Source organism: Paenibacillus rigui (genome assembly GCF_002234615.1).
GTDB lineage: Bacteria > Bacillota > Bacilli > Paenibacillales > NBRC-103111 > Paenibacillus_S > Paenibacillus_S rigui.
Window position 1 is genome coordinate 57,672 of record NZ_NMQW01000034.1, and the last position, 57,513, is coordinate 115,184.

Annotated in this window: 57 protein-coding genes, 1 other RNA gene, 1 pseudogene and 1 riboswitch (2 of these 60 running past the window's edge); of the genes and pseudogenes, 30 read left to right on the forward strand and 29 right to left on the reverse strand. The window is 49.4% G+C overall.

Features of this window, described 5'->3' with window-relative positions:
• Positions 1–175, reverse strand: partial view of an ammonium transporter gene (locus CF651_RS22035; RefSeq protein WP_094017036.1) — the 5' portion only. The gene continues 1,226 nt to the left of window position 1, outside the view; 175 of the gene's 1,401 nt are visible here — the first part of the coding sequence; its start codon is at positions 173–175; its stop codon lies off the left edge, out of view.
• Positions 176–651: 476 nt separating this feature from the next.
• On the opposite strand from CF651_RS22035, the gene CF651_RS22040 reads away from it, so the two are divergent.
• Positions 652–1,083 carry a helix-turn-helix domain-containing protein gene (locus CF651_RS22040; protein ID WP_094017037.1) on the forward strand — a complete coding sequence of 144 codons (432 nt, stop codon included), beginning with the start codon at positions 652–654 and terminating at the stop codon, positions 1,081–1,083.
• A gap of 22 nt (positions 1,084–1,105) precedes the next feature.
• Positions 1,106–1,792, forward strand: coding sequence for a zinc metallopeptidase (locus CF651_RS22045; protein ID WP_094017038.1), 687 nt, complete (start codon positions 1,106–1,108; stop codon positions 1,790–1,792).
• Positions 1,793–1,870: 78 nt separating this feature from the next.
• Here the strand turns inward: CF651_RS22045 and gltC are convergent, their stop codons facing one another.
• Positions 1,871–2,767, reverse strand: coding sequence for a glutamate biosynthesis transcriptional regulator GltC (gltC, locus tag CF651_RS22050; protein WP_094017039.1), 897 nt, complete (start codon positions 2,765–2,767; stop codon positions 1,871–1,873).
• 100 nt (positions 2,768–2,867) lie between these two features.
• Between gltC and tpx the strand changes: the two genes are divergently transcribed.
• Positions 2,868–3,386, forward strand: coding sequence for a thiol peroxidase (tpx, locus tag CF651_RS22055; protein WP_094017040.1), 519 nt, complete (start codon positions 2,868–2,870; stop codon positions 3,384–3,386).
• Positions 3,387–3,491: 105 nt separating this feature from the next.
• On the opposite strand, the gene CF651_RS22060 is transcribed toward tpx, so the two are convergent.
• Positions 3,492–3,881, reverse strand: a complete 390-nt coding sequence (locus CF651_RS22060; protein ID WP_094017041.1) for a DUF1499 domain-containing protein — start codon at positions 3,879–3,881, stop codon at positions 3,492–3,494.
• A gap of 267 nt (positions 3,882–4,148) precedes the next feature.
• Here CF651_RS22060 and CF651_RS22065 point away from each other — a divergent pair, with 267 nt between their 5' ends.
• On the forward strand, positions 4,149–4,634 hold the full coding sequence (locus CF651_RS22065; RefSeq protein WP_094017042.1) for a GNAT family N-acetyltransferase: 486 nt from the start codon (positions 4,149–4,151) through the stop codon (positions 4,632–4,634).
• 129 nt (positions 4,635–4,763) lie between these two features.
• Positions 4,764–6,290, forward strand: coding sequence for a xylulokinase (gene xylB, locus CF651_RS22070; RefSeq protein ID WP_094017043.1), 1,527 nt, complete (start codon positions 4,764–4,766; stop codon positions 6,288–6,290).
• Positions 6,291–6,547: 257 nt separating this feature from the next.
• Here xylB and fsa read toward each other — a convergent pair whose 3' ends face one another.
• The 4 genes from fsa to cshA form a co-directional block, all read right to left on the reverse strand.
• A complete protein-coding gene (gene fsa, locus CF651_RS22075; protein WP_094017044.1) occupies positions 6,548–7,204 on the reverse strand; it encodes a fructose-6-phosphate aldolase in 657 nt (218 codons plus the stop codon).
• A gap of 75 nt (positions 7,205–7,279) precedes the next feature.
• Positions 7,280–7,460: non-coding RNA, 6S RNA (gene ssrS, locus CF651_RS22080), on the reverse strand.
• Between the two features lie 76 nt (positions 7,461–7,536).
• Positions 7,537–8,418 (reverse strand): DUF624 domain-containing protein, encoded by an 882-nt coding sequence (locus CF651_RS22085; RefSeq protein ID WP_094017045.1) that lies wholly within the window; start codon positions 8,416–8,418, stop codon positions 7,537–7,539.
• Positions 8,419–8,737: 319 nt separating this feature from the next.
• Positions 8,738–10,321, reverse strand: a complete 1,584-nt coding sequence (gene cshA, locus CF651_RS22090) for a degradosome RNA helicase CshA (protein ID WP_094017046.1) — start codon at positions 10,319–10,321, stop codon at positions 8,738–8,740.
• A 277-nt stretch (positions 10,322–10,598) separates the two neighbouring features.
• Here cshA and CF651_RS22095 point away from each other — a divergent pair, with 277 nt between their 5' ends.
• From CF651_RS22095 to CF651_RS22120, 6 genes are all read left to right on the forward strand, one after another.
• Complete coding sequence (locus tag CF651_RS22095; RefSeq protein ID WP_094017047.1) at positions 10,599–11,132, forward strand: DUF4178 domain-containing protein; 534 nt, start codon at positions 10,599–10,601, stop codon at positions 11,130–11,132.
• A gap of 59 nt (positions 11,133–11,191) precedes the next feature.
• On the forward strand, positions 11,192–11,938 hold the full coding sequence (locus CF651_RS22100) for a DUF4247 domain-containing protein (RefSeq protein ID WP_094017048.1): 747 nt from the start codon (positions 11,192–11,194) through the stop codon (positions 11,936–11,938).
• Positions 11,939–12,127: 189 nt separating this feature from the next.
• On the forward strand, positions 12,128–12,952 hold the full coding sequence (locus tag CF651_RS22105) for a YitT family protein (protein ID WP_179232933.1): 825 nt from the start codon (positions 12,128–12,130) through the stop codon (positions 12,950–12,952).
• Between the two features lie 145 nt (positions 12,953–13,097).
• Positions 13,098–13,292 carry a hypothetical protein gene (locus CF651_RS22110; protein ID WP_094017049.1) on the forward strand — a complete coding sequence of 65 codons (195 nt, stop codon included), beginning with the start codon at positions 13,098–13,100 and terminating at the stop codon, positions 13,290–13,292.
• A 119-nt stretch (positions 13,293–13,411) separates the two neighbouring features.
• On the forward strand, positions 13,412–13,663 hold the full coding sequence (tatA, locus tag CF651_RS22115; RefSeq protein ID WP_094017050.1) for a twin-arginine translocase TatA/TatE family subunit: 252 nt from the start codon (positions 13,412–13,414) through the stop codon (positions 13,661–13,663).
• 245 nt (positions 13,664–13,908) lie between these two features.
• Entirely contained in the window at positions 13,909–15,102 is a 1,194-nt protein-coding gene (locus CF651_RS22120) for a putative glycoside hydrolase (RefSeq protein WP_094017051.1), read from the forward strand.
• 74 nt (positions 15,103–15,176) lie between these two features.
• Here CF651_RS22120 and CF651_RS22125 read toward each other — a convergent pair whose 3' ends face one another.
• The 3 genes from CF651_RS22125 to CF651_RS22135 form a co-directional block, all read right to left on the reverse strand.
• Positions 15,177–15,875 (reverse strand): uracil-DNA glycosylase, encoded by a 699-nt coding sequence (locus tag CF651_RS22125; protein ID WP_179232934.1) that lies wholly within the window; start codon positions 15,873–15,875, stop codon positions 15,177–15,179.
• 27 nt (positions 15,876–15,902) lie between these two features.
• A complete protein-coding gene (locus CF651_RS22130) occupies positions 15,903–16,454 on the reverse strand; it encodes an NADPH-dependent FMN reductase (protein ID WP_094017053.1) in 552 nt (183 codons plus the stop codon).
• An 82-nt stretch (positions 16,455–16,536) separates the two neighbouring features.
• A complete protein-coding gene (locus tag CF651_RS22135; RefSeq protein ID WP_094017054.1) occupies positions 16,537–16,743 on the reverse strand; it encodes a DUF3906 family protein in 207 nt (68 codons plus the stop codon).
• A gap of 135 nt (positions 16,744–16,878) precedes the next feature.
• Between CF651_RS22135 and CF651_RS22140 the strand changes: the two genes are divergently transcribed.
• Positions 16,879–17,316, forward strand: coding sequence for a peroxiredoxin (locus tag CF651_RS22140; protein WP_094017055.1), 438 nt, complete (start codon positions 16,879–16,881; stop codon positions 17,314–17,316).
• A gap of 98 nt (positions 17,317–17,414) precedes the next feature.
• Here CF651_RS22140 and pfkA read toward each other — a convergent pair whose 3' ends face one another.
• The 4 genes from pfkA to CF651_RS22160 form a co-directional block, all read right to left on the reverse strand.
• Entirely contained in the window at positions 17,415–18,380 is a 966-nt protein-coding gene (gene pfkA, locus CF651_RS22145; RefSeq protein ID WP_094017056.1) for a 6-phosphofructokinase, read from the reverse strand.
• A 32-nt stretch (positions 18,381–18,412) separates the two neighbouring features.
• Positions 18,413–19,438, reverse strand: a complete 1,026-nt coding sequence (locus tag CF651_RS22150) for a tetraprenyl-beta-curcumene synthase family protein (RefSeq protein ID WP_094017110.1) — start codon at positions 19,436–19,438, stop codon at positions 18,413–18,415.
• A 43-nt stretch (positions 19,439–19,481) separates the two neighbouring features.
• Complete coding sequence (locus tag CF651_RS22155; RefSeq protein WP_245856089.1) at positions 19,482–20,084, reverse strand: hypothetical protein; 603 nt, start codon at positions 20,082–20,084, stop codon at positions 19,482–19,484.
• A 78-nt stretch (positions 20,085–20,162) separates the two neighbouring features.
• Positions 20,163–20,480: a hypothetical protein gene (locus CF651_RS22160; RefSeq protein ID WP_094017058.1), complete on the reverse strand. Its 318-nt coding sequence runs from the start codon at positions 20,478–20,480 to the stop codon at positions 20,163–20,165.
• A 258-nt stretch (positions 20,481–20,738) separates the two neighbouring features.
• Here CF651_RS22160 and CF651_RS22165 point away from each other — a divergent pair.
• Both CF651_RS22165 and CF651_RS22170 read left to right on the forward strand, forming a co-directional pair.
• Positions 20,739–22,071 (forward strand): annotated as a pseudogene (locus CF651_RS22165) (polysaccharide biosynthesis protein).
• 15 nt (positions 22,072–22,086) lie between these two features.
• A complete protein-coding gene (locus CF651_RS22170; protein WP_094017059.1) occupies positions 22,087–23,253 on the forward strand; it encodes an MFS transporter in 1,167 nt (388 codons plus the stop codon).
• A 184-nt stretch (positions 23,254–23,437) separates the two neighbouring features.
• On the opposite strand, the gene CF651_RS22175 is transcribed toward CF651_RS22170, so the two are convergent.
• From CF651_RS22175 to CF651_RS22185, 3 genes are all read right to left on the reverse strand, one after another.
• The gene (locus tag CF651_RS22175; protein ID WP_094017060.1) at positions 23,438–24,178 is read right to left on the reverse strand and encodes a YebC/PmpR family DNA-binding transcriptional regulator; all 741 of its coding nucleotides are present in this window, start codon (positions 24,176–24,178) and stop codon (positions 23,438–23,440) included.
• A gap of 319 nt (positions 24,179–24,497) precedes the next feature.
• Complete coding sequence (locus CF651_RS22180) at positions 24,498–24,695, reverse strand: cold shock domain-containing protein (RefSeq protein WP_094017061.1); 198 nt, start codon at positions 24,693–24,695, stop codon at positions 24,498–24,500.
• A gap of 110 nt (positions 24,696–24,805) precedes the next feature.
• Positions 24,806–25,504: a class I SAM-dependent methyltransferase gene (locus tag CF651_RS22185; protein ID WP_094017062.1), complete on the reverse strand. Its 699-nt coding sequence runs from the start codon at positions 25,502–25,504 to the stop codon at positions 24,806–24,808.
• Between the two features lie 214 nt (positions 25,505–25,718).
• Between CF651_RS22185 and CF651_RS22190 the strand changes: the two genes are divergently transcribed.
• The 7 genes from CF651_RS22190 to CF651_RS22220 all read left to right on the forward strand — a co-directional run bounded on the left by CF651_RS22190 (position 25,719) and on the right by CF651_RS22220 (position 34,232).
• Positions 25,719–25,952 carry a hypothetical protein gene (locus tag CF651_RS22190; protein WP_094017063.1) on the forward strand — a complete coding sequence of 78 codons (234 nt, stop codon included), beginning with the start codon at positions 25,719–25,721 and terminating at the stop codon, positions 25,950–25,952.
• Positions 25,953–26,216: 264 nt separating this feature from the next.
• Positions 26,217–27,014, forward strand: a complete 798-nt coding sequence (locus CF651_RS22195; protein WP_094017064.1) for a TerC family protein — start codon at positions 26,217–26,219, stop codon at positions 27,012–27,014.
• Between the two features lie 181 nt (positions 27,015–27,195).
• Positions 27,196–27,381, forward strand: coding sequence for a hypothetical protein (locus CF651_RS22200; protein ID WP_094017065.1), 186 nt, complete (start codon positions 27,196–27,198; stop codon positions 27,379–27,381).
• A 208-nt stretch (positions 27,382–27,589) separates the two neighbouring features.
• On the forward strand, positions 27,590–29,380 hold the full coding sequence (gene pepF, locus CF651_RS22205; protein WP_179232935.1) for an oligoendopeptidase F: 1,791 nt from the start codon (positions 27,590–27,592) through the stop codon (positions 29,378–29,380).
• Positions 29,381–29,479: 99 nt separating this feature from the next.
• Positions 29,480–29,824, forward strand: coding sequence for a LapA family protein (locus CF651_RS22210; protein ID WP_094017067.1), 345 nt, complete (start codon positions 29,480–29,482; stop codon positions 29,822–29,824).
• Between the two features lie 125 nt (positions 29,825–29,949).
• Complete coding sequence (locus CF651_RS22215) at positions 29,950–31,602, forward strand: diguanylate cyclase (RefSeq protein ID WP_094017068.1); 1,653 nt, start codon at positions 29,950–29,952, stop codon at positions 31,600–31,602.
• 152 nt (positions 31,603–31,754) lie between these two features.
• Positions 31,755–34,232: a beta-propeller domain-containing protein gene (locus tag CF651_RS22220; RefSeq protein ID WP_094017069.1), complete on the forward strand. Its 2,478-nt coding sequence runs from the start codon at positions 31,755–31,757 to the stop codon at positions 34,230–34,232.
• A 137-nt stretch (positions 34,233–34,369) separates the two neighbouring features.
• Here CF651_RS22220 and CF651_RS22225 read toward each other — a convergent pair whose 3' ends face one another.
• On the reverse strand, positions 34,370–35,218 hold the full coding sequence (locus tag CF651_RS22225; RefSeq protein WP_094017070.1) for a DUF92 domain-containing protein: 849 nt from the start codon (positions 35,216–35,218) through the stop codon (positions 34,370–34,372).
• 126 nt (positions 35,219–35,344) lie between these two features.
• Between CF651_RS22225 and CF651_RS22230 the strand changes: the two genes are divergently transcribed.
• Complete coding sequence (locus tag CF651_RS22230) at positions 35,345–36,523, forward strand: HD domain-containing phosphohydrolase (RefSeq protein WP_245856090.1); 1,179 nt, start codon at positions 35,345–35,347, stop codon at positions 36,521–36,523.
• A 61-nt stretch (positions 36,524–36,584) separates the two neighbouring features.
• Here the strand turns inward: CF651_RS22230 and CF651_RS22235 are convergent, their stop codons facing one another.
• Together CF651_RS22235 and CF651_RS22240 are read right to left on the reverse strand one after the other, a co-directional pair.
• Positions 36,585–37,214: a fumarylacetoacetate hydrolase family protein gene (locus CF651_RS22235; protein WP_094017071.1), complete on the reverse strand. Its 630-nt coding sequence runs from the start codon at positions 37,212–37,214 to the stop codon at positions 36,585–36,587.
• An 81-nt stretch (positions 37,215–37,295) separates the two neighbouring features.
• A complete protein-coding gene (locus CF651_RS22240) occupies positions 37,296–38,171 on the reverse strand; it encodes an AraC family transcriptional regulator (RefSeq protein WP_094017072.1) in 876 nt (291 codons plus the stop codon).
• 168 nt (positions 38,172–38,339) lie between these two features.
• On the opposite strand from CF651_RS22240, the gene CF651_RS22245 reads away from it, so the two are divergent.
• Entirely contained in the window at positions 38,340–40,055 is a 1,716-nt protein-coding gene (locus CF651_RS22245; RefSeq protein ID WP_094017073.1) for a glycoside hydrolase family 2 protein, read from the forward strand.
• Positions 40,056–40,193: 138 nt separating this feature from the next.
• On the opposite strand, the gene CF651_RS22250 is transcribed toward CF651_RS22245, so the two are convergent.
• Positions 40,194–41,618, reverse strand: a complete 1,425-nt coding sequence (locus CF651_RS22250; protein ID WP_245856091.1) for a CapA family protein — start codon at positions 41,616–41,618, stop codon at positions 40,194–40,196.
• 443 nt (positions 41,619–42,061) lie between these two features.
• On the opposite strand from CF651_RS22250, the gene CF651_RS22255 reads away from it, so the two are divergent.
• From CF651_RS22255 to CF651_RS22275, 5 genes are all read left to right on the forward strand, one after another.
• Complete coding sequence (locus CF651_RS22255) at positions 42,062–42,841, forward strand: ABC transporter permease (RefSeq protein ID WP_094017074.1); 780 nt, start codon at positions 42,062–42,064, stop codon at positions 42,839–42,841.
• The gene (locus CF651_RS22260) at positions 42,838–43,629 is read left to right on the forward strand and encodes an ABC transporter permease (RefSeq protein WP_245856092.1); all 792 of its coding nucleotides are present in this window, start codon (positions 42,838–42,840) and stop codon (positions 43,627–43,629) included. The genes CF651_RS22255 and CF651_RS22260 overlap by 4 nt, the downstream gene beginning before the upstream one ends.
• Positions 43,630–43,764: 135 nt before the next feature.
• On the forward strand, positions 43,765–44,733 hold the full coding sequence (locus CF651_RS22265; RefSeq protein WP_094017076.1) for an ABC transporter ATP-binding protein: 969 nt from the start codon (positions 43,765–43,767) through the stop codon (positions 44,731–44,733).
• A gap of 102 nt (positions 44,734–44,835) precedes the next feature.
• A complete protein-coding gene (locus CF651_RS22270) occupies positions 44,836–45,591 on the forward strand; it encodes a metallophosphoesterase family protein (protein WP_094017077.1) in 756 nt (251 codons plus the stop codon).
• Between the two features lie 43 nt (positions 45,592–45,634).
• Entirely contained in the window at positions 45,635–46,843 is a 1,209-nt protein-coding gene (locus CF651_RS22275; protein WP_094017078.1) for an MFS transporter, read from the forward strand.
• 159 nt (positions 46,844–47,002) lie between these two features.
• Here CF651_RS22275 and CF651_RS22280 read toward each other — a convergent pair whose 3' ends face one another.
• A complete protein-coding gene (locus tag CF651_RS22280) occupies positions 47,003–47,638 on the reverse strand; it encodes an O-methyltransferase (RefSeq protein WP_094017079.1) in 636 nt (211 codons plus the stop codon).
• Positions 47,639–47,767: 129 nt separating this feature from the next.
• Here CF651_RS22280 and CF651_RS22285 point away from each other — a divergent pair, with 129 nt between their 5' ends.
• On the forward strand, positions 47,768–48,922 hold the full coding sequence (locus CF651_RS22285) for a THUMP domain-containing class I SAM-dependent RNA methyltransferase (protein ID WP_094017080.1): 1,155 nt from the start codon (positions 47,768–47,770) through the stop codon (positions 48,920–48,922).
• Positions 48,923–49,028: 106 nt separating this feature from the next.
• Here the strand turns inward: CF651_RS22285 and CF651_RS22290 are convergent, their stop codons facing one another.
• The 3 genes from CF651_RS22290 to CF651_RS22300 form a co-directional block, all read right to left on the reverse strand.
• Positions 49,029–52,118: a stalk domain-containing protein gene (locus CF651_RS22290; protein ID WP_094017081.1), complete on the reverse strand. Its 3,090-nt coding sequence runs from the start codon at positions 52,116–52,118 to the stop codon at positions 49,029–49,031.
• A 176-nt stretch (positions 52,119–52,294) separates the two neighbouring features.
• Complete coding sequence (locus CF651_RS22295; protein WP_094017082.1) at positions 52,295–52,594, reverse strand: hypothetical protein; 300 nt, start codon at positions 52,592–52,594, stop codon at positions 52,295–52,297.
• A 90-nt stretch (positions 52,595–52,684) separates the two neighbouring features.
• Positions 52,685–52,775, reverse strand: a riboswitch (cyclic di-GMP riboswitch).
• 165 nt (positions 52,776–52,940) lie between these two features.
• Positions 52,941–53,537: a TetR/AcrR family transcriptional regulator gene (locus CF651_RS22300; RefSeq protein WP_094017083.1), complete on the reverse strand. Its 597-nt coding sequence runs from the start codon at positions 53,535–53,537 to the stop codon at positions 52,941–52,943.
• 213 nt (positions 53,538–53,750) lie between these two features.
• Here CF651_RS22300 and CF651_RS22305 point away from each other — a divergent pair, with 213 nt between their 5' ends.
• The gene (locus tag CF651_RS22305; RefSeq protein WP_094017113.1) at positions 53,751–54,509 is read left to right on the forward strand and encodes an SDR family oxidoreductase; all 759 of its coding nucleotides are present in this window, start codon (positions 53,751–53,753) and stop codon (positions 54,507–54,509) included.
• Between the two features lie 113 nt (positions 54,510–54,622).
• Here CF651_RS22305 and CF651_RS22310 read toward each other — a convergent pair whose 3' ends face one another.
• The 4 genes from CF651_RS22310 to thrC form a co-directional block, all read right to left on the reverse strand.
• The gene (locus tag CF651_RS22310; protein WP_245856094.1) at positions 54,623–56,104 is read right to left on the reverse strand and encodes an esterase-like activity of phytase family protein; all 1,482 of its coding nucleotides are present in this window, start codon (positions 56,102–56,104) and stop codon (positions 54,623–54,625) included.
• A 185-nt stretch (positions 56,105–56,289) separates the two neighbouring features.
• Entirely contained in the window at positions 56,290–56,514 is a 225-nt protein-coding gene (locus tag CF651_RS22315) for a YuzB family protein (RefSeq protein WP_094017085.1), read from the reverse strand.
• 124 nt (positions 56,515–56,638) lie between these two features.
• Positions 56,639–56,941, reverse strand: a complete 303-nt coding sequence (locus tag CF651_RS22320) for a heme biosynthesis protein HemY (RefSeq protein WP_094017086.1) — start codon at positions 56,939–56,941, stop codon at positions 56,639–56,641.
• Positions 56,942–56,987: 46 nt separating this feature from the next.
• Positions 56,988–57,513, reverse strand: partial view of a threonine synthase gene (gene thrC / locus CF651_RS22325; RefSeq protein ID WP_425436298.1) — the final stretch only. Its footprint extends 728 nt past the window's final position; only the last 526 of its 1,254 coding nucleotides appear in the window; its start codon lies off the right edge, out of view; the stop codon is at positions 56,988–56,990.

Genomic DNA, 57,513 nt, shown 5'->3' on the forward strand with positions numbered 1-57,513 from the left:
CTTCAAGTAAAGCAAAGCCTGCTTGCATGAAGATAACAAGGATTGCTGCAAGCATGACCCATACAGAGTCAATTGCGCTGGCTAATTGTGCGGGTGTTTTGTCGTCTGCCGCAAAAGCCATTGTTGGAACGAGCATGGACATGAGGCCTGTTGATAGGAGCATTTTCTTAAACATTGCTGACCACTTCCTTCTTAATGTTAGTTTAATTAACATCTTTTGAAAATCTTAATGTCATTATATACAGCTTTTTGGTATTTGACAATAGGGTTTTCGTGAAAAAACGCAAAAAAACGAAAAATAACCTAACATACAATGTTCATAATTCGGATTTTCCTTATAGATACAGAGTTTTTCATGATAATGCTGTAATCATTTCTATCAAATCTATCAATTAATGCATTCCTTTCTACAATATAACGTGATCTGACACGTCAGGTTTTGAACAACAATTTTTTTCTTCCTTATATAGGAAGAGATTCACAAGCCCTTGTTTGTACGGCATAAAAGCATAACGTTTGACTGTATGGTTTCATTTCAGTTATCATGATTACTAAAGAACGATTCACGATCATACCTTAATAGGGCGGTAGAATCGAATAGTGAACTACATGAAATCAACTTAATTAATACAGGGGTGATACTATGGGGATATGAAGCTTTATAAAATTGGCGAGCTGGCACGGATGTCGGATGTAAGCCCCAGAACCATTGATTACTATACAAAAATGGGTTTGATCGAACCGGAAACCCGCTCCGGTACGAATTATCGGCTGTACAGCGATGAAACCTTAAGCCGGTTGAAACGTATTGAAAGTATGAAGAGGGAGAAATATACCTTAGAGGAAATCAAGGCGAGCCTCGCATTGTGGAAAAAAGTTGGTCAAGACGAGATCGTGACAGATAAGCTCACATCTTTCCAGCTTCATTTGCAGCAGCTGCAAAAGGAAGCACAAGAGATTCTGCCCTTTCTTGACAAGCTCAAGCCGACTCAAATGAAAAATTTGAATAAAGTGCTGACTCCGCATACTGCAGCCTGTATCGAAGCCTTGCTGTTACTACTGGGTAAAAGCCCCTTATCCTAAATATAAACGGAGGTCTGCTGCTATGTTTTTTCACCCGATGGATTTCTTGATCATCATTGCTTTTGTGCTTTCTCTGTGGGCCCAATTCCGCGTTAAGGGGACATTCAACAAGTGGTCCGAGGTACGAACCTACTCCGGCATGACCGGTTATGAAGCAGCCCGGCGTATGCTGGATGCCAACGGATTGTATGATGTACCCGTAGAACCGATTCAAGGGCGTCTCACAGACCATTACGACCCGATGTCACGTGTAGTTAGATTATCGGAGCCCGTCTATTATGAAAATTCGATTTCAGCCATTTCGGTAGCCTGCCACGAGGTAGGTCACGCGATCCAGCATAAAGTACACTATCCGATGCTGACGCTGCGTCATCGTATGTTCCCAGTAGTAAACTTTGCTTCCGGCGTTGCACCTTTACTAATTTTGGCCGGCTTGTTCTTCCAGCAGTTTAATTTTCTGCTTGGCTTTGGCATCATCTTCTTCTCGGCGGCGGTAGCCTTTCAACTGGTTACTCTCCCTGTCGAGTTCAATGCGAGCAATCGCGCAAGAGATTTGATGGTCGCCGAGGGCTTTATTACGAATGATGAAGAACGCGGAGTAGCCAAAGTGTTGAATGCAGCCGCACTTACGTATGTTGCTGCAGCGTTAATTTCCCTGCTCGAGCTGCTGAAGTACATCATGATCTTTAATAACCGCAACGACGACTAAATTCGTTGCAAACCAAAACGCCGGATCCCTAATGGGTCCGGCGTTTTCTTATAAGTCAAGTCTGACTTTAATAAAATCTTATTTTTTATAAGGATCGAAAAAATTCATCAAAAAGCTATGGAAAACTTCGGCCACTAACGGAAGCTTTTCCCCTTTTCGCTGAATCAGACCTATGCTTCGGGTTACCAGAGGATCGATCACACGTACTTTGGCCGGTTGAAGCTGGCTGATCTCTGTCAACGCCATTTCGGGCAGCAGGCTAACCCCTACACCCGCGGCTACCAGCCCGCGGATCGTATCCGTCTCTTCGCCCTCGAACCCGATTCGAGGCACGAAGCCCGCCTTCGCACAGGCTTCCAGCACAATATTACGAAGCGAATACTCTTCGCTAAACATAACGAACGAATCATCCTTTAGCTGCTCCAGCCGGATCGTCTGATATTCCGCCAGTACATGCCCCTCAGGCACGATGGCATATAGCTCCTCCTGAAGAAGCAGCTCTCCTGTGACATGCTCATGTCGCTCCGGAAAAGGCGATATAAAGGCCAAATCCAGCTCTCCGTTAACAACATCACGAATCAAGCTGTTATAGGTTCCTTGCCGCAATCGAAATTTCACATTCGGGTGTGTCTGCCTGAAACCGGCAACGACAGTTGGAAGCAAATAAATGCCTAAGCTGTGAGGAAATCCAATCCGAATTTCTCCCGCTTCCGGATCCAAAAACTCACGTACCTCCATGACCGCCCTTTCAAGCTCGGTCAGGATCGCTTCCGCCCGGCCAAGAAACAGCTTGCCTACAGAGGTTAGCTGCAAATTGCGGCCCTTTTGTACAAACAAAGGGACACCCAGCTCCTCTTCCAGCTGATGAATTTGCCGGCTTACGGCGGATTGAGCGACGTGCAGTTCCTCCGCTGCCTGGGTTACATGCTCCTTGCGCGCCACTTTCACAAAATATTGAAGCTGTCTTAATTCCACTGCTGCTCCCCTTCCGATTGGACAAGTTCCTTTTAAAAAGTTTATAATAAATCTTGGTGAAATACCAATCATACTTAAAATAATAAGGAGGCCCATCTACATGGCACAAGAGCGTACAGGTGTTGCAACTTTAAAAGGCAACCCGATTACTTTGATCGGACCGGAATTGAAAGTTGGCGATAAAGCTCCAGACTTTAAAGTGAATAAAAACTTGACAGAGCAAGTTTCTCTGGCTGATTATGCAGGTAAAATTAAATTGATCAGCGTGGTCCCTTCCCTGGACACGGGCGTATGCGACGCTCAAACACGTCGTTTCAATGAAGAAGCTGCTAAGCTGGGCGACAATGTGGTCGTTCTCACGATCAGCGTGGATCTTCCTTTCGCACAATCCCGCTGGTGCGGTGCTGCAGGCATCGACAAAGTAATCACTTTGTCCGACTACAAAGACCGTAACTTCGGTACATCCTACGGTGTGTTGATCAATGAAATCCAATTGTTGATGAGATCGATCTTCGTTATCGACGCTAACGATACCATCCAATACGTTGAGTACCTGGGCGAAATGACTGAGCACCCGAACTACGAGAACGCAGTAGCTGCAGTTCAAAAGCTCGTTTAATCCTTCTTAAGCGCTCTGACCGCCTCAGCTTAAAGGAAAGGTCAGTCCTTGTTACATAGAAAAACATCGGGAGAGGCCCAAGGCTAATCCCGATGTTTTTTATGTTTATTGGTCTATTTTATGAGCGGCCAGTCGTTTATCCAACTGTTTGTATATTTCCAAAATCGTTCGATAATTCGACCCGAGATCACCTAACGATCCTCTCGAAGCCGAATAAATATCGACTGCACTTTTCAGCGGGTTAATCGCAAACAAGGTTAGGGTAATATCTTGAGTCCGGCCCGTTACCGTTCTCCGTTCGACTACAATCTCACCCACACTCCTGACCTCATGCAGAAGCTTGTAGCCATTCATTTTCTTAAACATGTTCGTGACTTCATCCCAAACCTGATCCATAGACAGTTTATAGTATCGGGTCTTTAAAGCCGGATCTTTCGCTTTCTCCCCAGTTGTTTCATGGCTGCGAATAAGGCCGATTAAGGTTCGCTTTAACAAAGCCTTCCCTCCTCATAGAAGTACAATACAATATCCGGTAAACACTATCTTTAATCATATCATTGTTTGCCTTGCAGAGAAAGAGTTATTTCACATTTTTGACATGATTGTTAACGTTTTATGAAGAAATATTACAAATGAATGACAGATATTCCCTCCTCATTCCATTGGGACATTATTCCTATATAGGACGGCCATGAATAGAGCTAAAATTATACAGCGCAATAAGGCGCAAGCAAATAACTTCAATTTCAAGGAGAATTACCTATGCTTATCCGAACCGCCCAATCTATTGCTGAGGTGCAGGAGGCTTACAAGATCGAGGAAGCCTCCTATCCCCTGGAGGCCGCTGCGTCATTGAATGCATTTTATGAACGTTTTCGCTTATTTCATCCTTACTTTATAGTAGCCGAGCAAGATCACCAAATCGTAGGCGTAGCCAATGGCATTCGGCTGAATCACGAGGACTTGTCCGACGAAGGCATGAAGCAAATGTCCGGTTATGATCAGGATGGACGCAACTTTTGCTTGCTGACCGTAGCTGTAGATGCTGATTTTCGGGGTCATGGCATCGGATATGAGCTGTTGAACGCGGTCATCCAACAAGCCAAGCAAGACAACCTGGAACATGTACTGCTCATGTGCGAGGAGCATTTAATCCACTTTTACCAAAGAGCAGGGTTCGTTTATGTTAAACCGTCCGCTTCAGGACATGCAGGTATTGCCTGGCACGAAATGAAGCTCATTTTATGACCCTAATTCCAAAAAATGATTTAAAACACCAGCAGGATTTTGCCTTCCACCTCCGAATATATAGTATCAACCATTTGTTTATTCATTAAACAAAGTAACTATTAAACAAACTTTAGAAGAGGTGGAACCATGGCATACTTTTTAGGCATTGATTTGGGTACTTCCGCAGTAAAATGTATTTTGGTTGATGATCAAGGCACGGTGAAATCCAGCCACAGCGTTGAATATCCGCTGCTTCAGCCTCAACCAGGCTGGGCGGAGCAGCATCCTGAGGACTGGTGGCAGGGAACAGCTGCATGCATCCAGGCATTGCTGAGCAAGTCTGGTGTTACAGGCCAAGAAGTAGCAGGCATTGGATTGTCCGGGCAAATGCACGGGTCGGTATTCCTCGATCGTGAGCTTCAGGTTGTCCGCCCTGCTCTGCTCTGGTGTGATCAGCGCACCGCTGCAGAGTGCGACTGGATCGAGGAAGCGGTAGGCGGCCGTGAGGCTCTGGGCCGCCTTACCGGCAACAAGGCGCTGACAGGCTTCACTGCGCCCAAGGTCGTCTGGCTCCGCAATCACGAGCCGGAAAACTACAGCCGTACGGCGCATTTGATGCTGCCGAAGGACTATGTGCGCCTCCAGCTGACAGGCGCCTTCGGTATGGACATGGCAGACGCAAGCGGCACGCTGCTCTTGGATGTGGCGAACCGCAGATGGTCGCCGGTAGTGACCGAGCGGCTGAACATTCCTATGGAATGGCTTCCGCCGCTCTATGAGAGCAACGACGTGGCCGGCCATCTCCTGCCGGCCGCGGCGGAACGGACTGGACTGGCGGTCGGTACGCCAGTCGTTGCCGGCGGCGGCGACCAAGCCTGCGGCGCGGTCGGCGTCGGGGTCGTGCGACAGGGCATCGCATCTGTCGCGCTGGGCACTTCCGGTGTCGTATTCGTTCACGACGACACCTATCAAGTTGATCCGGAGTGCCGGCTGCACTCCTTCTGTCACGGCGTGCCTGGCAAATGGCACCGTATGGGTGTCATGCTGGCGGCCGGAGGCTCGTTCCAATGGTGGAAAAACCATCTGGCCTTTGAGGAGCTTCAGCAAGCTGAAGCCGAAGGCAGGGATGTGTACGAGATTCTCACAGCCAAAGCAGAGACAGCACCAATCGGCAGCGAAGGTTTATTATTCATGCCGTATTTGACAGGTGAGCGTACGCCTCACCCGGACCCAAAAGCACGCGGCGGGTTCATTGGCTTGAACCTGCGTCATTCCAAAGCCCACCTGACACGTGCCGTGATGGAAGGCATTACTTTCGGTTTAAGGGATTCGATGGAGCTCATCGAGGCGTCCGGCATTGAAATCAAGGAGCTTCGAGTAAATGGCGGAGGTGCCCGCAGCTTGTTCTGGCGTCAAATGATTGCGGATATATTCGGCTATCCTGTCGTCACGGTCAATTCCACAGACGGCCCTGCCTATGGCGCTGCTGTAATGGCTGCATCCGGCGTTCTAGGCCAAGACATCAGCGACCTATGCGAGCGTTGGATTCAGGTCGTAGATCGCGTAGAACCGAATCCAGACAGCCAGGCACTCTACCAGCAGTATTATGATGTATATAAAACCTTATACCCTACACTGAAATCCACACTGCATCAACTGAGCGACTTGGTTTAATTCGAAGCCTGCCTTAGATGCCCTAAGAACACGATACTCTTCGGAGTACCGTGTTTTTTTTCTTTACAGGATTGTTCGGTTCCTACGTTGCCTCTTTTCTCCTCTACAGTTTATGCATCATAGGTTGAGACTGTCATGTCTCCAAAGTGTCCTCCGCCTTCATTGTGCTCCATGCCTGCTATCCTCTTTACGTCACAGAAAAAAGCCTGGGAGGAATTCGTTCCTCCACAGGCTCTCTATTTCATTCATACCAGACATTAAAATTGACTCAGCTTTGCGCCTTCCCAATCTGCAAGGAACCTTTCAATCCCCACATCCGTTAACGGATGCTTGATCATTTGCTGAATCACTTTATAAGGGACAGTTGCAATATCGGAACCCAGAAGCGCCGCTTCAATGACATGCGCGGAATGACGCACGCTAGCAGCAATAATTTCCGAGGAAATATTATGTACTTTGAAGATATCACTGATTTCTTTAATTAAGTTCATACCCACCTGGTTAATATCATCCAAGCGTCCAATGAAGGGAGACACGTAAGTAGCCCCGGCACGTGCAGCAAGCAAAGCTTGAGTCGAGCTGAAAATAAGCGTCACATTCGTTTTTATCCCGAGCCCGGTAAAAATTTTCGTAGCTTTAAGCCCTTCTTCCGTCATAGGCACCTTCACTACGATACCTTCACCTAGTTCAGCAAGCTTGCGGCCTTGTTCTACCATTTCCTTGGACTCAAGGCTGATCACTTCGGCACTGATCGGAATGTTCCCTACGATGGAAACAATCTCTCTTACCGTTTCAAAAAAATCTCTGCCTTCTTTGGCAATAAGGGAAGGGTTTGTCGTGACCCCTGCAATAACTCCCAGATCATGCGCTTTGCGAATCTCTTCAACGTTAGCTGTGTCAATAAACAGTTTCAAGCTTGTCACCCTTCCTTATCCTTTTCATAATAAGCCCAAAACCAAAAAACGAATGATTTTCAGTTTTTGGACGCAAAAAAACCCGCATATGCCGTCCGATTTAGCGTTTCAAACCCGCTCTCGCAGGTGGGTGTCCGCAGAACCGCATTTGAAGTCCCTTTTCGAGGGCATGTCAGCAACGATTCAATATAGGTCTCCCAAGAAACAGTCATTGGTTCAAAACAACTTAAAACCGAAACGTACATCGCAGGATTTTGTTGTATTCCTATTATAAGAGTTTCTTTCGCGAAAGTAAACCTCGATCCCAAGTTACTTGCTGCCAAACCAGGATTTTACCCCTTGTGCTGCTTATTATCTCCATCAGCCGGGGTTTGATCCACATCTTGAACCGTTGCTTTGGAATCAGTGCTTGTACGTTCCTCCAGCGCTTTGGCTTGATCAGTCAGCCGTTCCGGCTCACTTCCATCCTCCAACGCTTCCAGCTGCTCCTTATTAGCTTCGGCTTCCTTCTCGGCCAGCTCCTGCTGCTTCATCTGCAATCGCCCAAATATATGGTTAAAGTGCCAGAACGAAATAATCGCGATCAAGCTGCCCATGAAAAACGGGATAAGGAATGTAAACTTGGTCAAGCTGATGTAAATGACCAGACCATTACAAGCAATCATGGAGATGGAACGAATGGGATGTCCAATAGATATTAATAACGCATTTTTAATAATTTGAAACAGCTTCATGTGAAGATGGGACATAATGGAAAAGAAATGGAAAAACGAGACGGAAATCAATACTGTAAGCGTCAACACCAGGAATCGGAGTACACCGAAGGAACCTGTTTGATTTCCATAAAACTTGAAATTCGTGTATAAAATAACACCCAGCAATACATAGATTAATCCGCCGAGCACGCTTTGCTTGAAGTTCTCCTTGTAGCCTCTAAAAAAAGTTTTGAACAGAGGGGCATCTTCCTCACCCGTCATCCACTTGCGAGCTACGGTAAACATAGCTGCTGTAGACGGGAATATGGTGAATGGTGATACGACAGCTACAATAATTAATGTCGATAATAGTTGATCAACTGTCTCAGTTTGTAAAGTCATTAAGCCTAGCAAGAAAAAGGGTATCGCACATATTACCCATAATACATTGATTACGGATAGCCGCATGATCCATTCCGAAATGCGATAAAAGCCTCCCATAATGCCTCTAAATTCCAAAAAAGACACCCTCCTCAGTAAACTGCGTTGTTCGTATTCGATGTGTATGGATTATATTATAGCCTATTTTCATAGATCTAGGTAGCCGTCTATGCGTAATTAGCCCGTAGACATATAGTATATTACCACCCGGTAATGACAAAGCAAAGGAGGTAAGCTCCATGTCCCATGCAGTTCTCTGGACGACAACTGGTACCATACTAGTACTGTATATCCTGTTGGTCATTGTTCTTCAAGGAGGATTTGGCTACTAATATAAATGGTAAAAGAAAAGGTGAAGCTCAATCATGAGGCTTCACCTTTTCTTTTGATATCCCTTTTAGTTCTTAACCATTTCCTCGTTGGAACGGGAAGAAGTCGAACGGTTGAAGCCACGGTCACGCGGGTAGTCGCGACCTTCAGAACGTCCGCCGCGGGAAGCATAGTCTCTGCTGCCGCCTCCGTCTCTGCGTGGAGGACGGGAAGAGCTGTTGCGATCACGATCGTAAGGTCTTCCACCGTCACGACGCGCTCCGCTAGCCGTTCCGTATGGACCGGATGGCTTGCGTCCGGAGCTGCGAACGTCATTTCTTCTTTTCTTAGCGCGAAGCGGCTCTTCCGGCGTCAATTCAACATTGACTTCCTTTTTATCGCCAGTCAGCAGTTTAAGTGCCGAAGCAAGCAAATGTACGGAATCGTGCTGCTCAAGCAATTGGATAGCCAAGCCTTTGAATTCGTTGTGCTCATCTTTACCAAGCACTTCGAGAATCCGCTCAGCTGTCATTTTTTGTTTACCTTCGATAGCTTCAGCCAAGCTCGGGATTGGTTTTCTTGTAATTTTGTGACGCGTAATTTTCTCAATGAAGTACAGGTGGTCGATCTCTCTAGGCGTTACAAACGTGTAAGCCGCCCCTTCTTTTCCTGCACGGCCAGTACGGCCAATACGGTGAACATAGCTTTCAGGGTCTTGTGGAAGGTCAAAGTTTACGACGTGTGTTACACCCGAAACGTCCAATCCGCGAGCCGCTACATCCGTTGCTACAAGGACGTCGATGCTGCCATCACGGAATTTGCGCATTACGTTATCACGTTGGTTCTGGGACAAGTCGCCATGCAAGCCTTCAGCAGTGTAGCCGCGCTTTTGCAAGCCTTCAGCCAATTCATCAACCCGGCGCTTCGTACGGCCGAAAATAATAGCAAGCTCAGGAGCTTCCATATCAAGCAAACGGCACAATGCGTCAAATTTTTGTCTTTCTTGCAGCTCGATGTATGATTGGTCGATGAGCGGTGCGCTTACTTGCTTAGGGATTACCGACACATGCTCTGGATTACGCAAAAATTGTTGAGCCAGCCTTTGAATGTTGGTAGGCATTGTTGCGGAAAACAGCATCGTGTGGCGCTCATCAGGAACCAGCTTAAGAATGGACTGGATATCCTCCATGAAGCCCATATCCAGCATTTCATCCGCTTCGTCCAAAATAACGGTTTGTACATCTTCCAGCTTGATCGTCTTGCGGTTGATGTGGTCGAGCAAACGTCCAGGCGTTCCGATGATGATTTGCGGTCTTTTCTTCAAAGCGCGAATTTGCTTTACGATGTCTTGACCACCGTAGATCGGCAAAGAACGAATTCCTTTGAATCTGCCCAGCTTTTCAATTTCTTCCGCTACTTGAATAGCCAGCTCACGTGTTGGACACATGATCAAAGCAACGATCTTTTCTTCTTTTACATCAATTTTGTTAACCAATGGGATCCCAAAAGCCGCAGTTTTCCCCGTACCGGTTTGGGCTTGCCCAATCATGTCACGATTTTCCATCGCAATTGGGATCGCTTTTTCTTGAATCGGTGTCGACTCTTCAAAGCCCATCTCGGTAATGGCACGCAATACCTTAGGCTCTAGTCCGAATTCGCTGAAATTTTTCAAATGATTTCAATCTCCTTTTAAATAGGGTTCTTTTGTGTTTATACCCTTAAGTGCGACTCCTATATCCTTTTATTGTATCTGCAAAATGCGTCCGAAGCATTCGTAATTAAATACGCAAGGCCGTACTTAAGAATATCTTTAGTATTATACCACAAACGAAATCGATATTCCAGAAATTTCAGAATGAAACCTGAACTTCCGCTTTTTCGTATATAATTGGTATAATGAACAAAACATTACCCTTTTGACGGGTATTCATCTAAAGGAGCGTTTGCCCATGTCGATTTGGAAAAGAGTCGGTTCTATTATTAAGAGCAATAAAGAACAACCCCCGGCCAAAGTAACGAACCCGATGGAAGACACACAAGTTGGAGATATTATAAATATGGACCTTGAGGAGTACGTCGTTTCAGGGAAATTAGTTTATTTTGACCGCGGCTTTCCTCCCCACCGCTTTGTTTATTATTTACAAAATGGCAGCTCGGTATCCTGCCTGTTAATCGAAAAGGGCCGAACTTATGAATGCTTTAACTGCATCTTCGTCGAAGGATCCCTGGATAGCCCGAATGATGTGCCTACCGAGCTGGATGTGAACGGAGAGGTAACGTACAATTTGGAGCACCAGCGAAGCGATATGGTTCGTGCTGATGGAAATACGGACTTTCGTGCAAATGACGAAGTCATGATGTGGCGCTATTTCGGCTCAGAGGGACGATACTTCTTCCTCCAGTGGCAGGACGGTAAATTCGTAGCAATGGAAGGTACGAAGACACCTGCCGGGCAAATCAAATTTATGAAAGGCAGCCGATAAGCTGCAACCATATGAAAGAACGAATCATGCAGGAAGGTACGGATGGAGGTGAGCGACGAATGAAAAAGCGAGCACTGCAATGGCTATCGATCCTCCTGGTCTTCACTTTGCTTGTCGGCTGCGGAAGTGCCAGCAATTATATTAAAGATAATTATTCGCTAGTTGATGTGCAAGGACAAGGCAAAACGACCGCAAAAATCTATTCCGTGGAAGGCAAAACAGTTCCAACGGTTGCAAAAGAGCTGGCTGACAACGAAAAACCTCAAGAGGTAAGCAAAGAATCCGAAGACCAGATGTTTCTTGTTTATGATGACAAAATTATTAACCTGCAAAAAGACCCGAGCAACGCAAATAATACATTAGTTGAGCTTGATTCTATTGAGTATGCGAAGCAAAATTATGACTCCTCGTTTCTTCAAGGCTACGTTGCAGCATCTTTGCTTCAATCGCTTTTCGGAGGCGGTTGGTTTAACAACAGCCGCGGCGCAGGATACGATTATAGGGGATATACATCCACCAAACGTTATGATGATTACGGGAAGTACCAGACTGCGCCAAGCCCTTCGGGCAGCGGTACAACCAGCAAGCCTTCAACACCGGCACCGTCTACGACGGAAAGGAAAGGCAGCTTCAGCAGCAGCCCTTCCAAAGCAACTACACCAACTACACCAACCACGCCGAGCAGCGACAGCAGCTCAAGCCGGAAAAGCGACGGCTCTACCCCGACCTATAAAGCGCCTTCGAATAGCAGCTCGGGCTCCAAGCCGAGTACGAGTACGAGGTCAGGGTCCTTTAAGAAGAAATAACGCCTCATCAATGCGCTTCATATTGAAAAGGATACCAAAAGCTTCTCAAGGGTGAAATTTGAACCGATGAGAAGCTTTTTCTTTTACCCGCGTTTCATGAAATTGGAATGCCTTCCGATACTCTAGGCACATAATAGGAGTAAGATTCTATAGATCAGCCTCTAGAGGCAAGAAGCGGAGGGTACCGTCGTGTTCCGTCAATGGGTGTTTCCCATCTGCATTACAGTTCTTGGCGCTGCGCTGGTTGCAGCCAGCTTTAACTTATTCCTGATTCCGAGACAAATTTTGAGCGGGGGACTGTCAGGTATATCGATGATGGTCGGTTATTTTACAAATTGGAATATCGCCTTCCTCTATTTATTAAGCAATCTCCCAGTAATTATATGGGGCTTGCTCCGAATCGGCCGAAAATTTATTTTGCTTAGCGTGACCTCTGTCATTTTTACTACTTGGTTTATGCACATCATTCCGGAAATCCCCGTTGCGCAAAACGATATTTTGGCTGCAGTCACTGGAGGTGTGCTGATAGGAGTCGGCACAGGCATTTCGATGAGGGTTGGCGGGTCTACAGGCGGCTTCGATATTATTGGTTCGATCGTAACCCAGAAACGCGATTTCCCTTTGGGCACCTCCCTTTTTATGTTGAATGGCCTGGTCATTCTCGCTTTAGGGTATTACAAAAATAATTGGGATCTTGCGCTTAACTCGATGCTGTCCATCTACATTACGGCGAAGGTCATTGATATGATCCATACACGCCATTTAAAAGTGACGGTTTTCATCATGACCCGGAATAAAGAACCTCTGGTAGAACAATTGATGAAGGTTCATCGGGGTGTCACCATCGTCAATACCGAGGGAGCCTATACCAAGCAGCCGCAGCATATGCTCATGACTGTCACGACACGTTATGAACTCATCGATTTACGCAATATGATCCGTAATACGGATCCGGATGCGTTTGTAAATATTGTCGAAACGATAGGCATTATGGGGCAATTTAGGCGAGGTTAAACTGAGGAATGAGAATTTAATCCATTCATTTTTTCTCCACGTATGATATAATTGAAGGTGTAATTTCATTCAACTCCTCACGCTTTACCTGTACGACTCCTGAAAGTCTAGCCTGATCCTCTCCAACAGATGATGAGAAAGGGTGATGCTTGTGGAAACAGTAAAGTTATCGGCGATTGTAATGAGATTGACTCCCGAGTTATATCCTTTTCTTAAGCGATCGGAGCTCGATTTTGAGATTGTACTTCGTAACGGGCTTGAAGCTTTGGAAACTGAAGACGCTATGGAAATTATTCAATACAGCATTTCTGAACATCAAAAAGACGCCTTGCTTCATTAAGGGGCGTCTTTATTTTACCGTTTCCAAAAAAATGTTATGGTTTCGTAATAATTTCGCATTAATTTTTTGATAAATACGTGGTATGATACATATGTTAACCAAAATCGGAGGTGTATTACATGGGAGCTTTATCTCCATGGCATATTATACTAATTGCGCTCGTAGCTTTATTACTGTTCGGACCTAACAAATTACCTGAGCTCGGACGCGGTTTTGGTAAAATGTTCCGTGAATTTAAGGATGCGACAACCGGAGGCGGCAATTCTTCATCGAACGACGAAGCGGCTCCAGCGCCTAAAAAAGAGCTGAATACTGCAAGCCCTGAAGTCATCGCCCACGATAACTCCAACGGGAACCAGACTAAACAATAAAGTTAAACCATCTCGCTTAAGAAAGCGGAGATGGTTTTTTTATGTGTTTTAGTCCTCTGTCGCTTTTGTAATCGGAATGGAATCCAATAAAGATGCGGAGGACAGCCTAAGAAATACACCGCCTGCGTGTACATAAATAAAAACGGCACCAAATATCAACAAAATGCGTCAATGTTCTCTATTAACCTATCAGCTCTTTTATTATAATGGAACATATTATTGTTGCAAGGAGAGATTGACAAAGCATGGAACTCTTACTCGCTTCCTTACTTATGGTTATGGGGCAGGTGAACGCCGACCAACCGAATGTCAGCTTCGATCAGCTGGTGCAGGCTTCCCTTGATTCGAAAAATGCCGTTGTTCAACAAACAAGTACGACCGCTTCAGGAACGGCAGGCGATGACTATTTAAAACCTGTCAACAAACAAGACCCGCAAAAGGATGCTCCCAAGGTGAAAGGTGTCTACATGACGGCTCACAGTGCAGGGGGCTCCCGATTGAACACGCTTATGAAATTAATGGACGATACGGAGTTGAATTCGGTTGTCGTCGATATTAAGGATGATTGGGGCTACATCACTTACAAGACGGACAATCCGGAGCTTGAAGCTATGGAAACAACACAAAAAATCATTCCCGATATGTCGAAGCTCATCTCTACCCTGCAAGAGCATCAAGTGTATCCGATTGCCCGTATTGTCGTGTTCAAGGACACCATCCTTGCCAAAAAGCATCCGGAATTATCGTTTATTAATCCCGATGGTACGCTATGGAACAATGGTAAAGCTACACCTGACAGCTTTGTAAACCCCTACAAAAAGGAAGTATGGGATTACAATGTCAAGGTCGCCAAAGAAGCGGCTAAGGCCGGATTTAAGGAAATTCAGTTTGATTATGTACGGTTTCCGGAAGGCTTCGAGAAACGATCGGATAGCTTGAAATACGATAAAGACGAGCGGACAAGAATTCAGGCTGTCGCTGAATTTGTGAAGTATGCCCGGGAACAGCTCGAACCCCTCGGTGTAAGAGTATCTGTCGATATATTCGGCTATGCTGCATCGGTTCCGGCAGCCGAAGGCATCGGGCAAGATTTTGAGAAAATTTCCGAGAATGTCGACGTGATTTCTCCCATGATTTACCCGAGTCATTACAGCACAGGCTGGTTTGGAGCCAAGGTTCCCGACGCCGCGCCTTATGTTACCATCAATGGAGCCATGAAAGATACTTTCAAAAAGCTTGAACCTATCGGGAATTTGAAGCCGGTGATTCGTCCTTGGCTGCAGGATTTTACGGCCTCATGGGTTCCAGGCTATATCAAATACGGTAAACATGAGATTGAAGAGCAGATTCGTGCCTTAAAGGACAACGGCGTCGATGAATTCCTCCTCTGGAACGCCGTCAACACGTATACACCGGATGTTGATTATAATAAATCTTAAATGCTCGACAGCAAAAGGCTTCTCCCTCGTCAGAACTTTGACTCGGGAGAAGCCTTTTACGATGCGGATACATTTCAGGAAGAAAGCGATACTTTTTCCAAGCTAGGGATGCACCAGTCAATCGGGCTTTCCCCCGCATGCTGCAACAATTCATTGGCCTGCGAGTATGGCTTGCTGCCGAAGAAGCCCCGGTGAGCCGACAACGGGCTCGGATGCACGGAGCGGAGAATGGCATGGCGCTTATTCGTAATGAGCTGCGCCTTCTGGTGCGCATGACTTCCCCATAGGATGAACACGACCGGCTTTTCGCGCTCATTTAAGCTCCGGATCACCTGATCCGTAAACCGTTCCCAGCCCATCCCCTTATGGGAATTCGGTGTTGCCTCACGCACGGTAAGTACGGTATTCAGCAAAAGCACCCCCTGCTCAGCCCAATGGACCAAATGTCCGTGATTCGGAATGTCGAAGCCGAGATCGTTACGAAGCTCCTTGAACATGTTTTGCAGGGATGGCGGCGCAGGCACACCGGGCTTCACCGAAAAGCTGAGACCATGAGCCTGCCCCGGACCATGGTACGGGTCTTGGCCTAGAATGACCACCTTCGTATTCCCATAAGAAGTCAGATGAAGCGCATTGAAAATATCATGCATATCAGGATAAATGGTACGTGTTTGGTATTCTTCCTTCAGAAACTGGCGAAGCTCCCTATAGTAAGGTTGTTCAAACTCTTCCTGTAGAAGCTCCGCCCAATCGTTCTTTAATATCGACATGATTCCTATTCACTCCAAAGCTTTGATTACTTAATCCTGCGGCTGCTCCTCTTTGCGGAACGTACGGACCATCTGTAAGAAATAAAGAACCGTGCGCTGCACCCGATCTTTCGTTTTACTATCGGCCGGCTCTCCTTCCGGTGTAAAGGCTCTTTGCTCTCCACCAATCGAGATCCACTCCGGGCAGTTCACGCCGTGTACATTACGAACGATCGTTTGCAGCTGCTGCAGCGAGCTCACGCCTACGGCACCACCGGCAGAGCTCACGGACAACACTACTTTTCCATCGAATTGCTCAAAGCCTACATGATCCAGTGCGTTTTTCAGAACGCCGCTCGGTGCTCCGTGGTATTCAGGCGTAACCAGAACAATACCGTCAGCTTCGTTCAAGCTTTTTTTGTAAGCATTTAAATGCTCGTCACGGTGTTCCACGTCCGGGCTGTAAAAAGGAAGCGGAGCCGCATTCAGATCAATCAATGTCGCTTTCACGCCGTTGCTTTCCAAAACCTTGGCTAAATAAACAGATAATTGCGTACTTGTCGCTTGCTTGCGGTTGCTTCCGGACACTATAGTTATTCTCATGAAAAAAACTCCTTTGACTTATCACTTTACATACATATTAGTATACAATATATACTAAGTCAATATAAGGAAAAGATTCTTTTTAAACTTCAGGCGCGATGACATAGCCCGAACCTTTAACCGCCCTCTTCTTCTCAATAATGCTTGCTTCAACAACCTCCGGGTTATATACAAAATGCCGGACCAGGTGCTCCTCCAAATAATCAAAGGCTTGTTCGTCATTCTCCGCCATTACAATGACATGCGCTGTCTGTTCCTTTAGTTCAACCTCAAGCTTATACATATACATTATTTGAAATCCTCCCGGGCGTTGTAGTCGTTAACATGCCACCTGTCTATCGTAACAGAAGCGAAGCCCCCTTGCATGTCTTTTCTGCTTACGGCACAATGGTCTTATCACCGTATTTGAAAGGAGTACTATGCCATGCTTTCCGTCGGTCAACAAGCACCGTCCTTTGAGGCTGTGAGCACGCAAGGCCCCATCCGATTGGATGATTATTTGGGCAGGCAGCCGATTGTTCTCATTTTTTATCCAAAGGACGAGACACCGATTTGCACGAAGCAGCTCTGTAATGTACGCGATTCCAAGGCTCTTTATGCCCAGCAGGAGGCTATTGTTCTAGGGGTTAACCCCGGTTCGCTGGACGAACACCGGCAGTTTGCAGCCAAGCATCATTACGATTTCCCACTAGTATCTGATACAGAAGAACGAATTCGCCTGCTGTATGATGTCGGTAAAATGTTTCTGCTCGGGCAGCAGCGCATCGTGTATGTCATTAACAAGGATGGGCGAATAGCCTATGCAAGAAAGGGCAACCGTCCTACCCAGGAAATCATAGCTGCACTTCAAGAGCAGAGGTAATCCGGCAGAAACAACGATGATGCAAAAAAACATGCAGCCCTATTCCCTTCTACCAGGCTTGGCTGCATGTTTCTTTTGTATTTATATGTCCCCGAAGCTTATTGGGAAAGACGCTTCGCCAATTCATACAGCTCGAGGTTAAATTCTTTTTTGGAGTGAACGACTGTATCGATATCGGTAACCGTCAACTCGCCCTTAATAATACCGCAAGCCTTGCCCGAATCTCCTTCAATCAGCTTACGGACGGCAAAGTCACCCAGGTTGCTTGCCAAAATACGGTCGTTGTGCGTAGGCGCTCCGCCCCTTTGAATATGACCCAAAACGGTCACACGCGGTTCGATTCCGTTGCGTTTCGTAATTTCATTCGCGATATCTTCGCCCTTACCCACACCTTCGGCAACAAGAACGATACTATGGCGCTTGCCCTGCTCGAAGTTTCCTGCCATCCTTTGTGCGACTTCATCCAGGTCATAAGGCACCTCAGGCACCAGGATCGTTTCCGCACCGCTGGCCAAACCGGCATACAACGCAATGTCACCGCAATGACGCCCCATTACTTCAACGACAGAAGAACGTTCGTGCGAGCTCATCGTATCCCGCAGCTTGTTGATTGCATCTACAACGATGCTGACAGCCGTATCAAACCCGATCGTCAAATCGGTGAATGGAATATCGTTATCAATCGTACCCGGAAGCCCCATGGTTTTGATTCCGAGCTTACTCAGCTTGTTCGCCCCTTGATAGGATCCGTCGCCGCCGATAACTACAAGTCCGTCGATCCCTCTTTTACGCAGATTGTCCGCACCTAGCTGCTGACCCTCAGGCGTCATAAATTCTTTACATCGAGCCGTCTGAAGGATGGTTCCCCCACGCTGAATGATGTCACCCACACTGCGCAGATCCATTTGACGGATATCGTCATTGATCAAACCGGCATAACCGCGCTGTACCGCATAAACTTCCAGACCATGAAACAACCCGCTGCGTACCACGGCACGAACGGCCGCATTCATTCCTTGCGAATCTCCGCCGCTTGTGAGTACGGCTATCTTTTTAACTGACATGTATGGCTTCCTCCTCAAAAATGGTACTGCTGTTACGATGTTTTACGAACCCACATACTGTTGACAAGGAAAAACAACCGCATAAGCGGGCTCCCCTTCATCAACTCCCGCGATACCTGTTTCACTTGCTTTTGCTTGCTTACTTTAGGATCGGACAAATAGAGCGCAAGCAGACCTTCGATAATCATGCGATGAAAAGAGGGCGTCTCCAAATGACTCGCCTTCTCCCTTGCTTCCCTGACAATCAAAGCAATCCTGTCAATCGTTTGGTCCATCCCTTGATAATAGCTGCAAAAATTCAGATCACCGCCGACCTCATCTTCCTCTTGATCGATCAAATAATCAAGCAATATATGCAATCCGCAAATATACGGAAAATAAGCTTCATGAATGGCAGCTACGGTATCCTGCTTAAGCTTGGGATCCGCAGCCGCCAAAAACAGCATAAACACGCCTAAGGTCGAGCCGGTTGCTGCAGCAAACTCATTCCAGCTTATGGTCGGAAAGCGGGATGCGTGAAGCTTCCACCAATTTTGCAGCGCTTCCTCTCTCAGCTCGTGGCGTATATGCTTGTACACCTGAAGATCACAGTACAACCCGACCAGCTCACGTACGTTATGCTCAACCAAAGCATAGGAAGGCAGCAGCCTCACACTGGCCTGGCACGTTTTGACCAGGTCACTCAAATAGCCTCCGTCGTCCTTCTCCGCCCGGAAGGCATAGTAGTCATGCAAAGGCTCCGCAGGATCCACTGCATCCAGCATGGACTGATGCAATCTGCGAAAGTCTTCGGGGTCCATTGAGGTGCTGCGGTCGCACAAATTGTCCAAATAATCGCTAATCGTTTGGAAAGCAACGATCAGCGGGATAAGGATATGCCGCATCGGCAAATTACCGATCGCGTACACGGCCCCACCCTGACAATGAAACTGCTTGCTGGTCATACTTGCTATCGCCTGCTTTTGCAGTTCAGGATCAGGCATGCGATCCGCCTTTGAACGCCAATACCGAAGCTGTTCACGAACCTCCGGGAGCACGTAACGGTACACTCGCATCATCAATTGCACGGGAGTGCGGGGGACTAGTGAAGTAGGACTAGCTTCAGAGCTCAAGCGATTCCCCCCCGGACTGTTGAATAGCATACTGAAGAAGCAATTTGAGTTCCGCCCATTGCAGCTCCAGCAGCAGCTCTTCCGCTGCCGCGTCGTGCGCAACGGTGACTTGATGAGCGATTGCATCAACGAACAATAGCGAGTCCCAGGCAGACGCGCTCACAAGCCTCTCCAGCTGGGATCGCAGAGTAACGCTGCCGATTCGTTCCCCATCTCCGATTGGGAATAACGCTTTGGCTTGCTCTAGCAAGGAAGAGTGCACAGGTAAAGAACCGGCCTGACGAAACCAGTACTTCGCATTGCTGTAGTCGCCCTCCATACGGTGCATGATTCCATGCAAACAGCTCCCCAGCGGCGTATGCATATCCTGGGACAGCTCATGGGACAAATCCAGACTCTCATTCCATAAGTGAAGGACGGATTTAACAGCTTGGCCGTCATCGCCTTTACCCGAATCCGCTCCAGCTCCATCCAAAGACAGCTTCGAGATTCTAATATCGATCAAATCATCCCATTCCTCCGTCGGGTAGAGGGAGGGACGATGTTCCGCCAGCATACGACCTATTCTAGCAACGGCTTCAGTCCATGACAAAACAGCTTCACCTTCACTTCCTGTAAAACTCATAACGTATATTATATTACAATTATTCGACAAATCCCACTCTTAATATTAATGATGGGAAGCCGATGCTGTAATATCCTGATTCACTCTGAACCACAAGTGCAATTCATTAATCGTTGCGGCCAATTCTGCAATTTCACTGTTCAGTTCACAAGAGAGCTTAAAGTTTTCCTCGACATTCAGCTGCCCTTGTTTTTTTATAATGATTTGCTCTAATCGCTTGACTTGGTCGGGAATCGTTCCCCGTATTTCTTCCCAGCGGAGCAATATTTCAGAACGGTCTCTATCGGAATATTGTTCCCATTCCAAATCCAACTGCGGCAGCGGAATCCCGAGACGATCGTCAATAACAAATGCCCAGGTCATGGTCTTAGCCACCTTTCTTCTGATAACAAAATAAGCATGAGCAGAAAAGAGCTCAGCTTCAATCCAGATCCTATAAAGATTAATGTACCATGAAGCAGTGCCTTCTGCCCAGTGGTGCGCTGCAAAATTTCTCGCTTCACAGTCCTAAGTTGTGTGCTATACTAGAACGATGATTTTGTGAAAACGGAGCGCTCGTTTCTTTGAAGCAAACCAGCCGCGTGTGCGGTAATTTTCCATGCAAATAGGAGTCATGTCATTATGAGTAGTCATCCAGAGCAGCAGGTGACCTTCCGTCAACTGCTTACCTTCTTTATTCCGCTCGGCATTTCAGCAAGTCTGGTCACCATTTCTCACGTTATTATCAATAGTACGCTCGCCCGTTCTGCGAATCCGGAAATTATTATAGCAAGCTATGCGCTGCCTTTAAGTATACTCGGATACGGAGCGGCCGGCTGTATTAATGAGACAAACCTGCTCGGCTCTCGTGCGGGACCGCGTTTCCTTTCGGGCCATGTCCGTTATCAGCTGGTATATTTTTGCCAGCATCATGCTTCTGGGTGCCCTCATTTGTTATTCCCCCATTGGCAAATGGGTTTTTTTGCATTTTTTCGGGGTCGAGGAATCGTTGATCCAGCCCATGCTGGATGTTTATAAAATATTGATGTTTGTAAGCTTCTTCTCCGGCCTTCGCTGTTTGTATCATGGTATCATCATATTCAATATGCGGACCAAATGGTTAACGATAGGCATGATCATTCGGCTCGTCGCCATGTATTTGCTGTCGCTTTATTTCATTCAAACCAATCAGGTGAACAGCGGGCAAGTCGGAGCCATTATATTTTTATCGGGCATGATGATCGAAGCGGGAGTCAGCTTCTGGGAGGGAAGATCCCTGCTGAAGCAAATTCCGGAGAAAAAGCCCGATCATCCGGTCGAGCGTCCCCGTCAAATATTCCAGTTTTACAGGCCGCTGCTGTTCTCTTCCATCATTGCCGTTATTATCGGCCCCGCAGTTAACGCCTTTCTGGGAAAAACGATGGACTTTCAACTGGCTGTCGCTTCCTTCGCGATTGCAGCCAGCTTGACACAGCTTGTGCAAAGCTTTTTCTCCTACATTCATCAAATCGTATTGAACTTTTACCGGAAAGATCCAAGCTCCGTCATCCGCTTTACCTTCATTCTCGCCTTCATCCCCGGGCTGCTGATTGCACTTCTGTCCTACACACCGCTCGGACCTTGGTTTATGCAAACCGTGATGGGCGTCAATGAACGATTAATGCACGCAAGTCTGGATACTTTACGTGTCTTTATGATTACCACGCTTGTCTTTCCTTGGCTGGACTTTGGCAACGGCATGATCATGCTCAAGGGCGAGACCAAGGTTATGGTTTGGTCTCAAGCAGCCAATGTGTCGGTAACCTTGATCACTCTAGTGCTGGGTGTCTGGATGAGTCCAGGCTGGAACGGAATGATCGGGGCTCTGGCTCAGTCACTGGGGGTGGCAGCGGAAACCGCAGTTGTCTGGTTTGTACTTCGAGAGCTGGGACGGACTACCGGAAGACAGCCGTTGCGCATGACATTTAAATCATAGAAAGGAGGGACATCAATGACTCACGGGCAAACACTTCCCAGACCTAGACATACTATGCTTCGGGGGTTTTCGTTCTCCTTCTATATGACGATGGCCGTTATTACCTCTTACTTCCCGCTTTATTTCCAGGCAAAAGGCTATTCCACGATTCAAATCGGGCTTCTGTATTCGATCGGCCCCATGCTGGGCATTGTCTCGAACTTGTTCTGGGGATTAATAAGCGACCGGGCGCGTACGGTTAAAAAAATATTAATCGGCATCCTGTCAGGGCAGCTGATTATGGCAACCCTTGTATTCCAAACGACGCAATTCAGCTGGCTCATGCTGTTCATGGCCATGTTTTTTTTCTTCCAAACCCCAACGTCTTCCTTGAACGACAGCCTGACACTGCTAACCATTAGCGGCACGAAAAAAAGCTATGCCTCCTTTCGCGTGTGGGGCTCCATCGGCTTTGCCTTCGCCTCTCTCTTGTTCGGCATGCTGCTGAAGCATCAAGGGGCAAGCATGACCGTTTTATTGTGCATGGGTACGATCACCCTCTCGCTTCTGCTTGCATTATTTTTGAGGGATGCTCAAAGCTCAAGCTACAAAAAAATTAGCTTTGCCGGCGTCATCGAGATTATCGGTTCCAAATCATTTCTCTTGTTCTTGTTAACCGTTGTCACCATTTCCGTGGCACATCGTTTTAACGATGGATTTCTTGCCTTGTTTCTCCAAAGGCTCGGAGCGGATCAATCGATTGTCGGCTGGTCTTGGATGGTGTCCGCCGTCAGTGAGATTCCCATGTTTTTCTTGCTCAGCAAATATGGGCACCGCTATAAAGAGCTGCCTCTGCTGGTCATCTGCTCCCTGCTCTATGTCGTCCGTTTCATTCTGATGAGCCAGGTTGACAATCCCATGTGGGTTATTGCCATTCAGGCGCTGCACAGCGTCACCTTCGGTATTTTTATGTTTACGGTCATCCGTTATATTCAACGCATCGTGCCGGACGAATACCGGGCTACCGGGCAGGCGATATATGCGGTCACATGGTCGGGAGTCGCCGGTCTGCTAAGCGGGACGATCGGCGGCTGGCTGTTCAATAGCGGCGGACCTCACCTCATGTACGCTGTCGGTGCCGGACTCTCCTTCATTGCAGCGATCGGCTTTCTGCTGCTGCATTGGTTTATCAGGGAGTCATAGACCAAGCCCGGCTTACGTTTATATTTACAAACAAAGAAGGGATGTACCGGTAACAAGCTGCCCTGCAGCCTGTTTACCGAAACATCCCTTCTTCACATGTTTTAAGCAGAAGTTTTGTTCAACCATAACAAGTTTGTTTTCCGATTCATCAGAAGCTAACAAATTCTTATAGGGCAAGAACCGGCTAGCCGATGCGAGCCATCTCTTCTTCATCCATCTCATAGTTGGAATATACATCTTGAACGTCGTCGAGATCATCAAAGGAATCCATCATTTTCATCAGCTTCTCCGCGTTCTCGCCCTCCACTTTGATCGTGTTCTGCGGCACCCAGCTCACGGAAGCTTCGGCAAATTCAAGACCTTGCTGCTCCAAGGCCGTCTTTACTTTCTCGAACTCATGCGGATGCGTCGTGATCTCGTAGCTATCGTCGTTCACCTTCACATCGTCAGCTCCCGCTTCCAACGCCTGCATCATCAGCTCGTCCTCATCGAGCTCATGTAGTTCCCGGTCGATCGTCAGGATTCCTTTCTCGTCGAACATGTAGGACACACAGCCGGACTCACCCATATTCCCGCCGCGCTTGTTGAAAACGGCACGAACATCAGCCGCTGAACGGTTCCGGTTATCAGTCAAGCATTTGACCATAATGGCAATGCCGCCTGGTCCGTAGCCTTCATACATGATTTCCTCGTACTCGATATTTTCCCCGTCACCGGTAGCCTTCTTGATTGCACGCTCAATATTGTCCTTCGGCATATGAATCCGGCGGGCACTTTCAATCGCCACTTTCAAAGCAAAGTTCGCATCGGGGTTCGGTCCGCCCTTACGTGCGGCCACGAATATTTCCCGTCCCAGTTTAACGAACTGATTATTCTTAGCCTGGTCTGCTTTACCTTTACGGTCCTTAAACAATTTAAACTTCATTTCATTAACGCTCCCTATGGATAAGTATCATGAATCATTTTACCATTGAATCAGGTTAGCGGTCAAAGTGAATACGTCCTGGAAGTGAGAGGATGACGCCAAATTCAAAGGAAAACGGCAAAAAAAGCAGTTCCCGAAAATATAATTTCCGAGAACTGCTTTCTCTTTTAGAGCTATGCACTAATATATAAGAAAACTTTTACGATGAAGTTCGAAGAAGGCCGCATGAGGACGGTTGCTTCTCAAGAAACCAGGAAGCTTCATTCGTGATAGCCGGAACAAGCTGATTTCCAAGTAACCCCATCGAAGTTTTTAGATCTTATAACTTAATGACGTTAGCTGCTTGAGGACCACGGTTGCCTTGAGTAATTTCGAACTCAACGGATTGGCCTTCTTCAAGTGTTTTGAAACCTTCGCCTTGAATTGCGGAGAAGTGAACGAATACATCGTCGCCGCCGTCAACGGAAATGAAACCGTAGCCTTTTTCTGCGTTAAACCATTTTACTGTACCTTTCAATGAAAACAACCTCCTAGAAGTATCGCCATCTAAGGGCGAATATAAATATTATAGCATCACCTTTTTTATAAATCAACCTTCAAAAGTCCCTAAAAACGGCTTCTGTACGGTCATTTGGTGAGGCATAAAAGCTCTGTGGATCCGGGGATAAAAGGCAGCTCCGAGGCGATCAGCTCCGCTCTGATTCCATCCTGGGACAGCTGCTGCATCAACCGCTCCAGCTGTGGATAACGGACCCATTGCAGCGACAGCAGCGGGTAGATTCTCACCTGTCCGCCAGGGCGGCATACCCGGATGAGCTCCCGAATGGCGTCCAAATGAAACTGCTCATCAAACTGATCCTGATACAAAAACAAAAAATGGCTGCACAGCACCAACGCAAACGAATGCTCGTTGAATGGAAGCTCGGGGAGCTTTGCGGATACGTATCGCTCCACCCCCGATTCCCGCATATGCCCTGCAAATGTATGCATGGAAGCTTCGCGAAGCGATCGGTGACGCTCCAGGCTTCCGTAGAACGTCCAATCAAACACATCCTGTATCCCAGCCAGCTTGGCGGTGGAAACGTCAATTTCCTTCCTGCCTTGCTCAATGATCTCATCGGTATCCATGGCGTACAGCGGGTCCGCGGCATGGGCATCATAGCCCATACGGCAAGCCTCGGCGACAAAAGACGAAGCCCCTGACGCTACATCCAATATAGCTCCTGCGCTTAAATGCTCGGGTTTTAATGCGAACATCCTTTCATACTCCGCGTATGACCTGCAGGTCATAGCCACACCTGTTTGCATATAAATCTTCTCGTTCATACTCATCATCTCTCCTCTGCTATTCTCAACTCAACTCATCTCTTCAACCGCTTCACCTCTGCAAAGCTTAGAGCGAATTTTAACACACCTTACAAATGCTGGCAACTCCCTTTTTTCTGAAAAATAGCCCCTCCTCCCCCTTCCACTTGATTTCCGCAGCGGCTTGCGGTATGATTCAGCCGATAGCCCAGTTATAGAAATGGAGAACAAAGCGATGATCAAACAGCATCTTATTTATAAGCGAGATAAATGGAACATGCTTACCGTTGAAGAAAATGGCAAGACGTTAATTTTACGTGAGATTTCCGATCAATGGGGCGAGGAATGCCATACCTTCCTAAGCCGTCCAGCCATGATGCATTGGGCGGAGAACCGTTTCCGCAAAGAAGACTTCACAGATAATGAAGAAGAATATAACGCGATTATGGCAGCTTTCAAAGAAGTATGATTTTTTTCCGCGCCAGAAGGCTTGACTTCCGGCTTGTCCCCCTTTTATAATGAAGTTAATTACATAAGAAATCCTCCAAAGGGGAGTAGCTGTCACAGTAAAGTCGTCAGTTCGGGCGTAAGCCCCGGCTTTATTGGCAACGATATGTTGTTAGCAAGACCTTTGCCGTTTACGGTAGAGGTCTTTTGTGTTCAAAGAGACCTGTACCGAGCCGGTAGAGGTCTTTTTTATGTAAAAGAACACAAAAAAAGGAGCGGATGAAACATGGAATGGTTAGACGCAGCATTTTTTACCGCATTACTCAGCATCGTTCTCATCGACCTCGTGCTGGCCGGGGACAACGCAATTGTGATCGGCCTTGCAGCCAGAAATCTCCCGAAGGAGCATCAGAAGAAAGCCATCATCTGGGGGACCGTCGGAGCCATCGTCATTCGAGCCGTAGCTACACTTGTCGTCGTATGGCTGCTGAAGCTGCCTGCATTGCTGCTGATCGGGGGTGTCGTGCTTGTCTGGATTGCGTACAAACTGCTGGTAGACAAAAAAGATCATGAGATTCAAGCCCAAAAGCAGCTTTGGCCGGCAATTCAAACGATTATCGTGGCGGATGCGGTTATGGGCTTCGATAATGTGATGGCGGTAGCAGGCGTATCGCATGGAAGCTTCTTGTTGGTCGTGCTTGGATTACTGATCAGCGTACCGATCGTGATCGCCGGAAGCACCTTATTTATTAAATGGATGGAAAAATTCCCGTGGATTATGTATGCCGGTGCCGCAGTACTAGCCTTTACCGCAGGAAAAATGCTGACGGAGGACCCCCTGGTTCACTCCTGGTTCGAAGCCAACCCTGTCGTCAAATGGGCGTTGATTGTGCTTGTTGTCGCTGGCGTCCTCGTAGGCGGATTGTGGAAGAAATGGTTCGGCTTTAACGTCTCGATCAATGACAAAGGACATTTGACGATTCCAAACGAGCTTGTCCAGGAAGCGGGCATTCGTCCCGACGATAGCTTTACGGCAAGTGAGGATGAGCAAGGACGATTGGTTTTGGTTAAGTCGAACGGCTAAAGCTGCCCCGTTCTGTTTTGAACCATTATCCCGTACAATGACTAAAGGGAGGGCGCGCTTCATCCAGCCCTCCCTCATTTTTTGAGCATAATAAAGGAAATGGCTGACAGACGAAGAAATTTACACACATGCCGCCCGTATTATGAATTCAACCACGCCGTCAGATGAGGTGACCTTTATTATGAGCAACAGTGCTTCCATTCTTACCTTTATTATCGTTTCTTTCTGCTTTGCCCTGATCCTCATTATGAAAAAAGATACGCTGCCAGCAAGCATGAAACGGCCATTGGCCATTCTTGCACTCGTCATGGTCGCCTTCTCGTTCTCCCTGATCGTTTACAGCTTTTTCAGTTTGCATCAAGGATAGCTGAACACTTTGTTTTACATCGAAACGTATTTTTTTTATAATGAAGCTACATTCCGGTCATACTAGGAAAAAAATTGCAGGGAGCGTGTGCGCAATGCGTTTTTTTCCCCTGGTCATGACGGGCGTGCTGTTGACCGGAACGGTATTGACCGCTCCGCTATCGGCAGAAGGCACAACCAAACCATCCAAAATATCAAGGAGGGCTCCCATGAATCAAGTACTTACACGTAAAGATGTTCCGGAAGAGCACCGTTGGAAGTTGGAGGATCTGTTCCCCAATCAACAGGCTTGGGATCAAGAGTACCAAGTAGTCAAGGAAGCCTTAACAAAGGTAGCTTCTTTTCAAGGCAGGCTGAAAGAGCCGGCAGCGATTAAGCAGTGCTTTAAGCTGGAAGACGAGATCTCCTTACATATGGAAAGATTGTACGTGTATGCGAACATGAAGCATCACGAGGATACAGCAGAACCTACATATCAGGCATTGTCCGATAAAGCGAAGAGATTAAGCGTCGAAACCGGGGAGGCCCTTTCCTTCATCTCCCCCGAAATATTGAGCTTGTCCGATGAGGAGCTAACCAAGCTGATTGCCAATCCTGAGCTTAGCTTCTACAAACGAACGCTTGAGGAAATGGTTCGCGAGAAGCAGCACGTGCTGTCCAAGGCCGAGGAAGCGCTGCTTGCCCAGGTCGGGAATTTGTCCCAGGCGCCGGGAACGATCTTCAGCATGCTGAACAATGCCGATCTGAAATTCCCGAAAGTAAAAAACGAGCAGGGCGAAGAAGTCGAGCTGACGCATGGCCGTTACATTCAGTTCCTGGAAAGCCGCAACCGCGAGGTTCGTAAAGAAGCTTTCAAGGCAATGTACGACACGTACGCCAAAAATAAAAACACCATCGGCGCCACCTTGTCCGCCAACATTACAAAAAATATTTTTTACTCCAAAGCGCGCAAGTACCCTTCAACGCTGGAAATGTCGCTGTACGGCGATAATATCAACAAAGAAGTGTACACGAATCTGATCGATACGATTCATAAATCTTTGCCGCTGATGCACCGTTATATGGAGCTCCGCAAAAAGCTGCTCAAGGTGGACGAACTGCATATGTACGATCTGTTCGCGCCATTGGTGGATGAATATAAAATGGATATTACCTACGAGCAAGCGAAGCAAACGGTGCTGGACAGCTTGAAGCCGCTTGGCCAGGATTACTTGAATATTTTGCAGGAGGGCTTTAACGACCGTTGGATCGACGTGTACGAGAATGAGGGCAAACGCAACGGGGCCTACAGCTGGGGCGCCTTCGGTACTCACCCCTACGTGCTGCTGAACCATAAGGATAACTTGAACAGCATGTTTACGTTGACTCACGAAATGGGCCACGCCATTCATTCGTATTTATCCGATGCAAATCAGCCTTACCGTTACGCACAGTACACTATTTTTCTGGCGGAAGTGGCTTCCACTTTGAACGAAGCGCTGTTGATGGATTACATGCTGAAGAAATCGACCGATCCGAAGGAAAAAATGTATCTGCTCACATACTACATGGATCAATTCCGGACGACGGTGTTCCGTCAAACGATGTTCGCCGAGTTCGAGAAGATTACCCATGAGAAGGCAGAGCAAGGCGAATCCTTGACACCGCAGGAATTCAGCAAAATTTACTACGATCTGAACAAGCTGTACTACGGGGACGGTATGGTCGTTGATCAGGATATTGAGATGGAATGGGCGCGCATCCCTCATTTCTATAACAGCTTCTACGTATACAAATACGCAACCGGCTTTTCCGCAGCAACCAGCTTCTCCAAGCAGATTTTAGAGGAAGGCCAGCCTGCCATCGACCGCTATCTTGGCTTCCTGAAAAGCGGCGGCAGCGATTACTCCATCAATATTCTAAAAAAGGCCGGCGTGGATATGTCTACACCGGAGCCGATTCAACAAGCCATGGATGTCTTCAAAGGCCTGCTGGAGCAAATGGAGCAATTGGCGAAATAAGCTGCTTTCGTAAGAATAATGCCACTACAAGGCTGCAAACATGGCCAAATCATGTTCGCAGCCTTGTTGATTTTTTCTCATTGAAAGGATGTCTTGCAAATGAAAGCACAGTGGACTTTTATATTCATCTTGATATTTGCCTTGGTTACCGCCCTATTCGCTGTCATTAACGTAGAGCCGGTTCAGGTGCATCTGTTGTTCACCGAGACTACGGCTCCGCTCATTCTAATTATTTTGAGCTCGACTCTGCTCGGAGGACTGATCGTCGGCTTGATTGGCATAACCAAGCAATTCAAGCTCAAACGCACGATCAAAACGCTCGAAAAACAGCTGAACGACCTGAAATCGGGACCAATCCAGACTGAAACGACGGTAACGGCTCCTGCCGCTCCTTCACCGGCTGCAGCTCCCTCCATCAGCAGTGACACGAAACCTGTGGAGTAGACTTGAATCTAAAGAAAATTTTGTCCGAATATTTTCCATTTTTACATTGAACTCTGGAAGAACTTTCATTAATATGTAATTTATAATGTTAGCAAACATAGCATAATGTAGGAAGGATCCAACGTATGATAGATCCCTTAACGCAGCAGGAACAATTACAAATGGGCATGATCGCCTTTCAATGCTCTGAATCCGGCATGGCATTATTATCACAAGATGGAATCATACGATTAGCCAACGCAGCGTTTCATCAAGTATTAGGCTACGAGAACGGACAGCTTGCTGGAGAGCCCTTACATACCTTGCTTCACCCCAGAATGCACGCTAAGGACATAAGCCGCTTGGAGTCGGCTGAGGAAATCCACTTCCTTCATCTGGAAGGTTACCCTGTTCACGCACATGCAGCTCTTAAGCTACTCGAGCCTTCTACGGCGTCCAACTGTGCATTTCTGCTGGAATTGAAAAAAACGACCCCCTTCCGGTCACTCCAGCATGCCAGTGGGGAAACCGCCGTGTCCCTGCCTTCCCTTGAAGAGGCTCTGGACAAAATTCCTGACGGGTTTATCTGCATCGATTCTTACAGCCGTTTTACTTATATGAACAAAGCCGCAGAACAGATGATGAAGTGCAATCGGGACAAGCTGATTGGACGATCCGTCTGGTACAGCTTCCCAGAGGCCGTCGGCACCCCTTTGTATGATCATTATTTATCCTGCACGACAACACAAATTTCATCGAAGCAGGAATTGTACTACGCACCTTCGAATCGTTGGTTCGAGGTCCATTCTTATCCGCGAGATAACATGTACAGTGCATTTTTTCGGGATATTACCCAAGCTAAGCATACGGAACAAACGCTGCAGGAAAGTGAGAGCATGTACCGGATGCTCGCGGACAATTCCACCGACATGATTGCGCGGATTGCACTCGACGGCATGTTTCTCTACATCTCTCCTGCTTCCAAAACGCTGCTCGGTTATGAACCGGAGGAGTTGATCGGACACCGGGTGTATGAATTTTTTCACCCTGAAGAATTTATGGTTCAGCTCTATCAAGAGAAGATGCAGCTGAGCGATCTGCATTTGAATCTGAACGCCTACCGGTTCCGCAAAAAAGACGGGACCTATATTTGGTTCGAATCGACGGCCCGTTATATTTTAAATGATCAAGGACTCCAAACGGAGATTATTTCTATTTCCCGGGACATTTCGGCTCGCAAGCATGTGGAGCGCCAGCTTCTCGAAACCAATGAGCTGCTGCAAAAAATATCAACGGTCGATGCCTTAACAGGCGTTGCGAACCGTCGCGGCTTTGACGAATGCTTCCAGCGCGAATGGAAACAAGGCGTTCGTGATGCCACGGCTCTATCTATGATTCTTGTCGATATCGACAATTTCAAAAGATATAACGACTCCCATGGTCATGCCCAAGGGGACTTGTGTCTCAAAAAGGTAGCTGTCGCTCTAAGCCAAGCGGCGGAACGGCCAGGAGATTTTATTGCGCGATACGGCGGGGAGGAATTCGTTCTACTGCTCCCGGCAACGGACACACGCGGTGCTTACAAGGTTGCAGAGAAGCTGCGGAAGGCTGTGGAATCGCTGCGAATCGTGCACAACCGCTCGGAAACGACCCTTGTCACCGTCAGCCTGGGGACAGCCACGATGACCCCATCGCGCGACATGGATCCGGAGGAGCTGTTCATTCGCGCGGACAAAGCGCTGTATCAAGCCAAACAGGATGGCCGGAATTTATCAAGAATTTACCAATGTGAAGCATAAACAAATCCGCAAGTTCCTCATCGGAGCAGGCGGATTTTTTTGTATGAACTTGTATTTGTCTGGAACAAAAAGGAATTCAATTACGTTAAGAGAATTGAAAGAAGCTTTTACATCAAGATGAAGCTTCATCCAAACGATGTCGGAGGGATTTCATGAAAAAAATAGCAGCTTTAGCCTGCCTGCTGGCATGCACCGTATTTTCTTCTGGCGCTTCACTGCCTTCTGCAGCCGAGCCTGTCCCCGGATCAGGCATCGCCCTGCAATTGAACGGGGAGGCGATGAGCCTCAGTGCCGAGCCTCGCATGATGGACAGTACGCTTATGGTTCCGCTAAGGGACATAGCCGAAGCCTTGGGGGTTGAGGTGGACTGGGACGAGACCCGCCGTACCGCAACTGCAAAAAAAGAGGAGCTCCACATCGGGTTAACCGTTGATGATAGGCAGGCGACGCGTCAAGACCATCCAATCCAGCTGGAAACGGCTCCGCGTATGGAGAATGGCAAATTGTTCGTGCCCCTTCGCTTTTTCAGCGAGTCCTTTGACTTCAATGTTATGTGGGATGGGCCAAACCAAACGGTCTCCATCGTGGACCCTTCCAAGTCCTTGCCTGCCATTGGGACGGAAGAGCATTTGCAGCAGCTGCTGCAGCAAGCTTCCTCGGCCGGCTATGCTATAACTATGCCCCCTGGCTCTATGATCGCCTTAGAGGATAGCTCGGTCGCAGTCCAGCGGGAGCCGGTCACGACCATGAAGGAAAAGAGCGCGGCCTCTGTCCCGGCGGCAGCCCCGTCCAATCCAGCTCCCTCCTATTCCACGACCAATGTTCAGGTTGAAGGTGTGGATGAGTCGGATATGATTAAAACCGATGGAACTTATATTTACCAGGTGAATCGCAACCGGGTCATCATTACCGAAGCCTATCCCGCGGACAGGATGAAGGTTGTTCAAGCCTTGACGTTCGAGGATGTCAATTTCCGTGCAGCAGAGCTGTATATTGACGATAAACAAATGGTGGTTATCGGCAGCACTCACTATCCTGTGGATCGTTCCATACAGCCTGCCGGATCACAAGACAGTTCCGCCCCTGCCGTACAGCCTGTGGATGGAGCAGCAACGATGAAGAAAATCGCCGTTCTTCCCGTGCGTCCCCAGCAGGTAACGACCAAAGCGATCATCTACGAGCTGGGTAATCGGAGCAGCACATTAAAAAAAGTGCGCGAGGTTGAGCTTGAAGGCTCCTACGTATCCTCCCGCAAGGTAGGCAGCTCGCTTTACCTGATAGCGAACAAGCATTTTGGCTACTACCCTATACTGAGAGTCAAGGGCGGCAATTTGTCGGAGCTGAAGGAGAACTCCTCTGCCCCGAACTACCCGGCTCCGGCTTATAAGGACTCGGCGGCTGGAGATGAATTCATCCACATCGGCTATGAGGATATCCGATATTTTCCGGAATCCGTTCAGCCGAATTATTTGATGATCGGGGGTGTTAATCTGGAGCAGCCCGATCAGAAAATGTCTGTACAGAGCTATCTTGGCTCCGGGAGTCAGGTGTATGCGTCTCCCAACAATATATACGTTGTAACAAATGAATACACCTCCGTACCCGTGCAGCCGCAAGATATCGCCGAATCCAAAAGGCGCATCGCCTTCCCCATGCAAGAACATAGTGTCATCTACAAGTTCGGTATGGGTGAAGGCAAAATCCGGTATGCCGGCCGCGGCAAAGTACCCGGTCATAGCATCAATCAGTTTGCAATGGACGAAAGCAACGGCTACTTCCGCATCGCCACGACTCAAGGTCAGATGGACAGCAGCAATCAATATGTAACAACGAATCAAATGTACGTACTGGATGAATCGTTGAAAACAATCGGAAACATAGAGGACATTGCCCCAGGGGAACAAATCTATTCCGTTCGCTATGCAGGAGACCGTGCCTACATGGTCACCTTCCGTACCGTCGATCCGCTCTTCGTGATTGATCTCAAACAGCCTCAGGAGCCAAAAATTCTCGGCAAGCTCAAAATTCCGGGCTACAGCAATTACTTGCATCCTTACGATGAAAATCATTTGATCGGCTTCGGCAAGGATACCTTGGAAGTGAGCAATGACTTACCCAGTGTGACAGGCATGCAGCCATCCAGTGTATTTTACCAAGGGATGAAAATGGCCTTGTTTGATGTGACCGACGTAGAACATCCGAAGGTGCTTTATACGGAAAATATCGGGGACCGCGGCACCGATTCCGAGCTATTGCACAATCATAAAGCGCTGCTTTATTCGAAAGAGCAAGGAATTCTTGCATTTCCAGTAACCGTTCGGGAAGTCGACCATACCAGCTCCCCAGCCTCTTCAGTAAAAGAGAATGCAGCTCTGCGTTACGGCAGCTTCACATTCCAAGGGGCTTACGTCTATAAACTGGACTTAACCGGCGGCTTTAAGCTGCAGGGGAAAATTACCCATCTGACACAAGAGGATTATGATAAATCCGGTCAATACGGCTCGGCCTTTGAACGTAATATTCGACGTATTCTGTCCATAGGAACTACGCTGTACACTTCCTCCGAGCAAATGTTAAAAGCTACCGAGCTCGCCTCCTTCAAGGACGTAGGGTCTGTGACGCTTCCTTAAGTCCAGCCCCCACAGGGTATTGTCCCGACCCGGTGTGGAACAGCTTTGAGAAAACCGGAGCCTTCCAACGGCTAAGACGCCCCCAACCACATTCCGATGTGGATTTGGAGGCGTCTTTATTTGCTTAACGGCTGCTCTCAGATAAGCCAAGTGTATAAACCAATACTGCAGGCCCCTCCTATGACAGAGCTGGTCAGATTAACCAGATCATTGGTCATCCATTTGAAGCCGCGAATATGCTGCGCAGCCGTATCGCAGTGGCTATTTTTCTCCAGATCGCGGCCGCATATGTGACATCGGTACATGACCTGGCATACCGCCCCAAGCCATGAATCAACCAACGACCCTATTGTCCCGCCTATACCTCCCAGTACGAGCAAAGACCACAGGGAATAGGCTGCCCCGGGATCCTGGGCTCCATTGGCAGGTACATTCGCCGGGTTCAGCTCCCCACCGCTTAGCACCCAGGCCGATGCTCCTATCAACAAGCCTCCGGCAGCGGAAGCCGTCAAGCCGAGCCGCGTCACCCCTCCGGAGGTGCCGGCAGGCACCTTCCTTCCGCTCACGATGGATCGGGGCTGCGAATGGCTCAATCCGCCGATCTCCGTCGCCCACGTATCTGCATTCACGGTAGCCATAATTCCGACAAATGCAGCCCACCAAAAAGGACTTGGCCATAGCAGGTTACCGAGGCACATCACAGCAGCCAAGCCTCCGTTCGCCATGACTTGTCCCGCATCTCTGCGTCCGGATTTGGCATAATTCGCTTCCACCGATGCCTTCTGCCGATGCTTCCACTTGGATAATAAAGTAGACGTGATAAAGAATACCAGCAGCGTTCCGAACCAGGCCGCATTGCCCGCTGCATAGAGCAAGGTCCCAACGACAACCGCTGCCAAAGCACCGGACAAAGAAAGCGATTTTTTTGCAAAAGCGGCACCTGCAACGATGACACTGCAGCCGAGTCCAACGATCCATTCCAGCATAAATTGCGTGCCCCTTTCTATACTCTTTTTGTGGATGAAAATAGGAAACTAATGATTTACAGACTATACACATTATAATATGATTTGCGTAGATGGAAAAATGAAACATGTCGGGAGGGTATTAGTGTGCTGAATGCCGAGCAGGCCGGATCGTCAGGGATGATGAGGGAACCTGAGCCGCATGAAATGCTGCGTATTATTTTTGACTATGCTGCAAAAATCGCAAATGAGCGCCGCTTGGAGCATCTGCTAAAGCTGATGGCGGATATGGGACGGGAAATGATTGTTGCCGATCGCTGTACGGTATGGCTGCTGGATCATCAAAACGAGGAGCTGTATTCCGCGGTCGCCCATGGGGTTCCGCTGCTGAGAATGCCTCTGCATGCAGGTTTGGTCGGTTATTCCGTGACGACGGGAAAGCCTGTTTTTATAGATGACGCGTATCAAAACGTCGAGTTTAAAGAGGTATTGGAAAGCGGCGCCCTGGCCATGGACAGGAAAACCGGCTATCGCACCAAGGCTTTGATGGTCATTCCCTTCCGCAACAATAACGGGGACATTATGGGGGCCTACCAGGCGGTTAACAAGCTGACGGAAGATGAGCAATTCTCTAAGAAGGATATGGATTACTTAACGCTTGCCGCTTCTTATGCCGGCAAATCATTGGAATCGTCCCTGCTGACTCATGAAATCGAGGAAACCCAAAAGGAAATTATTTTCACGATGGGTGAAATCGGGGAAAGCCGGTCCAAGGAAACGGGCAATCATGTGAAGCGGGTCGCGGAGTTTTCCTATACCCTTGCCCTCGGCTTAGGCTTATCAGAGGAAGAAGCGGAGCTGTTAAAAATCGCTTCTCCGATGCATGATATCGGCAAGGTGGCCATCCCAGACGAGGTGCTCAAAAAACCGGGCAAGCTGACAGACGAAGAGTTCACGATCATGAAGACGCATTCGCAGGTCGGCTACGAGCTGTTGAACAAATCGAACCGCAAAATACTAAAGGCCGCAGCTATCGTTGCCCATCAGCACCATGAGAAATGGAACGGACTTGGCTATCCTCAGGGACTGAGGGGAGAAGAAATCCACATCTTTGGCAGAATCACGGCCATTGCCGATGTTTTCGATGCTCTGGGGAGCAAGCGGGTATATAAAGCGGCTTGGGAGCTGGATCGGATTATAGACTTGATCAAAGAAGAACGAGGCAGGCACTTTGATCCGCAGGTTGTCGATGTTTTCTTCAAGCTGCTGCCCGAACTGTTGAAGATCAGAGATGCATACTCCGATCATGCGTTGGAGAGCAATTGAGGATACATGACAGAAAAAGAAGCTCTGCAGCCGTCCAGGCGGCTTCGGAGCTTCTTTTGATTTACTCGTTTATTTGGACCGTAAAGGCACCGAAGCTTTCTTCCCCCCACAGCAGCTCCAGACGGTCGCCCGATTGTACGGCAGCCACACCTGCTGGCGTCCCTGTGTAAATGACATCTCCAGCCCCTAATCCATAGTTCGCTGCAATGTAATCGACAATCACCTGAAGATTGAAAATCATATCATTAATATTTCCCCGCTGCACTTCTTCTCCGTTTTTGCGCAGTGAAAATTCCGTTTGCTTGACGGCCTCAAACCCGGGAAAAGGGCGAAATTCGGAGCAAGGGGACGAATTGAGGAAGCCTTTGGCAGGCAGCCACGGGTGCCCCTTCTTTTTCAATACCGTTTGAACGTCACGCAAGGTGAAATCAATACCTAACGCCATTTGATCCACCAGTTGATCCACTGACTTGCCTGCTGCATAGTCTCCACCGATATGAAGGACAAGCTCCGTTTCAAAATGAATCTCCCCTTTACCTCCAGGCAAAGCAATCGCTTGATCCTGCATGGGGACGAAGGCGTGCGTCGGTTTGATGAAAATCATCGGCTCCTCCGGAATGTCGTTGCCAAGCTCAGCGGCATGCAGGCCGTAGTTGCGGCCTACACAATAAATGTTGCGAATCGAAGCCATCGTTAATCGTTCCTCCTTCATTCTCCTTAAATAAACGCTTGATCTTCATGCAACAAATTATAAGTCAAGCAGATGGAAATCTCAATCGGATTCATCCTTCGCAGTCTGGCCCGCCGGCTGACCTTCCTTGGTCGCCATGTACTGCAATCGAAAGCCGCTGGGCGAAATGCCGTTCATTTGCTTGAATGATTTGCTGAAGTGATATTCCTCCATATACCCGCAGGCTTTGGCTATTGCCTTGACCGGCAGCTCGGAGTACATTAAATAATGGCGTGCATGCTCATTACGAATATGACTGTGGTAATGCTTCGGGCTCATGCCTACGGTTTTGTGAAACATTTTGCGCAAATACGAAACCGAAATATGAAAGCGTTCTGCCAGCTCATGAATCGTAAAATCCATGTTGTAGGACGATTCCAAATACTCCTTAACCCGCTCCAGTGCCTGACCGGCTGATTCGGCACCCTCGCTCCCTGTATCCCCATTCGAGGGAAGAAGCAGCTCGTACAGCAGGCCCGTCAGCTTAAGCTGGGGCAGCAGCGCCCCGCCTTGCACGCCCGGTACCCAGCTGCGATAAAGGTCACGGAACCGCAAGCCAAGCGCCTTGCTTTTATCCGTATGAAATGGCTTCAGGAAGGGGAGCTCCAGCTCGGCAATCGGCATAATTTCAGTCCAGCGTACATCATACCCTACCTCAGCGCAGTCAAACAGAATCATCGTCATTTGCAGCGGATACCGCTCGTCAGAGCGCATGTCCATTTGCAGGCCGGGCCTCATATAGGCCATCATCCCGCCTTCCACCGGGAACGCCTGATCCGTTGTAAAGATGCCTTTGCCTTCATGAATCCAGTACAAGGTATGCGCGTCCGTATTGTTCCGTTTGTCTGTCCAGCCTGACGCTGTCGGTTTGTCCAACACCCAGCGAATATGCAGGTGAAGACGATTCATATCAACCATTAGCGCCCCTCCTCCTGTTGTGTCAATTAACTATACCCCTGTAAGAGCGATTTGTACAAGAAGGAATCATCTTTTTTCCATTCTCTCCCCCTCCTATCAGTGATAAAATTTGCTTAGTTTAAAAGGTTTCATCACTCATAAAACGGCCTATTTCAGGAGGAATATCATATGATCAGAGCATTCGCCGAGCATCGAATTCGACAAACACAAGAGATCAGCGGTCAATGGGATTTTGTCACCGATCCCGACAATATCGGCATGCAGCAGCAATGGTTCAAGTCGTTCCCCAAACCTCAAACCACTGTTTTTGTCCCTGCATGCTGGAACAACGAATTCGGGTTGTACGATTATGAAGGCGTGGCCTGGTACCGGACAACCTTCGAGCTGGTCAAGCCCGAGCATCTGCGGTTCATATGTCATGCCGTACTCGGACACGCGGACGTGTACTTGGACGGAGTACATCTCGGCTATCATTACGGAGGCTACTCCCCGTTTGAATTGATCGTGACCCATGCGGCTGCAGGAAATCATGAGCTGATTATACGTACAGACAGCACACTGACCCGGCAGACCATTCCGATCGATCTGGTCGATTGGTTTCATTACGGCGGTATCATTCGCCCTGTGGAGCTTCAGTACCTGTCTGATGTTTTCATCGAAAAGCTCCGCATCAGCTACACCTTGCACGATCAGGCCCGTGCGGAGGTTGGGGTCACCGTCGAGCTTCGCTCTCTTGGCTCTGCGGATCAAACCGTGCCTCTGACCCTGCAGTCTGACGGCACGGTGTTCCACGAGGAAACCGTCCATGTTCCAGCCGGGCAGACCGTCAGTGTTGAGGTCCGGCAAATATGGGAGCAGGTTCGACTCTGGCAGCCGGGCCGGGCCGAGCTGTATACGATCCGTGCAGCCACCGATACGGATGATAAAATCGACCGGATCGGCTTCCGCCGAATCGAGGTCAAGGACCGCCGTATCTGCATAAACGGCGAGCCTATTTACTTGCAGGGCGTTAACCGCCACGACGAGCATCCGGAGTGGGGGTTTGCTTTTCCGCCGAAGCTGATGAAAAAGGATCTCGATCTCATCAAAGAGCTCGGATGCAATACCGTACGGGGTTCGCATTATCCCCAAAGCCCGTACTGGATCGATCTGCTGGATGAGCACGGTATCCTTTATTGGAGCGAAATCCCGATGTGGGGCGCTCTTATGCCGAAAGAAGTGACGACTGACGCTCTATTCCGGCAGCGTGCCATGCAAATGATAGACGAAATGATTGAACGCGATTTTCACCATCCGAGCATTGTGTTCTGGTCGGTGCATAATGAGATCGATACGACCTGCCAGGAAGCACTGGATTTGACCGTACCGATGATTGAGCTCGTGCGCAGCAAGGATACATCGCGGCTTGTCTCCTATGCTACTATGCATCCGTTGAACGATGTGCTGCTGCCCTTGTTCGATGTCATCGGGATTAACAAATACCATGGCTGGTACGAAGGCAAAGTGGAGGGCTTCGAGGACATGCTGGGGCAGTTTCATGCCTACGCGGAGTCCATGGGCGCCGGAAACAAGCCGATTCTGATGACAGAATTCGGCGCGGCCGGCATCTATGGGGACACTGGCTGGGAGCCTCGCTTATTCAGCGAGGATTACCAGGCCCACGTCATTTCCGAGGCGCTCCGTATCTTCCGCAGCGATCCTAGAATCGGAGGGACCTACATTTGGCAGTTCGCCGATGTGCGCGCCGACCTGCAAAGCCAGCGGAACAGCTTCCGCGACCGGGCCAGAAGCTTCAACAACAAAGGCTTGTTGAATGAATACCGAAAGCCCAAGCAGGCATACCGCGTCGTGAGGGACATCTACACGTCGGGCAGCGTGAAATAACCAAGCCTATCCGGCTTTTCCGTCCATTCATTAGATAATCGGTTTATTCGAAAAAAGCAAAGCAGCCAACGGCTCCGTCAAGGAGATCGCATTGGCTGCTTCGCTTTATATAAATATTGGATCGCAGCTTGGAGTCTGTCAGGGCTCCGTTTTTTTGGGAGGCTGCGTCGTTGTTGGCTTTGGAGCTGGTGTGGTCTGCGACTTGGACGTAGACGAGTTGCCTTCCGTCTTGCTCCCCGATGCTGGCGCACTGCCCTTGGCGGCTCCGTTGGATGGAGCCGTGCTTTTGGTGGTGCTTCCGCCCGAAGCAGCCCCGCTCGTTTTCTTCGTTTCGGTCGCTTTCTTGACGACAGCAGGCACCGGTGCAGGCGCAGGCTGAGGTGGAGCCTGAACGATGCTGCCATCCTTATCCACACGGGCATTGATGGAAATGCGTCCCATTTTGTCAAACAGCTTGGCCCCGTCCTCCTCTGTCATCTTTACCGGCTGCGCCCATTTCGTTAAAATCGGCGTCATCTGAAGGTCGCAATTTCTATCCTTCGTGCACTCCGCATTCAGAATCATACTTTCCCATGTATTGGAATCTTCATTCGTCGTAAATATGAAATTGCCCAGGCTGTAGGCGATCCACTTCCCTTTATATTGCTCGAAACCCTGCACCACATGAGGGTGACTGCCGATAACAAGATCGGCCCCCTGATCAATATATTTGTGGGCCAGATCGGTTTGTTCCTTGGCGGCGTTATTTTGCCGCTCTACTCCCCAGTGGGCAATCACGACAACAAGGTCCGCCTGCTCTCTGGCCGAGGCTATCGCTTCCAACGGAAGCTCAGGGGAGTATGTACCGGCTACGCCGGGCTTGTTTTTACCTGCATACCAGGAATTATCGGGAACGACCCGGCTAAAGCCGAGAAAAGCGATTTTAACGCCCGAACGCTCCATGATGACGGGTTTGTAAGCCTCATCGCTATCTCTTCCTGTCCCTACCCGCTTCACACCCGCCTTATCAAGATAATCCAGCGTGTCCAGCAATCCGATCTGACCATAATCCATAATATGATTATTCGCCGTGTTGACCAGGTCAATCCCGGCAGCCTGAAGAGCCGGCAGCGCCTCCGGCGAGGATCGATACACATACTCCTTGGACTGGGCCGTCCCCTGTGTCGTGAAAGGCGTTTCCAAGTTCGCTACAGTAATGTCCGCTTTTTTCAAATTGTCGGATACGAATTGGAACGGATAATCCCAACCGTTTTTCTTCAACAAATCCTCCACCTTGCTCGCAAACATCACGTCACCGATGAAAGACAGGTTTACCGTACCCTCTTTCTGACTGTCTGCGGAAGCCGTTTCTACCTTCCCTCCGGCTGACGGATCTCCTGAAGCCCTTCCAGCATCAGAGCCGGTTGAAGACGGCGGTATCGTTCCCCCTGATATGACCATCGGATTCACTGTTTGCGGAGCAGAGTTTGCCGGAGATTGTACCGCTTGCGGGGCAGTGCCTTCTTCTCTTGATAACCAGTTCATTAAATAAGAGAAGGAAGCAATCGTAACCAGGCTGAGCACACCTATGGTGATCCAAGTGTTACGTTTGTTTTGATTGACCTTGGCCTTCTGATGTTTTGTTGAACGGGATTCTATGATGACCTACTCCTTTATCTGTATCAATCCGTACTTTGAAGTACCATGCTTTGTAGACTCCTGCTATTATACCAAAACTTGCCGGACAGGTCATGAATCCATAGTGGCAAAAATAACAGTTGCCAAACCCATCCATTTTTTGATATGATTCTCTTCGTCTCTCATTTCACCCTACGCTGTATCCTCTACAAGTTACCACTTATGCACCCGCTGCAAGTACCGTTACTCACCCATTCACTTGTTTGAACGTACCCGCTGCCGTTACCAGCCGGTGCCGCACGCTGCCGTAATCGAGCAAACGAAATTAGTATTAACCAAGTATCGCTTTCGAAGCAAGTTTTGCTACACAAAACTTTTAGGAGGTGCCCATGCTTTTTGCGATATTAATTAAAAAAGCGTATGAACGCAACCTGCAGTACCGGGCGTCGCACATCATTAACACAGTAGCGAGTGCAGCATTCGGGCTTATTTACGTGTCGATCTGGAAGGGCGTCGGCCAGCCTGCAAATGGCGGTGGCTATACGCTGGACAATGTGATCCACTATGTCGCCTTCAATCAAGTCTGCCTTTGGATAACGCTGTTTATTACCAACGGTCTCGGTATCGAGCGTTCGGTACGAACCGGACAAATTTCGCTCGATCTGATGCGTCCTGTGCATTTGTTCTACCACTTGATGTGCCGCGAATGGGGACAGATCGGATATCAGCTGTTGTACAAATCACTGCCTATTTATCTGCTCTATGTTCTGGCGCTGGATCTACCGGTTCCGACGAGTGCCGCGACCTGGCTGTGGACGGTGTTCGCATTGACAATGGCGGCATACATGAATATTTGCATCAATTATTTAATCGGCGTGACAGCCCTGTGGACAACCGAGTCCAACTGGCTGTTCTGGGTCCATTACTCCTTATCGACGGTGCTGTCCGGCTTCCTTATTCCTATCGATTGGCTGCCTGCATGGCTCAGAAGCATCAGTCAGCTGTCATTCTACCCTTATATGCAATACTTCCCTTCCAAAATTTATCTTGGCCTGGCTCAAGCCTCCTCCGTCGTAACCGGCGCTTTGCTATGGTGTTTGATCTTAACTCTGCTCTGTTTAGGCGCGACTTCACTTGTTCGCCGAAAGCTGGAGGTGCAGGGAGGTTGAACACAATCCGAATGTATATCCTTCTCGTGCGAGCCAGTGTGCGAAGCAGGATGCAGTATAAATTCAATTTTTGGCTCTCTACGCTGCTGGCAGCCATTGTGAACTTGATGGATTTCGCGCTCATTTCCATCATCCTGTGGAAGTTCGGCAGTCTCAAAGGCTGGTCCATTTATGAAATCGGTTACTTATACGGCACCATCATGCTGTCCAAGGCCATTTACCGCAGCTTCGCCAACGATGTGCATCATCTCGAAAAATATTTGGTTTCAGGCGACCTCGACCAGCTGCTGATCCGCCCGATTCCGCTGCTGCTCGCGCTCATGGCCCAAAACTTCCGCGTCATGTTCGGAGAATACATTCAAGGCGGAATTATTCTAGTGCTGTGTATGAAAACGATGCTAAGCACGGGTCAGATCGATGGATGGGCCATCCCCCAGACCATTGCCGTTATCCTCATCGGGTCCGTGATCTTGTTCGCCATTGGACTCGGAACCGCAACGTTCGGCTTCTGGATTACGAGAGTCAGCGATTTGCAAAATGTAACCGAGGATGCGGCCCGCACCGCCGTCCAATACCCGATGGAGCTGTACCCCGGCTGGCTCCGCGGTATTTTGTTAACACTTATTCCGGTCGGAATAGCCAACTATGTACCTGCACTGTATGTGCTTCGCGACGAATTCGGCTGGTGGCTGCTGCCCGCAACCACGCTATTCGCTGCCGTGTTCTTGTGGCTCATGCTGCAGTTCTGGAAACTGGGTATGACACGTTACCAAAGTACGGGAAGCTGATCGGATTCATGGCGGCCTGCACCAAACAAATCTGCATGTCCAAGGTACAGTCCAGGAGGCTGCAGCGCACCTCCCGCCAAATGGCGGAGATCTGCAGTCTTCAGCTGTCTGTACGCTGAAAGGAGCCAATGACACATGATAGAAGTACAACACCTTACCAAAAGCTTTCGGATTCCGGTCTCCGGCAAAGGAAGATGGGACAAGATTCATGCGCTGCTGACCGGAAAGCATGAAGAGAAGAAAGCTGTCCACGACATCAGCTTTCAGGTTGACCGAGGTGAATTCGTAGGCTATATCGGACCGAACGGAGCCGGGAAATCGACAACAATCAAGATGCTGACCGGCATTCTGCATCCTTCCTCCGGAGCCGTGCTTATTGACGGCCGCAGTCCCCACCGGGCAAGGCGTCAGGTTGTCCGCAAGCTCGGCGTTGTGTTCGGCCAGCGAAGCCAGCTGTGGTGGGATTTGCCTGTGAAGGATTCCTTTGATATCCTGGCAGCTATGTACAACATCGACCCGGTGCAGAAGCGCCGCACCTTATCCGAGCTTAGCGAGCTGCTTCAGCTCGATGAATTCATAAGAACACCCGTTCGCAAGCTATCTCTCGGACAGCGGATGCGGGGGGATCTCGCAGCGGCCATGCTGCATAACCCCGATATCCTGTTTCTTGATGAGCCGACCATCGGCCTCGATATTGTAGCCAAGAAGGCCATCCGGAGCCTGCTGAAATCGTTGAACCGCGATTTGGGCAAGACGATCCTGCTCACCACCCACGATATGGATGATATTGAGCAGCTATGCGAACGGGTGATGGTCATCAACCGCGGACAGCTCGCTTATGACGGTACAATTGACGGCTTGCGGGAACGCATCGGACTCCCGACTTTAATAAAAATCAGCTTTGCTGAACCAATGCACATCCCGCCTGATTGGAGCGGCGGATTTACCATCGTGGAACGCAACGGAACGTCCATGACCGTTCAGTGCAACCGGAAAAACATTCAGGCCATGGAGGTGCTGCGCCAAATCGAGCAGTGGGGCACTATCGAGGATGTACACATGGAAGAGCCGGATTTCGAGGAAGTGATTCATCGAATCTATTAAATCAATGGAAGGGACATCCAGGCTTTGGGTGTCTCTTTCCGTTAAAAAACTTTATAATATAAGTACAATACGACAAAAGCTCAACGAAAGGAGTCATGGACCATGGCAAAAGTGGCAATCCTATCCGATATCCATGGAAATCTGCCTGCATTGGAAGCCGTCATTAAGGATATTCGGAGACGGAAAATAAAACGTATCGTTTGTCTTGGAGATTTGGTGGGCAAAGGCCCCCAGCCTGCTGAAGTCGTGGACCGTATTCGCGAAATATGTGAATTGACGGTACAGGGGAATTGGGACTTGGGCATCCAGGAGCCCCAGGTCAAGGATGCTGGGCTATGGCAGCAGGAAAGACTCGGCGAGGAACGGCTCCGTTATTTAAAGGATCTGCCTTTTTCCGCAGATCTTCACTTAAGCGGCCGTTGGCTCCGCCTGCTGCATGCCTCCTCCAAAAGCGTATACCACCGCATTCCGCGTAAAGCCTCAAAGAAAGAAAGACTCAGCCTGTTCCAGCATACGGAGCTGACGGGGTTCCCGGAAGGCGAATTCGAAGGACGGACTCCCGACGTCGTCGGCTATGGGGATATCCATGTCCCTTTCGTCCAGACCGTCAAAACGAAGGAAGGCCACGGCCTGCTCTTGTTCAATACCGGCAGCGTGGGAGCTCCCTATGACGGTATCCCCCAAGCGTCTTATACGATCGTAGAGGGGAAGCCGGATGGCGGAGCGGACGAGCCGTTTTCCATTCAGATGGTTCGTGTTCCTTACAATGTGGAGCAAGTGATTGCCATCGCCGAGCAGGTCCAGCTGCCGAATCTTGAAAGGTTTCGTTATGAAATGAGAACAGGCTTGGAGCAATGAACAGCGAAGTCAGTCTATACAGCAGGAAAAGAGGAGAATCATTTTGGCCCGATGGCAAATTAATTTAACCGTGCTTTGGCTCGGTCAGTTTCTGGTGATGGGGGGAATGACGATGATCATTCCTTTCCTTCCCTTATACATACAGGAAATGGGCGTAACTGATGCGCATGAAGTCGCTATGTGGTCCAGTGTTATTTTCGCAGGAAATTTCGTGACCTCGTTTCTGTTCCAGCCGCTCTGGGGAGGACTGGCCGACCGCTATGGCAGGAAGGTCATGCTGCTGCGCTCCGGCTTCGGCATGGCAGTTGTCATGACGCTCATGGGCTTCGCAAGCGATCCGCTGCATCTGCTGCTCCTCCGGGTAATGAACGGAGTCATCTCCGGCTTTATGCCGGCAGCCGTTGCATTGATGTCCACCAACACGCCACGGGAAAAAATCGGCTTCGCGATGGGCACACTCCAATCCGGAGGCGTAGCGGGCTCCATTCTGGGCCCGTTTATCGGCGGGCTTTTGGCCGAGTGGATCGGCTTCCGCTCCATCTTTTACATTACCGGAATACTGCTATTCTGTGCCTCGCTGCTTGCCCTGTTTCTCGTCAAAGAGAAATTCGATGCGTCGGCTGCGCAAAGCAAGCCTAAAATTTCGCTCCTGCAAGGCTTCCGGGAGCTGAAGCAAACCAGAGAGCTGCCGGCTTTGTATGCGGTAACCTTCGTCATCCAATTTTCGATGCTCAGCTCGATGGCCCTGATCCCGCTGTTTGTCCAGGAGCTCCATGGCAAAGGTGAAATGCTGGCATTTTATGCCGGACTCGTCGGCTCCGTTACCGGTTTCTCCAATATGATTGCTTCGCCTCTGCTTGGACGGCTGAGTGACCGAATCGGTCCCGTCAAAATTCTCGCCTTCTGCTTGCTCGGTGCAGCGGTCTCCTTCATTCCACAGGCACTCGTCACGAATATTTGGCAGCTGTTAGCCGCGCGGTTCATGCTGGGCATCTTTATGGGAGGCATGCTTCCGAGCGTGCAGATGCTCATTCGGACCTATACCCCTAACGGTATGGAAAGCCGCTCCTACAGCTTCAATACGAGCGCGCTCTCATTGGGCAACATGCTTGGACCTGTTGTGGGCGGGGTTCTCTCCAGCTCCATTGGCATTAAAGGGTTGTTCGTGATGGCTGCCGTGCTGCTGTTTGCCAACATGCTTTGGGTTCGCAAGACCCTGTTTCATGGCGGGACGAAGCAAAGAGCAGGGTAAAAGCAAGGGCGCTGCAGCCTAATATCGTCCAGGCGAAACACTTCCTTGCACTGTAAAAAAGAGGACCTTGGCTGCTTCATCTTCAGCCAAGGTCCTCCGGCGTTTTGATCTCAACTTCTCTTATGCTGAATTTGCATTTGCACAGCACATGCCATAACGTCAGCGTACTCTGGCGATAGCAAGGCCATCGTATGCCGGCAAAATCACGCCTTCCAGCCGAGGATCCTTGGTCATCCCCTCATTAAACTGGCGCATTCTTACAACGCGGTTGCCCTGCGCCTGCGGGTCCATGCTGTCCCCGTGCAGCAGTGTGTTGTCCCCAACGATCACTGCGCCCGGATTGGCCAGCCGGATGGCCCATTCCAAATAATTCGGATAATTCCCTTTGTCCGCATCGATAAAAAAGAGATCGAACCTGACCCCTTCCGCTTCCAGCTGCTTCAGGCTGTCCAGCGCTTCGCCGACCCGGTACTCGACGCCGTCCCCGAGTCCGGCCTCCGTCAGATTACGGTGCGCCACATCCGCATATTCCCGCTTCAGCTCCAGGGAAACCAGCCTTCCCTCTGCGCCCAAGCCGCGTGCCAGGCAGATGCCGCTGTAACCGCCCAGCGCCCCGATTTCCAATATTCGCTGCGCTCCGGTCATTTTGACAAGCAGCGTCAGCAGCTTGCCGTAGCCGGCCGCTACGGAGATGTCGGGCATGCCTTCCGCACGAATCACTTCCTTCACTCGCTCCAACTGGGCATCCCGCTCCAGTAGGGATTCCACATATTCCTCCGCCGATAGCTGCGTCATGCTACGATTCCTCCCGAATCATTTGTATAAACCAAGGGTTTATCCTATACTAGACTATTGTATGGCTTTTCCAAAAAGACTTCAACTTGCGCCTGACCCGCGCAGGATTAGAATATGGAGTGAAAACGAATGTCGCATATTGAATTAATCGCAACCTGTCCCATGGGACTCGAGGCCGTCGTAGCCCGTGAGGTACGTGACCTCGGCTATGACCAGGTCACCGTCGAAAACGGGCGGGTGCTGTTCCAAGGCGATGAAATGGCGATCTGCCGCGCCAACCTGTGGCTGCGTACCGCCGAACGGGTATTGGTCAAGATGGGACAGTTCAAGGCCATGACCTTCGACGAGCTGTTCGAAGGCACGAAGGCGCTGCCTTGGCCTGAATGGATCCCGGAAAACGCCGAATTTCCGGTTGAAGGACGTTCCCACAAATCCCAGCTGTCCAGCGTGCCTGCCTGCCAAGGCATCGTGAAGAAGGCGATCGTCGAGAGCATGAAGCAGCGCTACGGCACCGAATGGTTCCGGGAAACCGGCGCCCGCTACGTGATCGAGGTGGCGATGCTGAATGACATCGCCACCCTGACGCTCGATACGACGGGTATCGGCTTGCACAAACGAGGCTACCGCAAGCTCGTCACGGAGGCCCCCCTCCGGGAAACAATGGCGGCAGCGATGGTGCTGCTGAGCCGCTGGCGCCCGGAGCGCCCGCTGTACGACCCGTTCTGCGGGTCGGGCACGATCCCGATCGAGGCGGCGATGATCGGCTGGAACCTGGCGCCGGGTCTGCGGCGCACCTTCGCTGCCGAGGCGTGGCCGATCGTGCCGGAGACCCTGTGGGCCGACGCACGGGATGAGGCTTTCGATCTCGTGCGGGATGACGTGCCGCTCGAGATCACCGGCTCCGACATCGATAGCGAAGCCATCGATGTCGCCTTGGCCGCCGCCAAGGCGGCCGGGCTGGCGAAGGAGCTGAGCCTGCAGGTGGTGCCGGTGGCGAAGGCCCGGCCCCGCGGCGACTACGGCGTCGTGATCACCAACCCGCCGTACGGCGAACGGTTGGGGGATCGCGACGAAGTCGAGCGGGTGCTGCGCCAGCTCGGCGGCGTGACCTCGCAGCTGCCGACGTGGTCCACCTTCATCCTGAGTCCGAGCAAGCAGCTCGAGCATTACATGGGCCGTAAAGCAGACAAGAAGCGGAAGCTGTTTAACGGCCGCATCGAGTGCAATTTGTTCCAATACCTGGGGCCGCTGCCTCCCCGTCCGCCGCGCGAGCCGCAGCAGTAAACTCGCTGCTGCAGCTGCAACATCAAACGGAGCCTTCGGCCTATCCTTATGGATGGGCTGAAGGCTCCGTTCTTTTTTGGGGTAAATTCAATTGTGCTTTTTGCTGTTACTTCTTATTCACGCGGCTGCCGTTATCAAATTCGCCTTCGTATTCCAGCTTTCCATCCGCATCAAACAGCTTCCCGCGGCCTTGGGGCTCCCCATCTACAAGGGGGCCTTCATAACGCTCTCCTCTGCCCTTATACAGCTTGCCTTCTCCGTTGATCGTCTGGTTGAGATCCAGATAGGCTCCCGAAGCATCCGTAAATTCACCGTCATCCGTCAAGCCCCCATATTCGAACGTCCCCGTGTAACGGATGCCATCCGCGTAATACAATGTGCCTTGACCGTGAAACTCTCCTTCTTCAAACTCCCCTTCGTACAAGAGCCTGCCGGATTTCGTGTATTGCTTACCCGTACCGCTCCAATCTCCATATTCGAACTGCCCTTCATACAGCAGCTTGCCGTTCTCATCAAACGCTTTGCCTTGGCCCTGCTCATAGCCATTCTCGTACTGCCCTTCGTACCATTTCCGGCCGTCCGAATCCCAAGACTGACCATAGCCTTCAGGCCTTCCTTTCTTGTACTGCCCTTGATGGCTCAGCTTACCGTCTGCGCGGTAGGTTTCCCCCTGGCCCTCCATCTCCCCGTTCACAAATTCACCTTTGTAGACGCTCCCGTAGGCAAACCGGAAGATCCCATTCCCCTGCTGTGCGCCATTGTTTAACGGATTGCCTTGGGCATCCGCAAAAACACCCTGATCACCGTCGGCATAGCCGCCCTCCTTGAATGTCCCTGTGTACGTATCCCCATTATAAAAAACTAGCTTCCCCTGCCCGTCATACCGGGATTTATGGAACTGCCCTTCATAGATGACTTTGCCATCGCGATAAACAGTGCCTTGCCCTTCCCGCATGCCATTCAGAAAACCGCCGGAATAGATCAGCTTCCCTTCCCAATCATACGACTTGCCTTGGCCGCTTTTTTTCCCGTTCACATACTCCCCTTCGAACCACAGCTTCCCCTCGGAGGTATAATCTTTCCCGGCCCCCTCCCGTTTATCGGAGCTATAGCCGCCCTCGAACAGAAGCGTTCCCTTGGCATTGTAAACCTTGTTGCTGCCTTCAAGCTTGCCGTTCTTGAAATTCCCTTCGACTCTGCCAGAATCGGCATAATAATAGATCCCTTTGCCATTCGGCTGGTTATCCTGGATTTCCCCCTCAAACCGTTCTCCATTCGTGTAATAAATAACACCGCTGCCGTTCTTACCGGGCTCAACGCGCTGGCCGCTGCGGCTTTTAAACTCACCCTGATCGAATTTTCCCTTCAAGAAAGTCCCTGTATAGGTAACCCCGTCAGGAAAATACATCGTTCCTTCGGCAAACTGGTTATCTTTGAACTTGCCTTCAAACAACAAGTAGGAGGAGTCCACATAATATTTGCCCTCAAGTATAGACCCCTTGCTGACTTGGCCTTCCACGCGGTCTCCATCCTCGTAACGAACGATTCCGCTGCCGGAGCTCGCGTTTTTCACAAACGATCCGGAGAATGAGCCTCCCTTCTTGTAAAATATTTTACCGTGCCCTTGCAGCACATTGTCGGCCATTTCCCCTATGTAGTAAAGACGGCCGTCCGAATCATAAAGCCTGCCCGAGCCATTGGGCTTTCCTTTCTTGAAGCTGCCGATCCATTTGTCGCCGTCAGGATATATCAGCTTCCCGTATCCATCCAGTTCGTCGTGGACAAACGTCCCTTGCTGTACCAGCTTGTTCTGAAGGCCGTACAGCTTACCCCGTCCCTCCTTGTGCCCTTCCTTCCAGAAACCGTCATATTCCACGTCTCCGTCCAGATTGTACAGCTTGCCCGATCCATCATACTTGCCGTCACGGAAGTTCCCCGCATAGCGAAGCCGTCCTGCCGTATCATAGGTTTTCCCAAAGCCGTCCTTCACCGGAGTAACGACATACGCGGCCAGCTTGTCCTCGTTCCAGTACACCTCTTTCTTGGAGGCTTCACTAACAAAACGCAGCGGCACGAAGGTCGTCCCGTGCTTCAGCACAGGCGCGGCATCCAGCTTCACGGGTAAACCATTGATTTCAGCCTGGCTGCTGCCGGGCGTAAGTACGACGGTGAAGCCGTCTTTCGTTCCTTGAATCTGCTGTGTGGTCTCATTCCAGGTAACGGTAAGCCCCAGCTTCTCGAATATCTTTCGGAAAGGCACCAGCACCGCTCCCCCGTCATTGTACGGTGATTCCTCGAAGCGGAGCCTCTCATCGTCTACAAATACCGAGATCGGAGGCTGAAAATCGGTGAATCGTTCCGCATCAAAGCCTATTTTCACCCCCTGCTCCTGCAGCCTTTTCAATACCTCTGCAGCTGAAGGTGCAAGCGGGTTGCCCTGAAGGTATACTTCATGAAGGTTAGGGAGCTCCAGCAAAGCCCCGATTTCTTCAATTTGATTGTTTTTCAAATACAATACTTTGAGATTTTTCATGGAACGAATCGATTCAATATTGTTTAATCTGGTCTGATTCATGAACAAATTGGACAGCTCCGCCAGCTTGGTCACATCCCCCAGCTCCTCAATCGGATTCGAAGACAAATCCAATATGTCCAGCTTCTGCATCGTCCCGATCCCGGACAGATCATGAAGGCTGGTGTCGGAAATAAACAGCTGCCCCAGCTGGTTCAACCCCCACAACGGTTTTGCGTCTTCGATGGGGTTGCCGTCCAGAAATAACGTTTGGAGCTTATCCAGATTGCTCAAGGATCGCAGGTCGGATATTTGATTGCCCGTAAGATCCAGCATCGTCAGCTGCTTTAACCCGCTGATCGGATACACATCTTGTATCTGATTGTTGCGCAGCACCAATCTATTTAAACTGCTGGCATACTGCAGCCCGATAAGGTTGTCGATGCCTGCCTTGCCTTTGAAGCCGTTGGCATTCAAGGCGGTCAATCTTTGTAGTTGTTCCGGGGCGAGCTCTCCAGAGGGCTTTTTCAGCTGGACGCGAATCGCTTTCTCCAGCTGGGCATTAGGTACCAGCAAAGCCGCTTCGGCCTGAGCCGAATAGGGTAAAACTCCCCCCAGCATGACTGCAATCAGCAGAATGACTAGGGATAAACGCAGTGCTTCATGTCTTGTTGAAATGTGCATATAGGTCTCCTGTTCTAATATGTAGGTTAAGCTTGGTAATTCTACATGTAGGAAGAAATTCCTTCCAGCGAATGCAATAATACGCAAGGGCTATATTTTTTCCCATATAAAAAAAGCATGCCACGGCAGACCGGCTCGCCGACCGCGGAGCATACTTTTCAAATAAGTGCTATGTTCTACGCTAACCGCTTTACCTCGGAGCGGCAGCTTAAATAATCGTACAAGCTTAAGAACAAATCGTTTTCCACCTGGCTGCGCAGCGAGAACTTGACTTCCCCGCGCCAATAAAACGTGATCAGATGACTGCTCTTTCCCATCACCATCTCCACATCCCAGCATGGCTCTTTCAGATCGAATACCTCTTTATTCACGAACATTTTGGGACCTTCGTTTGACAAGTAAACGCCAAGCATATCTTTTCCGATCACCGCATAAAAGCCTTCCCGCGTCATCATGCTTTTATCCTCATTTACCATGTCCATCGTCCTCCTTTCCCCTAAAAAAATAATAGGACCCCCTTCGCCCAGGCAGGAGTCCGCAAGCATCTATAACGCATCACCAATTCCTTCGGCAGCTGGCTGGCGGGATCCCGGTTCGGAATCCTTCGCCCCTGTAGCTTTGCGTCACAAGCTTTCGCTTGCTTTGCCATTTATCGGGCTCTTGTAGTATGTTTTGTGTAACAAAATACGACAACATTAGCATATAAGATTGATTACAATGAATACATATATCTTTGTACCTATTTTTATCGTTTTTCCACAGCCTTAAGACCTATTTATCGGAAAGCCTAATGTCTTTTCGTATAAAACCACGTTCATACTCTCAAGCATCGGATTTTTTAATAGCAGTTTTGGCATCTGTCGAACGCCATTGAATAATTTTTATAAGCTGATCCTGCATATAGGAGGTGGAATGCTCGAATCCGCTTTCCACCCAGTAGAAAACAAGCCCAAGCAATGCATGGATGCCGTAAACGGCAAGAAGCTCTTGATCAATATCCGTATCGGAATAGATGAGCTCCTCTTGAGTAATTTGTTTCAGGGCAATAAACATTTTCTGTTTCAAGATGGGAAGTACATCGCTTTTTAATAGCACCGTGTATACACTGGAGTTCTGATACACATGTTGAAATATCATGACGGAGTTAGCGGCCAGCTCATGAATGTGAAACACTTCCACCTTTTCATAGGGGGCTCGAAACGATTCGACAAGTTTACGAATAAGCTCCGAGAACACATCGTCAAGCAGCTGATCCTTGCTTTCGTAATTGGAATAAAATGTTCCCCGATTATAGTTGGCAAGCTCGACGATTTCCGTAATCGAAATGGAATGAAACGGTTTTCGTTCCATCAGTGAAAGGAGGGCCTCCCGCAAGGCCCTTTTACTACGCAAGATACGTCGATCCGTTTTATCTGACATGCCAATCCGTCCCTTATCGTTTTATTGAACAAAACTGCCCGTTTTGTTGGGTACATAACAATGAGCTGATTTTTGATGATTGTTATTCCTTCCGGACCTTATTATACTCGAAGTAACAGATGTTCTCTATTCAACATTTGTTCATTATATCAGCTAACCTAATACTTTATAAGATTGGCTTACACAATAAAATGGGAGGTAAGGCATATGAATATGAGACTGGCAGGTAAAGTTGCTGTTGTCACAGGGGCTGCTTCAGGCATGGGCAAAGCCATCGCCGAGCTTTTCGCGGCAGAAGGCGCGCAGGTGGTTGTTTCGGACCTTCGGATTGAACCGGCTCAAGCCGTGGCGGCGGATATTGAAGCCAAGGACGGCAAAGCCATTGCAATCGCTTGTAACGTGGCAAAAGAAGAGGATGTTCAGCATTTAATCGAATCGGCTGTTCAACAATTAGGCACAGTGGATATTTTAATAAACAACGCCGGAATTATGGATAACTTCGTTCCTGCGGCAGAATTGACCGATGAGCTGTGGGACCGCGTCTTTGCAATCAATACAACAGGCCCTATGAGAACGACTCGTAAAGTGCTCCCGATATTTTTGGAGAAAAAAAGCGGCGTCATCGTCAACGTGGCCTCGGCAGGCGGACTGCAAGGCTCCCGCGCAGGAGCAGCTTACACAGCCGCCAAGCATGCTGTCGTAGGCTTCACCAAAAACGTCGGCTTTCAATATGCAAGCCTGGGCATCCGCTGCAATGCCATCGCACCCGGCGCCGTCAATACGAATATCAACACATCGATCAATTCACCGAATGCCTTTGGGATGGAGAGAGCTATGGCGGGCATCCAGATAAATCCCCGTGTAGGGACGCCGGAGGAGATTGCCAAAGTCGCTTTGTTCCTGGCATCGGATGACTCCAGCTTTGTCAATGGTACGGTTGTAACGGCGGATGCGGGATGGACAGCGTATTAGTCCGATGGCATAGGAAGCTTAGGATAAGCATCAACAAAAAAACGCCAGTCACATTAGGACTGGCGTTCTAAGCTGTCGAGAAGCATCCCGGCAGCTTTCTTTCATTATTTCAGCTATTTCAGCTCTTCGCCGACTTGAATTGTGTACAGCTGGCTCGGCTTTTGATTTACCTTCAGCTTGCCCTGATCATCGTAGCCGTCTACACCGAAGTCATTGTCATTCACGATAGCAATCGTATGCGGATCCACAACCGCCAAGCCCTCCAGCTTTTCATGAGGGTAGCCCAGCTTCGCTACATCGACAACAAGCTCCTTCGTTACCGGAACAATGCCTTGCTCCTTCACTTGGGCAACCGTCAGCTTCTCCCAGCTCTTCTCACTCGTTTCCGTTCCAAGCAGATTCGTCGCTTTGGAGAAATCCGCCTTGTAGATTCTTTTGATTTGCGCTTCATCGCCCGCATTTTTGTCACGCTCGTCCACAAGCAGCACATCCGAATTCAGTGCGGACAAGTCGCTAATGACAACGTCCTTTTGATTCACTTTCACGAAATTCGCCGCATTCTCTGCGATGTACATATATTCGCCTACCGGCTTCTTCGCTGCCAGATCGATTTTCAAAATCCGCAGGTTGCGGGAGGCTTCACCCGTCTTCTTATCCGGTACCGCCATTGGGCTTTGGATGGATGTATACAAATATTTGCCGTCCGGTGAAATCGTTACACCTTCAAAACCGCGATTCGAAATCCGGTTACTGTAAACTGCCGGCAGAATATCGTAGATTTCGCTTTGCGCCCCTGCCGCTGCAAGCTTTTCCTTCATGCCCTGCGGAACGTATCGGCCGATAATCGTACCGTCGCGTTTAATCTGTACAAGAGAAGGACGGTACTCGTCCGACAGCCAGAACGTATCATCCGAAGGACTGTAGGCAATCCCCTCCAGATCCAGGCCATCCGGGTCAAGTCCAAGCTTTTTCGTGCCGGTGCCGTCGTAAGGAACCTCGTCAGGACCTTCCAGGTTCGGCAGACCGGTAACAGCCGTCGTTTTCGTATAGGCGTCCGCTTTCCCCTCCGGCAGATGGAGCTTGATCGTCTCCAATACTTCGATGGTTCCATTCGCCGCTTTTATTTTATAAATACGGGGCACATACGTTTCATCAGGGAAAGTGCGCAGCTTGTCCTTTCCGAACTCGCCGTTAGGTCCGCGGTCTGCAAGCGTATAGAACGTATCCGCCGGATCCCCTGACATATGGAGCAAACCGGAGAAGCCGCCTTCCTTGATACCGGCTGTCAGCTCGGGAGCGTTCTTCCATTCGTGAATCCCCGTCACTTGAGGCTGCTCCTTCAAACGGATGGACTGTGTCCACTCGTTCCACTCCACCTGCTTACCCAATGCCTCGCCCAGTGCTCTTAACGGCACGTAGGTGCTTCCGTCAATCACCACGGGATTTTTATCGCTTTTGACCTCTTTACCGTCCGACAAAATCTTGAAAGGAACGGTAACGGCTTGCAGCGCATTGTCCGCGGCGCCTGCCGCTTGTACTCCTGTAAGCGTTAAAGCGGCTACACCCGCGATAAGCCATTTCTTTTTACCTAGCATGAACATGATCCCCTCCGACGAATGAACTAGAATAATTCCTATTTCTAGCATAAGTTGACACTATTCGGAGAATGTAAAGGCTATATGAAGATATTGTAAATATTTCATGTTGCCGAAGTTCAACTGGGGAGTTTTCACTTTTTTTTCCACAAAAAAAAGCGCTTGGCTCTCGCAGCCAAACGCCTTTATTTCTTAATATATTTTTGCGCCTTCTCAATCGCTTCGTCCTCGGTAGCTCCTGTTACATAACGGCCATTAATATAGATGAATGCAAATCGGGAGCAGGGTCCGCAATAAGACTTGCAGCCGACCTTAATGTCCGCATCGGGTGCGAGCTTTTGAAGCTTGGGCAGCGCGGTTTTCATTTTCATATGCTTGCACTTATCGCAGACGCGAATATCGTTCGCCATCACTTACATTTCCTTTCTTACCACATCGGAATGTCACTGCCCGCGAAAAGGTAGTAAAGGACAGCACACCCCGATTGGCATCAAACTTCCGTATAGACCAGGTTCACGCCGGAACCCGGGTGATTTAATGGTCTCCGTGGTTCCCTTTGCTCGGGTTGGTCACAGCAAAGCCTTCTTCAGGCGCATAGAAATAGTCAATGCGAACACCGTCCAGCAAAGGCTCGTCCTTTTGCAAAATAACGTCGATATTTTTGTCCGTGGATACGACTTCATCCTTCTCCGTAGGAGTATCCAGGCTCATACCGTAATGGGCGTGATCCCCGTGGCTGTGCGTCACGTATACGCGAAGCTTCAGCTCTTTGTTTTCTTCTTTTTCAAGTTCAGCAAGCAGCATCTTGGCTGCATTGCGGGAAATTTTGCAATTCATCTGTCAAACAACTCCCACTGTAAGGTTTTCTCCTTATTGTAAAGAATCACCCGCGGGAAAGCAACCCGTTGACGGCCTCCAACGATAAATCAATAGGTGAAGGGGAATAAGAATAGGGGATGACCTCCGTGTCCTTCAGCAGATGCCCTGTCAAAATGCAAGCAGCCGTTTCTTCAGGGTGAACGACTCCATCGCGGACCAGCTGCTTCAGCCCCGCTACGGGCGCCGCAGATGCCGGCTCACAGCCGATCCCGCACCGGTCGATCAAGCCCTTCGCCTCCATGATTTCTTCGTCTGTGACCGAAGCGGTTACGCCTTGGAGCTGACCAATGATGTAATGCAGCGCCTTCCGCCAGCTGGGCGGGTTGCCGATGTTCAAGGCCGAAGCGATAGTCATCGGCTGCGGTTCGGGAATGAGACTCGTATCGCCAAGGGAAACCATTCGGTGAAACGGACTCGCGCCCTCGGCTTGAATGACCGCTACCCGAGGCAGCTTCTGAATGAAGCCAAGCTGCTTCAGCTCCAGCAGGCCCTTGCCCAAAGCAGTCGCATTGCTCAGCGCGCCGCCGGGG

Excerpts from the sequence above, each read along its gene's own strand:
- CF651_RS22240 (WP_094017072.1), bottom strand. The coding sequence starts at position 38,171 with ATGGTTGATATGAATCGTCTTCACCTGCATATTCGCTGGGTGTTGGAC.
- CF651_RS22290 (WP_094017081.1), bottom strand. The coding sequence starts at position 52,118 with ATGCACATTTCAACAAGACATGAAGCACTGCGTTTATCCCTAGTCATT.
- CF651_RS22095 (WP_094017047.1), top strand. The coding sequence starts at position 10,599 with ATGTCGATTTGGAAAAGAGTCGGTTCTATTATTAAGAGCAATAAAGAA.
- CF651_RS22305 (WP_094017113.1), top strand. The coding sequence starts at position 53,751 with ATGAGACTGGCAGGTAAAGTTGCTGTTGTCACAGGGGCTGCTTCAGGC.
- CF651_RS22235 (WP_094017071.1), bottom strand. The coding sequence starts at position 37,214 with ATGGCTTCGATTCGCAACATTTATTGTGTAGGCCGCAACTACGGCCTG.
- CF651_RS22185 (WP_094017062.1), bottom strand. The coding sequence starts at position 25,504 with ATGAACGAGAAGATTTATATGCAAACAGGTGTGGCTATGACCTGCAGG.
- CF651_RS22140 (WP_094017055.1), top strand. The coding sequence starts at position 16,879 with ATGCTTTCCGTCGGTCAACAAGCACCGTCCTTTGAGGCTGTGAGCACG.
- xylB (WP_094017043.1), top strand. The coding sequence starts at position 4,764 with ATGGCATACTTTTTAGGCATTGATTTGGGTACTTCCGCAGTAAAATGT.
- CF651_RS22100 (WP_094017048.1), top strand. The coding sequence starts at position 11,192 with ATGAAAAAGCGAGCACTGCAATGGCTATCGATCCTCCTGGTCTTCACT.
- CF651_RS22310 (WP_245856094.1), bottom strand. The coding sequence starts at position 56,104 with ATGCTAGGTAAAAAGAAATGGCTTATCGCGGGTGTAGCCGCTTTAACG.
- CF651_RS22110 (WP_094017049.1), top strand. The coding sequence starts at position 13,098 with ATGCTTGTGGAAACAGTAAAGTTATCGGCGATTGTAATGAGATTGACT.
- CF651_RS22265 (WP_094017076.1), top strand. The coding sequence starts at position 43,765 with ATGATAGAAGTACAACACCTTACCAAAAGCTTTCGGATTCCGGTCTCC.
- CF651_RS22065 (WP_094017042.1), top strand. The coding sequence starts at position 4,149 with ATGCTTATCCGAACCGCCCAATCTATTGCTGAGGTGCAGGAGGCTTAC.
- CF651_RS22215 (WP_094017068.1), top strand. The coding sequence starts at position 29,950 with ATGATAGATCCCTTAACGCAGCAGGAACAATTACAAATGGGCATGATC.
- CF651_RS22040 (WP_094017037.1), top strand. The coding sequence starts at position 652 with ATGAAGCTTTATAAAATTGGCGAGCTGGCACGGATGTCGGATGTAAGC.
- CF651_RS22175 (WP_094017060.1), bottom strand. The coding sequence starts at position 24,178 with ATGAAGTTTAAATTGTTTAAGGACCGTAAAGGTAAAGCAGACCAGGCT.
- CF651_RS22255 (WP_094017074.1), top strand. The coding sequence starts at position 42,062 with ATGCTTTTTGCGATATTAATTAAAAAAGCGTATGAACGCAACCTGCAG.
- tpx (WP_094017040.1), top strand. The coding sequence starts at position 2,868 with ATGGCACAAGAGCGTACAGGTGTTGCAACTTTAAAAGGCAACCCGATT.
- CF651_RS22160 (WP_094017058.1), bottom strand. The coding sequence starts at position 20,480 with ATGACCTGGGCATTTGTTATTGACGATCGTCTCGGGATTCCGCTGCCG.
- CF651_RS22130 (WP_094017053.1), bottom strand. The coding sequence starts at position 16,454 with ATGAGAATAACTATAGTGTCCGGAAGCAACCGCAAGCAAGCGACAAGT.
- pepF (WP_179232935.1), top strand. The coding sequence starts at position 27,590 with ATGAATCAAGTACTTACACGTAAAGATGTTCCGGAAGAGCACCGTTGG.
- CF651_RS22295 (WP_094017082.1), bottom strand. The coding sequence starts at position 52,594 with ATGGTAAATGAGGATAAAAGCATGATGACGCGGGAAGGCTTTTATGCG.
- CF651_RS22315 (WP_094017085.1), bottom strand. The coding sequence starts at position 56,514 with ATGGCGAACGATATTCGCGTCTGCGATAAGTGCAAGCATATGAAAATG.
- CF651_RS22120 (WP_094017051.1), top strand. The coding sequence starts at position 13,909 with ATGGAACTCTTACTCGCTTCCTTACTTATGGTTATGGGGCAGGTGAAC.
- CF651_RS22270 (WP_094017077.1), top strand. The coding sequence starts at position 44,836 with ATGGCAAAAGTGGCAATCCTATCCGATATCCATGGAAATCTGCCTGCA.
- CF651_RS22300 (WP_094017083.1), bottom strand. The coding sequence starts at position 53,537 with ATGTCAGATAAAACGGATCGACGTATCTTGCGTAGTAAAAGGGCCTTG.
- CF651_RS22210 (WP_094017067.1), top strand. The coding sequence starts at position 29,480 with ATGAAAGCACAGTGGACTTTTATATTCATCTTGATATTTGCCTTGGTT.
- CF651_RS22220 (WP_094017069.1), top strand. The coding sequence starts at position 31,755 with ATGAAAAAAATAGCAGCTTTAGCCTGCCTGCTGGCATGCACCGTATTT.
- CF651_RS22135 (WP_094017054.1), bottom strand. The coding sequence starts at position 16,743 with ATGTATATGTATAAGCTTGAGGTTGAACTAAAGGAACAGACAGCGCAT.
- CF651_RS22150 (WP_094017110.1), bottom strand. The coding sequence starts at position 19,438 with ATGATGCGAGTGTACCGTTACGTGCTCCCGGAGGTTCGTGAACAGCTT.
- CF651_RS22200 (WP_094017065.1), top strand. The coding sequence starts at position 27,196 with ATGAGCAACAGTGCTTCCATTCTTACCTTTATTATCGTTTCTTTCTGC.
- CF651_RS22045 (WP_094017038.1), top strand. The coding sequence starts at position 1,106 with ATGTTTTTTCACCCGATGGATTTCTTGATCATCATTGCTTTTGTGCTT.
- tatA (WP_094017050.1), top strand. The coding sequence starts at position 13,412 with ATGGGAGCTTTATCTCCATGGCATATTATACTAATTGCGCTCGTAGCT.
- CF651_RS22195 (WP_094017064.1), top strand. The coding sequence starts at position 26,217 with ATGGAATGGTTAGACGCAGCATTTTTTACCGCATTACTCAGCATCGTT.
- CF651_RS22245 (WP_094017073.1), top strand. The coding sequence starts at position 38,340 with ATGATCAGAGCATTCGCCGAGCATCGAATTCGACAAACACAAGAGATC.
- CF651_RS22170 (WP_094017059.1), top strand. The coding sequence starts at position 22,087 with ATGACTCACGGGCAAACACTTCCCAGACCTAGACATACTATGCTTCGG.
- CF651_RS22285 (WP_094017080.1), top strand. The coding sequence starts at position 47,768 with ATGTCGCATATTGAATTAATCGCAACCTGTCCCATGGGACTCGAGGCC.
- CF651_RS22225 (WP_094017070.1), bottom strand. The coding sequence starts at position 35,218 with ATGCTGGAATGGATCGTTGGACTCGGCTGCAGTGTCATCGTTGCAGGT.
- CF651_RS22280 (WP_094017079.1), bottom strand. The coding sequence starts at position 47,638 with ATGACGCAGCTATCGGCGGAGGAATATGTGGAATCCCTACTGGAGCGG.
- CF651_RS22320 (WP_094017086.1), bottom strand. The coding sequence starts at position 56,941 with ATGAATTGCAAAATTTCCCGCAATGCAGCCAAGATGCTGCTTGCTGAA.
- CF651_RS22190 (WP_094017063.1), top strand. The coding sequence starts at position 25,719 with ATGATCAAACAGCATCTTATTTATAAGCGAGATAAATGGAACATGCTT.
- pfkA (WP_094017056.1), bottom strand. The coding sequence starts at position 18,380 with ATGTCAGTTAAAAAGATAGCCGTACTCACAAGCGGCGGAGATTCGCAA.